The following is a 57,671-nucleotide window of genomic DNA, read 5'->3' as shown; positions in this document are numbered from 1 at the left end:
CCGCTTCACCGCGCCCGATCGAACCGGCCTTGCGCGCGAGCACGAGAAACGTCGCCTGGAACGCATCCTCGGCTTCGTGTGAATCGCGGAGCACGCGCTTGCACAGCGCGAGGACCATCGCGCCGTGGCGCCAAAGGAGCACCTCGAACGACGCCTCTTCGCGCCGCGCAACGAAATTCTCTAACAACTGCGCATCAGTCAGCGCGCTGCCGGTCTGCCGCGAAATGAGCCGCCGGAGGGGATCGAGGATCGCGGTCGATGGTTCGTGTGCCATGCCTGAACCTTCCAGAAGTAAGTCCGTCCCGGGAATAGAGGCACAAAGCTCCCGGGGGCTTCCACGATTATTTCTTGCGGAAGAGCCCATCGCTGTCGCAGCGCGTTCGCGCTCAATTTGAGCCGGGCTTTACACCGCGGTACCCGTTCTGGCACAATCTCCACCCTCACCAGCGCACGGAGGCTCCAGCGTGGCAATCCCCTTCTGGCTCACGAAGCTGCTCGTTCGCACACGGCTCGCGCGGTTCACCCCGCGCGCCCGGCGCCTCACCGACGGCGGCGCTGCGTACCTCAAATACTACTCGGATCGCGTGCTGGCCGCGCCGCTGGACGACCTTCTCGACCCGGCGATGGTCGCGCACGTTCCGAACCTCGACGTGCTCGACCTGAACCAGCCCACGCCGGACGCCCCGCCCGCACGCGGGGCCGTGAGCGTGGGCCGCACCGATGCGTTTTCCGCCCCCGGCCGCGTGCCCACGACGCTCCCCGTGCTGGCCCGCATCATCGCCGACCGGTACCAGTCCACCGGGCGCACCGTCAACCCGGCCACGGACGTCCTCGCGACGCACGGCGCTACGGCCGCGTTCACGGCCGCACTCGATGCGTTCGTGAACCCCGGCGACCGCGTCGTGATGTTCGACCCGTGTTCACCGCTCTTCGCGCTGGGAACCAAGTCTCGGCACGCGAACGTGCGTTGGGTGCCGACGTGGACCGAAGACGGTCGGTGCCGGTACATCGCGGCAACTTTCGAGCGCGCGATGCGCGGCGCGAAGATGCTCGTGCTGACCGACCCGGGCAACCCCACGGGCGGGTGCCTCACGAACGAAGACCTCGAACACATCGCCTGGATCGCGGGCGGGTACGGGGTGTTGGTGTACCTGGACGAGTCGTTTGCCGCGTTCCGGCCCGATAAGCCGCGCGGTCTGGCTACGATGCCCGGCGCGGACCGACTCACGCTCACGGCCGGTTCGGTGTCGCAGGAGTTCGGGCAACCCGGGATGCGCGTCGGCTGGCTCGCCGGTCCGCGGCACCTTATCAGGGCTTGCCAGCTCACCGCGAATTTGAGCGCGCCTTACGTTCCGCCGGTGTGCCAACAGGCCGCGGCGCGGCTGCTCGCCGAACCGACGTCAGCGGATATCAATGAGCGGTTCAGCTCCAAGCGGCAGTACACACTGGACCGCCTGCGCGCGATGGGCCTCGAGCCCGAACAGCCCAGCGGCGGGTACTTCGTGTGGGTGCCGGTCTCGGGCTTGAACGTGAACGGCCGCACGTTCGCGGAAAAGTTGCTGAAGGAAGAGGGCGTACTGGTCGGCCCCGGCGTCGCGTTCGGGCCGAGCGGCGCGGGCCACGTTCGCGTGAGCTTCGCGACCGACGAGGGCCGACTCCGCGAAGGGCTGACCCGCATGGCCGTGTTCGTGGACCGACTGAAGAACCCGACCACCCCGGCACCGCCCAGCACCGAAGACTCGGTCGAGGAGCCGACCCCCGAAGTCACGAAAGAGAAGGACGAGCGCAAGCCCGCGTTCAGTCGGGCATAGAGGGACCGATACTACCGGTTCCAGTGAAACGGAGCGACCGTAAACCAGTGAATTTGCGACCGCTCCGTTCGTATTGACACGAAAAGAAGCAATTCGATTGGCTAGAAGACTCGAGTACCGCATCAGCGACAACCCGAAGAAACACCAATACTTCTCCGTAATCATCTCAATTGCGCGATTTCGAGCATTCTCATACCGCACATCTGGGTTAAGCTGTTTGCATTTCTTCGTTTTGAGGTCGCCCAATGGCAAACGAATGCAGTCACCGCCTGCACGTTCGCGGCAGGCCGGCGGACATCACTCGGTGGCTCCACATCGCGACCGCTCCGTGTGCAACGTACTTCGCGGGAGAGGAAGCCCCCGAAAGTGCGTGGCGCGTGTTCCACAACTTGTTTCCCGTTCCGTCCAAACTACTCGCTAAAATCGCGCCCGAAGGCGCTGAACGCTGGCAAGTTAGGAACTGGGATGTCAACCGATACGTCTTGGGAGCCAAGTTTGTTAGAGACGCCGGAAGAGAAGCGTATTTCGACTTTTACACCGCGTCCCGCCCGGCGCTCAAATGGGTCGCCAAGGTCGCGTCAGATTTTCCGGAACTGGCGTTTGAACTGTATTGGCGAACAGAAGGGCACGACGATTATTTGGGCCGCAACCTGTACCAGGGTGGAAAATGTATCGAAAATTGGAACGGGAACGCACGTAAAAAGGATCGGATGCTCAGCGCCCGGGTGCGGAGCGCGTGCGGCCCCGATTCGTTAGTGATCGAGTTGATGGACGCCGAGATAGCCAAGCACCCAGACAACGCGGAAGCGTATCTGTTGCGCGCGAAGATGATCGCGGCGTGTATCCATGCGTTTGGTGATCCCAATTGGTGGACCGAAGAGGAGGACCGTGATCCGAACCAGCGCACCATCGATCTGAAGCGAGCCATCGAACTCGACCCACAGTTACTCGATGCGTACCTAGAACTCGCCCGCGACTGTTCAAAGCAAGGGGACGTGACCGAGGCACGAAAGTTCTACCGGCGCGCGACGGAACAGTGCCCAGATAACGCATGTGCCTTTGTCGAGTATGCCAGATTCCTGCGACAGTTGCCCGACCAAACCGGGGCAGACATAAAACGTATTCGCAGAACGATACGTCTCGCGCGGGAACACGACCCCAACAACGCGAGGGCGCTGATCGAAGATGCCTGTTTGTTCATCTCGCGTGGGGACGACCCCCGCGCCGAAACAGCTCTTGCCCGAGCGCTGGAGCTGAACCCGGCCTTCGACCTTGCCCTGTACGCACGCGCGCTCTGCCAGGTGCGCCTCGATGCGTTCGTGGAGGCGCAGCGATCCTTGGACGATCTCGCCGTGTGGAACCCGTTCCTGGGGTCGCATTTTAACGGGTACGTTCTGCTGGCCCGTGGCAGGTGTCTGGCGAATACCGGGCGCGTGACCGAAGCAATCGAGTGTTTCACACAGTGTCTCAAAGCCCCGCACCCGAAGGACAAAGAGACGTTCCCCGAGGCGCTCTTGGACCGCGCCGAGTGTTATTCCAAGCGCGACCGCTATTCCAAGGCGGTCGCCGATACCAGGAGAGCAATCCGGCTCGCGCCGGAAAGCGCGCATTGCCGCGCCCGGCTCGCGCGCCACCTGATCCTATCGGGGGACTTCCGTAAGGCGTGCGACGCACTTTTCGCGATCGGTGAATCCGATCTGACCAATCAACCGATTGCCGTTCTATTAGAATGTTTATTCGATCTCCGCAGCAAGGGGCGCGATGATCGAGCACACACTGCTGCCATCATGAGCATCGCACTCGCGCCAAACCATTGGCTCCCGCGCCGGGAACGGGCCGCGATTCTGGCCACGTCCCTCGATCCAACCGTGCGCAACGGCAAAGAGGCCGTGAAAGTAGCCCGGCGCGCGTGCAAATTATCGAACTGGACCGAGGCAACCTGTCTGAGCGCCTACGCCGCGGCTCTCGCCGAGTGCGGACGGTTTACTGAGGCTGTGAAGTGGCAACAAAATGCGCTCGACCGGACAACCCGCGGCTCCCTCCGCGACGAGTGTCGTCGCTGGCTTGTGGAGTATCAGAACGACCGACCGAACCGGTACACGACGCACTCACCCAACTAAACAAGCCGAAACACCTTTATTTTCCCACCCGCGGAGGCGGTTCATATCCCGGTGGCCACAAAACCAGCATCACCACGAGCGCGAACAGCGGGAACGCGCCCACACCGCCGAGCACCCATTCGTAAGACTTCGTGGCGTCGCAAATCCACCCCTCAATGGGGTACATCACGAACAGCGAGAGGTGCGCACACGCGCCGAGCGTACCGGTGACCTTCCCCTGGTGCCGCGACGACAATTCCTGAGTGAGCGCGAAGTACGTCGGGAACAATCCGAGCGCGCCGAACGCGACCGCGAGCAGCCCCGCTTCGAGCCCCCACCCGTTCGGCAGGAACGGGACGCTCGCCGTGCAAACCGTGAGCGCCGCGCACCCGCCGAACGCGAGCAATCTGCTGATGTGAATCGCCAGCCCGCGCTTGCACAGAACGAGCGTGACGATGCCCACTGTCCACGAACCGACGTCCGCGACGAGGTAATAGACCGTGGTGAACGCGCTCATCTCTTCGCGCGAGTAGCCGCGCTGCTCCTGGAGGTACAGCGGCAACCACGTGCGGTACCCGTGCCACGTGAAATTCACCGCCGTTACCATCGCGACGAGCGCCCAGAAGCGCCGGTCGCGGAACACTTCGACGAAGCGCGTCGCGCCCTGGTGCGCGGGCGCGGCCCCACCAGTAGGGTGAAGCATCCGCTTGGGCACGGTAATGAACCAGAGCGCGACCCACACCAACCCCAAACAGCCGATTACGCGGAACGGCAGGCGCCAAGTGTCCGTCCCGCCACTCGCCTCGGCCCGCTGGAGAAGTGCCAGCACCATGAGCGGAGTAATGACCGCCCCGAGCGCGGTTCCACTCTGAAACAACGAGTTCCCGAACGACCGCTCCGCGGGTGAGAGCACCGCGCGCGTGGTGCGGATGCCGCACGGCCAGTTCCCCGCTTCAAACAGGCCGAGCAGGAACCGACAGGTAAGGAGCATCCAGAACGAACCGGCGAACCCCGTCAGAATGCCGGCAAAGGACCAGCCCACCACCATCAGCGGATACACCCACCGCACGCTCGCGCGGTCCACGATGTAGCCCGTGCCGATCGCCCCGATCGCGAAGGCCAGCGAGAACACACTTTCGAGCCAACCGTACTGCTCGTTGTTCAGCCCGAACGCGCCCTTGATCTCCTTCGCCATCTGGTTCAGGGCCATGCGGTCCATATAGTTGATGACGGTCGCGAGCATCAACAGAACGCACACCCACCAGCGCCACGGCGAGGTGATCGGAGCGGCGGGGACGGTACTCATGTGTTGCCGGGGTCGGGGGAGAGTGCGACCCGCACACCTTACTCGACCGCGACGCACCAAGCCAGCAAGGACATACCGAGATGGTGACGGGATCGACACGCGGCGCGCCGGTTCACGGCGCGGCCAAGCTCAGTATCGTGACAGCGGTCATCGCCGGCGTGCTGGCGCTCTACGGATCGATGCACGCCGAGAAGCACATCGCCGGCACCCCACTGCGCGAGGCCCGCGGGTCGGCCGGGCTGCCGGCGCAGCCGGGAACGTGGGTCGAGCGCCAGTGGGTGAGCGGGGAGACGAGGGTGCTCGGCGAGCGCATCGACCGCAAGGTACTGGCGACGACCGAGCGGTCGAAGATCGCGAACTACTCGGTGCAGATCTGCGCTTACGTGCTGCCGTTCGTGCTCGGCTTCGGCGCGGCGCTCATGGGCGGGGCCGCGATGCGGGCCGTGGAACGATCCGGCGGGAAGTTCGTCGGGAATACACTGGCGGTGTTCTCGATGCTGATCGGCGGCCTCGCGGCCGTCGTCGCCGGCTGCATGATGATTAGCCTGTACCTGTGGCCGCGGCTCCCGTCGTTCTACACGACGTGATGTGAAGTGACCTACCCCGCCCTTACCTGGGCCATTTAGAACTACCACCCGCTCGTTGGCACTCGCGGTTCGCCTGAGTCTCTTGGCGAACCGCGAGTGCCAACGAGCGGGTGGGGTGGCTCTACAATCCTTGCACGAACTCGCTCACTAAATGGCCTTTTCTCCCTTCCCTTTAGGGAGGGGGTAAGTTGCCTTTCGACCTACGCCGGCGCCTGTGCTGCGGCGGCAGTCGCGGCATCGATCTTCGCCTGGAGTTCGGGCGTCATCTTGCCCTTGCCCTTGCACTTCGGGTACTTCGAGCACCCGAGGTAGTACCCCGGGCCGAAGCGCGACTTCATCAGCTTCATCGCCGCGCCGCACTCCGGGCACGTGTCGCTGATCTCCACCGCCGGCATTTCTTCCTTCTTCTTCTCGCTCTTCTCCGGCATCGGCGGGAGGATGTCCTTCAGCTTCTCCTTCAGTTCGGCGTTGATCGACTTCGCGTTGCGGCACTTCGGGAACCCGCTGCACGAGAGGAACGGCCCGCGCCACGCGACCTTAATGACCATCGGACTACCGCACTTCTCGCACGCGATCCCGGTGTCCGCGGGCTTCACCGGGGCGCCGTCCGCGTCCGCGTCCGAGATGAACTTGCACTTCGGGTCCGGGCACTGGACGTACTTCTTGCCGACCTTGCTCTCCTTCAAAAGCAGGTTGTGTTTTTCGCACTTCGGGCACTTGTGCTTCGTCGGGAGCGCGGTGACGGTGCGGACGCCTTCCGCGTTTTCGTTCATCGTCGTGGGGCACTCCGGCGCCCCCTCGCACGTGTAGAACACGCCGAACCGCCCGACCTTGCGGACCATGAACTTGCCGCACGCGGGGCACGGAATGTCCGTGGTCATCGGCCCCTCGCGCTCGGTCTCACCCGGGCGCGGTTGAATGTACTTACACGCCGGATCGTCGCTGTAGCCGGTGCAGCCGACGAAGAACCCGCCGGTCGTCGCGCTGTAGCGCTTCTGCAGCGGTTTGCCGCACTTCGGGCACATTTCGCCGGTCAGCTCGCGGGCCACCGGCATCTCGGTGTCGGCCTTCTTCAGCGTCGGTGAGAACTTCCCCCAGAACTCGTCGAGGACGTCCCGGTACTTGAACTTCCCGGTCTCGATCTCGTCGAGTTCGTCCTCGAAGTGGCTGGTGAACTTCAGGTCCATAATGTCCGGGAAGTGCTTCACCAGAAGGTCCGTCACCACCTTCCCGATCTCGGTGGCGAAGAACCGCCCGCGGTCCTGCGTAACGTACCCGCGCTTCTGGATCGTGCTGATGATGCTCGCATACGTACTCGGTCGGCCGATGCCTTCCTTTTCGAGCGACTTCACGAGCGAGCCTTCGTTGAAGCGCGGCGGCGGCTGCGTGAAGTGCTGGCTCTCGAACAAGTCGAGCCGGTTCAGCACGTCCTTTTCCTTCACCGGCGGGAGTTCCGCGTCTTCTTGCTTGCCGACCGGCGGGAGCACCCGGCGGTACCCGTCGAACGCGATCACGCGCCCGCTGGCCCGGAACAGCCCGCGGCCCGCGGTGATGTCGTAGGTCGTCACCTTGAGTTTCGCCGGCACGCACTGGCTCGCGACGAACCGCTTCCAGATCAGTTCGTAGAGCCGGAGTTGGTCGCCGCCCAAGCCCGCCGCTTGCGCCCGAGCCGGGGTGATGGTCACGTCCGTTGGGCGGATCGCTTCGTGGCCCTCCTGCGCGCCCTTGTTGGAAGCGTAAGTGTTTGGTGCAGCAGGTAGATAGTTCGCACCGAGACGCGCGTCCGCCTTGATGAAATCGCGCACCGTCGCGAGCGCGTCGTTCGAGACCCGCGTGCTGTCGGTACGCATGTAGGTGATGAGCGCCGTCTGACCCATGCCCGACAGTTCGATACCTTCGTACAGCTTCTGCGCCGTCTGCATCGTGCGACTGGCACTGAACTTCATCCGGGCGTTGGCCTGCTGTTGGAGCGTGCTAGTGGTGAACGGCGCGAGCGGCCGGTCGAGCCGGTCCTTTTGCTCCACTCGCGTGACAACGAACGGCACCCCGGCGAGCGACGCAACCACCACGTCCGCTTCGGTTTCGTTCGTGAGTTTCGGGTCTGCGTTGTCCCACTTCACTAAGTTTGCGAGGAACGAGTCCGTCGGCGGCGTGGGGATGCTGCTGCCGTCCGCTACGGGCGTTGCGGGAGCTTCGCCCCCCTCGCCGGGTTCGGGCGGTGCGTCACTGGTTTCGGTGTCAACAACCGGTTCGTCCGGGTCGCCCTGCGTGTCTTCTTCGCTCGGTTTGTGCCACGCGACCGGCTTCGCGACTTCGGTCTTCTTCTTCGCGAAGATTTTGGACTTCGCAGGGTCCGAGGTCCACGCGACGTGGACGCCCGGCGCCGCAAGAAGCGCGGTGATCTTCCAGTATTCTTCGGTCTTGAAGGCTTCGATCTCGCGCTCGCGGTCCACGATCAATTTGACCGCGACCGACTGCACGCGGCCCGCGCTCAGCTTGTTCGCGACCTTCTTGCCGAGGAGGTTCGACAGCGGGAACCCCACGACGCGGTCCATCGCCCGGCGCGCTTCTTGTGCCGCGACGCGCAGGTCGTTAATTTTCTCCGCGCCCGAGAGCGCCGCGGTCACCGCGTTCTTGGTGATTTCGTTGAACCGGATGCGGAACGTGCGCTCGTCGGGCAGCTTCAGTTCGTCGGCGATGTGCCACGCGATCGACTCGCCCTCGCGGTCCGGGTCGCTCGCCAGGTAGACGTTGTTGGCCCGCGCCGCTTCGCGCCCGATCTCGGCGAGGATGTCCTTTGCGGACCGAAACTTGCGCCCGCCGCGGGCCGCGTCCTTGCTGCCGTCGTCCACCGTGTAGCGGAGCTTCCACCCGTTGGTGATATCAATGCCCGCGATGTCCTCGCCCTTCTTCTTCTTCGTGTCGAGGTCGCGGACGTGGCCGTAACTCGCCAGCACCCGGAAGTTCGGCCCGAGGTACTTGTTGATCGTCTTCGCCTTCGCGGGCGATTCGACCACGACTAGGTCGTAGTTGCCGCGCGGACCACTCGGTGCCGCGGGCGCATCGGGAGTGTCCGGGGCCGGGCTCTTTGCGGGGGCCTTTTTCGCGCGGGGCTTCTTGGCCGCAGCGGGCTTATCGGCGGCCGCGTTTTTCTTGGGGGTCGGCACTCTCGGTTACTCCATCAACGGATGTCGCGGGCGATAATCACCCCTTATTAGAGGGGCGAACTGTGGACTCGTTTCCAATTGTTCCGTACTGGACAATCACTACAATCGGTGGACCGGTCGAATAAAGGCGAGGGCCGAAAGCGCCCATCACCCTTAGTACAGTGCTACGAAGGCTGTCAACCCCCCGGCCTTCCGCCGGCGCCCAACTGGTCGCCGCAAAGTGAGGAATAGTAATGGCCTACAATCCGTTCAATATTTTCCGGCGGAACCAAAAGGCGCTGTTCGCGGTGCTGACCGTCTTCATCATGATCATGTTTACACTGTCGTTCGGCGCCAACGACTTCTTCGAGCGCGCGACGAAGTGGCTCGGGGCGCGCGGCCGGGGCGACGCCGCTTGCAAGCTCGACGGCACCACGATCAAGGACAGTGAACTGGTTCGGGTTCGCCGCGCCCGCGTGATGGCGAACACCTTCATGACGTATGCCGCGGACGAAACCGGGCGGACCGTGAAGGAGTACGCGAACCAGCAGCAGAGCAAGCTGAGCGACGACGGCCGAACAATGGCCCAGCAAGCGAGCCAGGCCGAACTGTACCTGAACCTGAGCCGCGGCAACCCGCAGATGCTCGACACCCCGCTGTTCGGGAACAAAACGCCGCGGCAGACGATCCGCGAGGCCGAGGACTTGGTCGCGTTCGTCATCGGCTCCAATGCCCCCAATATTAAGAGCGAGGACAAGGACGCCGCCCGCGCGTTCCAGGCGCTGCTCGGGCTCCAGCGGCACCGGCTCGCCGCGGACGGCGCACACTTCTTCGTCAACGCGCCGAACCGCACGAGCCGCGACACCATCGAGTTCCTGTTGTGGGAGAAGAAGGCCGAACAGCTCGGCATCAACTTCACAAAGGAAGACGCGAAGATCCTGCTGAACCGCGAGCTTTATAATTTCTGGACCCCGCGCTCCGATGTCGAGGTCAGTAAGCGGTTGCGCGAGCAGGAGGGCTTCAACATGGAAGCCTGCCTGGACGCGCTCGTGACCGAGTTCAAGGTGCGTGCCGCCCAGGTCGCCGTGCTCGGTCCGCAGGCGAAGTTCCAACCCATCGCCGCGCCGGTCTTCAGCACCCCCTACGAAATGTTCGAGTACTACCGGCAGCAGTGCAGCCCGGCGACTTACGAACTGGTCGCGGTGCCCGCGCTAGCGTTCCTCGACAAAGTGAAGGCCGAGCCGACCGACGCGGAACTCAATGAACTGTACAAGAACTACCAGGACAGCGAACCGAACCCGGCCCGGGAGTCGTTCGGCTTCAAGGAGCCACGCAAACTCGCGATCAGTTGGCTCGCGATCACCGGCTCGGAGCCGTACTACGAAAAGCTCGCGACCGAACAGTTGAAGGTCGGCGAGGTGCTGGCGAAGGCGTCCGGGATGACGGCCGTGCCGCTGCCGGGCGCCGGCGGCGGGTGGGCGATGGCCGCGACCGCGCCGCTGGTGCTCAAGGAACCGGCCGTTGACGCCGCGTACAGCCAGTACGAGTCCGATTTCAAGCGCCAGCTCCGGAACGAGTACGCCAGCGGCGTCTTGTTTACCCGCGACCTGATGCCGACGAGCGCGGTGCGCCCGGGCACACTCGCGGCACTACTCGGTGGGATGGCGGGCCAGTCGGCCCCGTTCGGTCACCCGGCCGTCGGCGCATCAATCGCGATGGGGGCGCCGATCGCCTACGAGATCCGCGACCGCATCAAGGTCGGGCTCCCGCTGTTCGGCGCGATCCCCGGCCCGGGCTTCCTCCAGACCAGCATCGGCGCCGCCGCGAGCGCGGAACTGGCCGCACCGAAGCCGCTGTCGGTGCAAGCCATGCGCCCGGAACTGATGAAGATCGCGATCAAAGAACGGACGAAGGCGCTCCTCACCGGCAGCCGCACCAATTTCATCGATCCGACCTCGTCGACCGAGAAGGGCGACCTGACGCGGTTCATTGAGGAAATGGAAAAGCTGTCCGACAAGGGCAAGCCGAAAGACAAGGCCGCGATCGAGAAGTACGTGAAGGAGTTCCGCGAGGCCCGCGGGCTGACGAAACAGGGTGTTCAGTTCGGCTCCTCCACTGCGGCCCGCGACGAGTGGACGCTGGAAGAAGACCCCGGGCTGTTCCCGCTCGTGGAGGCCCAAAAGGAAGGGCTCATGGGCGCACGCGGCGCCCACGGCGGCAACAAGTACGTGCCGTTCGGCCGCAGCTTCTTCTGGACCGTCGACCGGAGCAGCCAGAGCCCGCGGCGCGTCCCGACGGCGGGCGTCTACGTCGCGCACTCGTACCCGGAAGACCTCCCGCAAGCGCGCGAGGAGGGTCGCCCGAACTACATCTACTGGGTGACCGAAGAGGTGCCGGCGAAGAAGACCAACGCGATTACCGCGCGGGACACGGTGCGGGCCGCGTGGAAGCAGCTCAAGGCGCGCGAACTGGCCAGCCAGCGCGCCAACGCGATGGCCGAGGCGATCCGCAACAGCTCCAAGAGCGACGCGGTGCTGGTCTCGCAGACCGTGGACGAACAGGTGTTCGCGCTGCAGAAGGAGATCCCGTTCTCCAACGAGAAGGCGTTCCGCCGGGTGAAGAAGTTCACGCTCAACGACGTGTGCCCGCTCGCCCCGGTCGACATCGCCAGCCTCAGCCCCGAAGTTCTCCAGCGGATGTTCCAACAGGGCTTCAACCCGATGGGGCGCGTTCAGCCGTTCACCCTCACGGAGTCGGCGAACATCCCGTACCCCACGATGGAGATGGTGAACGCCCTGATCGACAACCGCGACAAGCCCGCCAAGACGGTGGTCGTGTTCGCCGACGGCCCGAAGGACACGTACTACGTTGCCACGCTCATCCGGCGCGATCTGAAGTCGGCCGACGACTTCAAGCGCAGCGTGTACTCGCCCGGCGCCCCGGCCCGCGATGTCCTGGGTAACTACATGGAAGAGGCCTACCGCAAGTCGCACCAGTCGGTGGTCGAGTTGCTGAAGAAAGAGTTCCGGTACGTCGAGACGGAAGAGCAGAAGAAGCGGCTGGACGAGAACGCGAAGTCCGGCGGGCGAGATTGATAGCGGCGAGCGCGATTGTGCTTCCGGCCGAGCCGTTGAGGTGATGGCACAGGGGCGGCACTGACATTCCTGTCAGTGCCGCCCCTGTCTTTTTTGTAGGGTGGGTCAAGGCTTTGCGCAGGCCCACCAGCCCGTCTTCGGCGGCGAACGGCCCCAGCGCCGTGATTCGTGGATGGTCTTCGCACGACGTGGTGGGCCTGTGCAAAGCCTTGACCCACCCTACAAAACTACCGAACCACGAATCAAGGCCGAACCAGTCCCGCCGGGACCGCGGGGTTCGTCTTGCTCTGGAGTCTCGTTAGCTCGGATTGGGCGAGGTCCGCGTGCCGCGTGTTCGGGCACAGTGCCATCACCTTCTTCAAACAGGACGCCGCTTCCACATCCTGGCCCTTTTTCGACCACGAATCCGCCAGAGCCAGGTACATCGCGGCGGTGCGGTCGTTCATCTGGTCGCACGCCTTCGCGAGCCGCTCCGGATTGCCCCGGATGTCGGTGAGTAGCGCGGTCGCGTCCTTGGCTTCGGGCAGTTCGGAGTAAGCGCTCGCGACCTGCTCGCACTTCTGCATGCAGTCGTACAGGCGCCCGGCGCGGAAGTCGTCGCGGGCCACCGCGAGCATGTCGCGCGCGACCCGCAACCGGCGCTGTTGGAGCACTTCCGGGCGATCGGTGAGCCCCGCGAGGGTCGCCGCCGCGTCCGAAGCGGCTTGCGTACCGGCGTAGGTGCGAACCGCGTCCGCGAGCGCGTCCATCGCGTCCTGGGTCTGGCCGCGCTGTTCGAGTTGCTTCGCTTGCGCCAGTTTCCCGGCCGCGACCTTCTCCACGTCGCCCAGAATTTGCTTCGCCTTCACCCCGACGGGCTTGTCCCCGGCGTCCTTCGAGATGCCCTTCAAGAGCGAAACAGCACGCGGGTAGTCGCTGACGGCCAGTGCCTTCGACGCCTCGTTGAAGTCGCGCGCGGCCCAGTCCGTGGTGGTGACCGCGGTCACGGTGCGCTTCATCTGCTCGGCGAGGCGCTCGGTCTCGATGTAGCCCTCAATGAAGGCGTGGATCTTCCCGTCCGGCCCCGCGAGCACGGTCGTGGGGTACATTTGCACCTTCAGTGCCTTCGCCAGTTCGGGAGCGTTCCGTGCGTCGAGCTTCAGCGGAACGAAGCCCGAGGCGAGGAGCGGCGTCAGCGCCGGGTCTTTGAGCGGCCCGGCCTCGAGTTTGCGGCAGTAGAAGCAGTCCTCGGTACCGACGACAACGAGCAGCGGCAGTCCCTTGTCTTGCGCTTCCTTGCGGGCCGTGTTGTAGTCGGTTCTCCACGCGACCTGGGCCGGAGCCGCCGGGCGCGCGGGCTGCGCGACGGCGGGGTGCGCGTGCCAAAGCGCGGCGGCGGTCACGAGCGGAAAGAGGGCGCACAGACGTGAAGCGGGACTATTCATGAAGCAAACCCCTGGTGCCAATCGACACGAACGCGAACAACTTAGCGCCGAACCCAGTTCGGTACTGCCCCGGTGCGCCCCCTCACCCCGGGCGCAGCATCGTTAAAAGGACCGGCGCTAAACGGAAACCGAAGGGTGCCCCCGCCCTCACGACCGCGGGTGGGCCTTCTGGTAGCTCTTCTGGAGTCGCTGCGTAGTAACGTGTGTGTAAACTTGTGTCGTCGCCAGGCTCTTGTGCCCGAGCAGTTCTTGAACCCCGCGAATGTCGGCCCCGGCGTCCAACATGTGCGTCGCGAAGCTGTGTCTCAACGTGTGCGGACTGGTCCGCGGGTCGAGCCCCGCGGTCTTCAAGTGTTTCTCGAGCAGCCGGCCGACGCTGCGAGTCGTGAGCCGGCCGCCCTTGTTGTTCAGGAACACCGCTTGTGTGTCTTTGCCGGTTCGGTTGAGCAGGGCCGTGCGGTCTTCGAGCCACCGCGAAATCGCCTTCGTCGCGTCCGGCCCCAATAAGGCGAGCCGCTCTTTCTTACCCTTGCCCCGAACCGTGATGATCCCATCGTTCAGGTCGACGCTCAAAAGGTCGAGCCCGACCAGCTCGGAAACGCGAATCCCCGAAGCGTAGAGCGTCTCCAACATGGCACGATCGCGCCGCCCGGCCCAATCGGTGTCCCCGGGCGCGACCAACAACTTTTGAACATCCGCAAGAGTCAAGAAGTGCGGGAGCTTCTTGTCCTGTCGGGGCCCGCGCAGGGCCTGGGCCGGGTTCGATTCCAAAATACCCTGACGACACAGGTACTTGCCGAACGAGCGCACGGCCGCGAGGCGCCGGGCCACGGTGCTCTTCGCGTACCCCTGCTCGTGCAGCCACGAAACGAACGCCCGGACCAGTCGCGTGGTCCAGTCGACGGGGTTGATTTGGGTCTTCTTGAGGTGGTCGCGTGCGAAGACGAGCGCCTGCGTGAGATCCTCACGGTACGACTTCACCGTCTTGTCGGAAGCGTTCTTTTCCAGACCGAGGTGCGTGAGGAACTCGGCGAGACCGACTTCGAGCGTCAAGAGAGCGTCCCGTCCGGGCGAGCACCCGCGCCGCAAGGTCCGTTGCGACTCGTGGTGAGATTGTCCGGTCGGGGCCGCCGTGCTCCAACAACGAAACGCACCGGGGTCGTCACCCGCCGAGCAGGTCGGCCGGGTCCGGTTGGGCTTCCGGGTTGCGAACGCGCTCCGTCAGCACGGAGGCGTCGAACCAGTTCAGCGCCACCGCGGGGTCGGCCGCTTTGTCGCGGATGTCATCAATGAGCGCGGACTTACTGTCGTCGTCGTAGACGAAGATGAACCGCTCGGAGCCCTTGATCAGAGCGAGAACATTGAGCTCTTGCGTCACGCGACACTCCCGGCGCGGTCGATGGCACATACGGTCCATCGGCGCGGCGGGAACACTCACTTCAACCAAAATTCCACAGGGGCTCCCGCACTGCGCAGTCGCTCCATAACACCGGCACAACCCACGTACCCGGACGGTACCGCGCGGAACGAGCGCGGTGCGCGTTTCCACAGTCACAGTCTCTTGTCTTCAAACCGGGTCCGCGGTAGAATGGCTTTGGTATTACGATGTTATCCCTACCCACTCCGAGGGAGTGCTACTCATGAACAGCGGACAGCTCTGGCTCAAAGCGGTGTTCGTGGGCGCGGTCGTCACCGCGATTCCGCTGCTCATTTTCGGCTGCAAAGGCACGACGGACCCGAACAGCGCGACCTGGCCCGACCACCCGGGACCGAAAGTTGTCGTCTCGTTCGCGCCGCTATACTGCTTCGCCGTGAACGTCGCGGGCGACGACGCGGTCGTCAAGAACCTGATGACGTCCAAGGGGCCACACGACTTCGACCCGACCGAAGCGGATGTGAAGCTCATCAGCAAAGCGGACATCTTCTTCGTCGTCGGTTTGGGCCTCGACGAGAAAAAGGCCGAGAAGATGAAGGGCGGCTCCGGGAACAGCAAACTCAAGGTCGTCGAACTCGGCGAAAAGCTCGATAAGGACTGTCTCTGCGAGGGCCGCTGCACCCACGACGAGCACCACGAAGGCGAGCACGAACACGGCATCGATCCGCACGTGTGGCTCAGCCCCGACCACGCCGCGATGCTGGTCAACATCATTCGCGATGAACTGAAGGCCGCGGACCCGGCCCACGCTGCGGGCTACGAATCGCGCGCCGCGGCCTACATCACGAAACTCAACGCGCTCAAGACCTACGGGTTGGACAAGCTCAAGGACAAGCAGGACCGCAGGATCGTCTCCTTCCACGACTCGCTCGCGTACTTCGAGAAGACGTACAAGGTCAAAGTGAAGGGCGTGCTGACGAAGAACCCCGGTCAAGAGCCGGACGCAAAGGAGATGAAGGAACTCATCAAGATCTGCACCAACAAGGACGCCCCGGTTCGCGTGATCGCGACCGAACCCCAATACTCCACGAGCACCTCCGGCGAAGCGCTGCGCAAGGAACTCGTCGCGAAGGGCGTGAAAGACCCCGAACTCGTTGAGTTCGACCCCCTCGAAACGGTGCGGCCCGAAGACCTGACCGCGGACTGGTACGAGAAGAAGATGCGGGAGAACATCGACAAACTCGCCGAGAAGTTGAAATGAGCCTGGCTCTTCCAGTTGTCGCGCGACCCCTCGTGTCTCTCAGCGATTTGCGCGTGGAATTGGGCGGCAAACCGATCTTGCGCGGCGTGACGGCCAACATCGCGCGCGGGTCCATTACCGCGCTGATCGGCCTGAACGGGTCCGGGAAGACCACCCTGCTCCGCGCGCTGGTCAACGAGTACCCGCACAAGGGGACGATCAAGTTCCACTGCGGGCACGACCACTCGCAACCGTACCCGGAGGCGATCGGGTACGTTCCCCAGCGCCTCACGCTCGACGCCCGCTTACCGCTGACGGTGAGCGATTTCCTTGCGCTCACGCTCTCCCGACGCCCACTCTTCTTCGGCATTTCCAAAAAGGTCGCGGCCAAGAGCCGGGAAATGTTGGAGCGCGTCGAGGTGGCGAATTGCTTGGATGTGCCCGTCGAAGGGTTATCGGGCGGCCAGTTACAGCGTGTCTTACTCGCACTGGCGCTCGAACCACAGCCGGAACTGCTGTTACTCGATGAACCCGCGGCCGGGATCGATTTCAAAGATCAAAAGAAGTTTTACGAGCTGATCGCGACCATCAATCGCGAAATGGGGGTAACGGTTCTACTCGTGTCGCACGATTTGAACATGGTGCAGACTTACGCCCACGAAGTCCTGTGTCTCCGCAGCGGCGCGATCCAGTGTCAGGGATCGCCGAACGAAATTCTCACGCCCATCAATATGTCGCTGGTGTTCGGTGCGGAAATCCACATGTTCCCGCACCGCTTCGGGACGTGATCTGCCTTTCGCTCTCTCACGGCTGGGTCCGCGTGAACCTCGGACCCACACACTCGATCACGCCAGCGGCGGCCAATCTTTCGCAAGTCCTTCCCGCTCAATTAGTTCCACTTGTTCTTTCGTGATATGATACCGCGACGCGATCTCCTTCTTGGAGTCCGCGATCGTCACGGTCCGCGTATCTTGCACTTCAACCAGCGCGTGGAAAATGGACTTCCGCTGCTGTACCGTCAATGTCTTGGCAGACATAGGTGTTGCTCCTGTGGTGGGTAAATCGGTACGAAGGTGCCTACTTTAGTGTACGTCCGCCAAGTGACTTCTGACGCCCGAATCCTCTCCTTTTGCGCACTTGCTACACACAATTACGCTCTCATCGCGAAAGGTCCGATCATGCAGACCCGCCGACTTTCCGCACTCGCAGTTCTAACCGTCACCCTCGCTATTTCCGGTGCGGGGCTGCACCCGGCGGTCGCCGATAAACCCGCACAACCGGACGCGAAAGCACAGCCCAATCCGCCCTCCGAGTGGGTCAAAGACCGACTCGCGGAAGTGGACAAAAAGCTCGACGGCGAGATCAAGGATTTGGTCGCACTCTACCAGCACATCCACGCGCACCCGGAACTGTCGCTGATGGAAGTAAATACCTCCAAGCGGTTAGCCGAGGAAATGAAGAAAGCGGGTTACGAGGTCACGGAGAAGTTCGGCGGGAACGGCGTGGTCGCGGTGCTGAAGAACGGCCCCGGCCCAGTCGTACTGATCCGCACCGATATGGACGGCTTGCCGATCGTGGAGCAAACCGGCTTGAGCTACGCGAGCAAGGTGAAGACGAAGAACCGCGACGGGGTCGAAGTCGGTGTGATGCACGCGTGCGGTCACGACATCCACATGGCGAGCTGGACGGGCACGGCGCGCGTGCTCGCGTCCATGAAGGACCGCTGGAGCGGCACGGTGGTGTTCGTCGCCCAACCCGCCGAAGAAATCGTTGCGGGGGCGAAGCAAATGCTCGACGCGGGGCTTTACGCCAAGTTCCCGAAGCCCGATTACGCGCTCGCGTTACACTCTGACCCGCTGCACGCGGCCGGCTCGCTCGGCTTCAGCGAAGGGCTCGCGCTGGCCAACTCCGACACCGTGGACATTCTGGTGAAGGGAAAAGGCGGTCACGGCGCGGCCCCGCACGTAACAATTGATCCGATCGTCCTTTCGGCGCGAATCATCCTCGACCTACAAACGATCGTGAGCCGCGAAACGGACCCGCTCGACCCGGTGGTGGTCACGGTCGGGTCGATCCACGGCGGCACGAAGCACAACATCATTCCGAACGAAGTGAAGCTCCAACTCACGGTGCGAACCACAACCAACGCGACACGCGACCGCGTGCTAAAGGCGATCGACCGCATCGCGAAGGCCGCAGCCGTCGGCGCGAACGCCCCGCCGCCGGAAGTAAAAGTGAGTTTGGATGAGTTCACCCCCGCGACTTACAACGACGTGCCCTTGGCGCAGAAGTGCGGCGCCGTGTTCCGCGAAATCCTGGGGGCCGAGAACGTGCGCGGGAACCGCAAGCCGGTGATGGGTGCGGAAGACTTCGGGCGCTTCGCGGACGGCAAAACGCCAATCTTCATGTACTTCCTCGGCACAATCTCCAAGGAAAAGTTCGACGCCGCTCAGAAGCCGGGCGCACCGATCCTCCCGGGGATGCACACGGACGCTTACGCCCCCGTGCCCGAACCGAGCATCCGCACCGGTGTGCGGACGATGAGCCTTGCGGCAATGAACCTGATGCCGAAAGAGAAATAGGTGGTGTCCTATGACGCACGGGACCGCCACCCGCGCCTTCGGCGGGCGCCCCGGTCGGCCGGCCCGCGGCATCACCGGATGGCCGCGGACACTGGGTACTCACCGGACGCCATCCGTCGCAGCACCCGCCCGCCGGCTCGCTGGCGCACGTGAACGCCGGCGTCAATGGGGTCGGGGCGAGCGCGGTGTGCCTCGAGTCGATGCGGCACTACCGCGCGGTCCGGGAACTCCACCACAAACAGGGCGCCGAAGGGAATTCGGAGTTCCTCCGCCGGGCGCCTCGGCGAGTTGAAGGGGGCACCTGGAACAGGGAATCGACCGCCGACTGCCTCCGGCGGCGTAAGGCACGGTCACCGGGGCACGTGCCGGAGGCGGCGGAACAGCGCGCGGGTGACCGCGCCCGACAGCCGCTCGGGTGCGAGCGCTCGAACCGCCCGTTGGAACACGGGCCGGAAGGTGCGCCGGTTTTCCACGACGCGCGACAGCAGGTACGCGAAGGCGTTGATCGCGACAAAGATGCCCGTGCCGACGGCCAGCATCGGGCCGAAGCCCCAGCCGTGCGTCACCGGGCGGAACAGCGACATGGCGAGTAGAAGCAGCGGGAAGTGAACCACGTAGAGGGTGTAACTGTACTCCGACGCCCAGTTGAAGACGCGCCCCAAACCGAGCCGGCCGACCGCAGCGGAGCCGCAGAGCAGCGCGATTACCACCGACAGGGCGGCGTAGACCAATGGCGTCGGGACACCGGGGCGGTACACGTCGAACACCGTGACGCCGTACCGCGCGACGGCGCGGACCAGAACCGCCACGCTCGCGAGGGCGAGGGCGGCCAACAGCGCGCGAACGAGCGGCCGGGCCGACAGTCGCTCGTGGTGGTAGCCAACCGCCATCAGGCACCCCGCGCACCACACGGGCAGGTACCAGAGGTGGAAGCGGCCCGTACCATTCGAGTAGTAGTAGCCGGTCCCGAGGAGGAGCAGTAGAAGGGCCGCCCGCGGGTCGCGGTTGACGGCCACGAGGGTAAAGAGGCCCGCCATCACGTAGAACCAGAACTCGAAACTCAGACTCCACAGGGAGCCGTTCATCCCGACGCCGTGGGGGAGCCACACGGTCTGCAGGAAGACCAGCGGGGTGGCGATGTCCTTCCAACCGAGCGCGACCTTGTTGCGCAGCAGAAATTTCTCGCCCCCGAGCTGGTAGCTCCCCGCGCCGTTCAGTGCCAACCCGACAACGAGCAGGTAGACGCCGACCGTGACGAGCAGGGCCGCGACGAGGGGCGGCACGAGGCGCGCGAGCCGGTCCGCCGCGAACTCCCGCGCGGCGAATCGACCGGCGTTGCGGTCCTTATTACTGAGGATACTAAGGGCGATCGAGTAGCCCGAAATGACGAAGAACACGTACACGGCGAGGTACGACAGCGCCCCCATCCACTTGTCACCGGTGAACTCGAGGCCCGTGACCGGGCTGACCATCGCGTTGTATGTGTGGGCGGCGCAAACCACCAGGGACGACAGCCCCCGCATGTGGCTCAGCCAGGGAACGTGCGGGCGCGTGTTCACTCGAGCTCCTCGGGTCGCGGTGCGGCCGGCTCACGCCTCCGAACATCTCACACACGACCTACATCGGTCAAGGTGAGGCGGGTCGGCATTCATCTTGGGGTGTATCCAAAAATTCTGGGGGCATGCGGCCAGAGCCCAATAAGCGCCCACTGGATGGAGTTGCGAACGCACACGAGACTCGCCATCGGACGGACGTTCTTCTTGCACCACCGGCCCCCGCGCCTTCAACCACAGGCCCAACGTCTTGGCCTGGCCCTCGACCGCTCCCACTGCCGCGGCCGGGTAAACGCACTCAATTGCCTACGATTTCCGGATACTCATTCGTTTACGACCGAGCCTGAAAACCGCTCAGCGGCTCCACGTTTCTGGTGCCCCCCCGGGCGCATTCGCGGGTCGGGTTGAACAATGTCCCGCCCCCGTTCGAGTGGCGTTGGAGACGGCTTTCGCGGTGCGTGAGGGGCACCAGACCGACGAGCACTCCCACGGTCGCGGGGAACTCCGGTTCGGCGTCGTGCGGACGAACCGGGAGGCCATCCGGGAACGCGACCGGTGGACCCTTTTGAAGTCGGTGGCGTACGCGGTGAGCCGGCGACAGGTGAACGAGACGGACGGCCGTAGAGGTGCGCTATGACATCAGCCGCGGGCACCGGTCCGGAACGATGTTCCGGTGCGCGCCGCGCCGGCACCGGGGTACCGAGCACGCGCGCCACCGGGTTCGGGACGTGGCGTTCCGTGAAGATGATGACCGGCTCCGGGAAGGGCACGCACCCGAGAACGTGTCCGTGGTGCGCAAGATGGCGCGGGCCATGCTCCAGAACGCAACGGCCGAGATCGGCATCCAAAACAACCGGCTCAAGGCCCGTTGGGACGAGACGTTCCTCGAACACGTCCTATTGGCGTCGGGGAACCGGGTGCGGGGCAGTGGCCCCACTGACGGCACGTCCCTGGCCTAACGGGATGAGTGAAGTTACCGCTAGTTCGGACCCGATCCCACCGTGCCCGCGTTGCGCCGGTGAGCACGTGGTGCGGAACGGTGCGAACGCGTCGGGCACCCCGACGTTCCGGTGCCGCGGGTGCGTCCGGCGATTCGTGGCGGCCCCGAAGAACGGTCCGGTGGGCGAATCGGACCGGGCGCTGGTGCGCCGGTTGCTGGGCGAGCGGGTCGTGGTCCGGGCCATCGCCCGGATCACCGGTCGGTCCCGGTCCTGGATCCAAGGGTTCGTCAACGCGATGTACCGAGAGGGCGCTCCACACCACCCCGGACCGACCCCAAAAAGGCCGGGGCCGTCGTGTTGGCGACGAGGTTCACGGCGAACGGCAGGGCGACCGCCGGGGCAATTTACGCCGTAACGCCTGCACGAAGACGAAGCCAAAACTGGTCAGGATGACCGGGTACAGGGGCGTCCAGATCAGGCAGATCGTCGCCGGGGCGGGGTCCACGAGGGCTTGGCGAGCGGGTCGTACCAGTCGCCCCAGGTAATCACCACATCCCTTTACTCGTGAGGGCCGCTCAGATGACGTTCGTGGTCCGTCGCCGCACGGTCGGTTCGATCTGCGGATTGTACTCGGCGAGCTTGACGAACTGCGCGCTCTCCACGTCATAGGCAAATACTTCGCCGGTTTCGATCTTGTAGACCCACCCGTGCAGGTGCAGGTCGCCCCGCACCAAGCGAGAACCGACGGCGGGCAGCGTCCGCAGGTTCTCGAGTTGCACCAGCACGTTCTCCTCGACGGTGGCGGTCAGCAACCGCTCGCCCTCCAGGTGGCCGTAGTTGTCCCGCATGATGCGGCGGGTCGTCTCGGCGTGGGACAGCCAGGCCGACACGGCGGGGAGGGCGGCGACCTGGTCCGGTTTCAGCAGCCCGTGCATGGCCCCGCAGTGCGAGTGGCCGCAGATGATGATGTCCTTGACGCCGAGAGCGGCCACGGCGAACTCGATGGTCGCCGCCTCGCCCCCGTTGCCCGCCCCGTGAGGCGGAACGATGTTCCCGGCGTTGCGGAGGATGAACAGGTCGCCGGGCTTGGCCTGGGTCAGCAGGGCGGGGTCGATCCGGGAGTCGGAGCAGGTGATGAACAGGGTTTCGGGCTTCTGGCCCTTCGCCAACTGCTCGAACAGCCCTTGCATGGGGACGAAACTCTTGCCCTGGAACTGGTGGATGCCCTGAATCAGCTTTTGCATGGCCCTCGTCATCTTTCTCGAAAGAGGTGTCGCCCCGGTGCGCTCACGGCGACCGGTCATTTCGCCGCCCACGCCTTGCGGGTTTCGTCGATGGCTTTGCGAAGTTCCGCAGCCTCGGCGGATTCGTGTTCGAGGAACCGGGTGGCGTCCATGAGCCAGGCGGCGATGTCGGGCTGGCGGAGCCGGTAGAACACCCGCCGCCCCTCCCGCCGCTCGGACACGAGGCGGTGCGAGCGGAGCACCATCAGGTGCTGCGACACCCCGGAGTGGCTGATGCCCAGGGCCGCTTGCAGGGCGTTCACGTCCCGCTCCTCGGCCCGCAGTTCCTCGACGATGCGGATGCGGAGCGGGTGCGCAAAGACGCCCACGAAGACGGCCAGTTCCTTCGTCACGAGCGCGCGGTGTGGCATGGACAGCCCGTCTCCCGATTAGATTCAAACATTTGAATGTTACGACTCCGAAATGCAGTCGCCAAGCCCTCCGTGGGGACCGGAAGGAAGCACTGTTCTTCGTCGGAAAAGGCCGAAGTTCACGAGCAAAGTGGCACGCCGTTCCGTGGACGCCCGGCAGGACTGCCGCCGATTCTGGACAGCATTGACTTTGGGCGAGACGACCCGACTATCGGTCCCTCACCGGCGGTACAAACGCTTACAACTTGACCAGTTTGACGAGCGGTCCGTTCGGTTCCCCGACCACCTTCGGTTTCCAGTGGTCGGAAAACAGCGCCAGTTTGTCGGCGAGGTTAACTTTCTCCACCCCGCCACCTCCGAGTTGTGCGCTGGAACGTGGAAGCTGGGTCGGTTGTGGGAAGTTCGCACCCAACCCGGTTGCCAATGTTGGCGACGTGCCCAGAAGGTGCCCCGTGGGGCGCTCTCGGTGCGAGGTCACCAGAAGTGCGATTTTTGGGTTGTTTGGTGACCTCGCCGTAATATTCGTTAACCAGTCATCTGAGCATCGCCAAATGACGGAAACGCTTGAAATCGTGGGTAAAAAGCAAAGAACCACCGGCTTTCGCCGGTGGTTCTTTGAGTGCCGAGGAGAGGACTTGAACCTCCACGCCCTTGCGAGCGCTAGAACCTGAATCTAGTGCGTCTGCCAATTCCGCCACCTCGGCGCCACCCCCACACGTGGCGGGTGTGAGGGTATCATAAAGAGAGCAGCCGGAAGGTCAAGCGTCCGCGCTCGGCTCTCCTGTGCTATTTGTCGCCGTCCGGCCCCCCCGGTGGACGCATCCCAGGAATTCCACCGGGACCGGTCCCCGGTGCGGCTTTGGGAGGTTCCGCGACCACGAGCGGGACATCGAGGCCGATCAGCGGAACACTGTTAATGTACGTGAGCCACTCGTCAGCGAACTTCTTCAGTTCCTTCGCGTCGACCGAGCCGTCGTCGGCCGTCGAGAGCTTGAACACCCGGGCGAACACCGCGAACGCGGTCCGGCCGTCGATCGGCAGGTCGCGGGGGAGTTTGTTCAGTTCCGCGACGTACTGCCGTAGTTGCTCGGGTTTGTACTTCACGAGGTAGTAGTAAAGCGCCCACGAGGTCGCGTTGGCCTTAATTGCCAGTCGCTGTTGCTTCTTACGCAGCGCCACCGCGGGGTCTTCGTAATCCGCCGACAGTGCGCCCGAGCCGCCCCCCATCGGAGGGCCGAACCCGCCGGTCAACCCCGGCATCGCCGGAGGACCGGCACTGGAGCCGCTCCCGAGGGAACCGGGGCGCATCGGACCGGGACCGGGACCGATCGGAGGGCGCATCGGGCCGGGACCGGGACCGGCGCCGTCGCCCGGCCCCGGTTGTACCGGTTGGGTCGGCTTCTTGGCTTTCTTCGGCGGGGCCGGGTCCGGATCGTTGCCGTCCTTGATGCCACTGAAGTACACGTCGCCGAGAACGTTCTCCAGGAGCCGCGCCGGGTCCGCGGGCAGCTCCTTTTTGCTCGCGAGGTCGCGGAAGTAGCGATGGAGTACGTAATTCGGCACGCCGTACCCCGTTGTAAGAGCAACGTGCATGTGCATTTTTTCGCTGTCACCGACCGTCACGTAGGCCGGTCCGCGCGGTCGGGTGAAGAAATTCACGGCGCCGTTGGTGAGCCACGACGGGAGCGTAACGTGTTTCGGCAACACGCCGGTAGTGTACATCAACTGGCGCGTTCCTTCGCGGCTCACGGCGGCGATATCGGCTTCGTTGATCGCCAGCTTCTCGACCGCGGCGAGGGTGGACGCGCGGGCCACGTCGTCGGGGCGGCTGCCCTTTTCGCCGGTGTGATCGAGTTTGGGTACCTGGTCGGCGAGGAGCTGGTCGCGGTTGAGACCTTGAGCGAACACTTGTTGGGTCTGGCGCAGGAAGGTCTGGCCGACGTCGTCCATCCGCTCCGGCGAAAGAACGAGCAGGTTGTGATCGGGGGCGTAGAAGGCGTCGGCCATCGGGAGGCCGTCGAGCATGTGATGCAGCCCGCGGAGCGCTGCGCCCTGAGGGGCGAGTACCGCGACGAGTGGCTTTTCGGGCACCGGGAGCACGACCCCGCGGGTCGCGTGCCAGAGGTAGAAGGCCGCAAAGTTCTCGTTCAGTTGCGTGGCCCGGCGGGTCACCTCACTGGCGGTGTTGTCCGCGTACACGAGCGCATAGTGGTCCACCACCCGAACGTTTCGGTAGTCGAGGCGCGCCTTCCAGTCCTCGGCGTCGCTCGGCTGGGGCGCGGGACCGGTCACCGCCTTCTGCATCGCGCCCCACGCGGCCACGAAGGGCTTCACGTCGCGCACCGGGAGCTCGAGTTTCTGGTCCGCGGCGGCCGCGACCAGCTCGTTCGCATAAGAAACCGCTTCCTTGATGAAACCGGACTGGAGCGCGAGTTCCATCGCGTCGTAGAGGAGCCGCGGGTCGCTCTTCCCGCGCGTCCAGGCCTCGTACTTGTCGCGCATCTCGGTGCCGCGCGTCTTCCTCGGCGCGGGGGTTCTGAGCAACTCGTCGTACAACTGGATGCTGGTGCTATCGACGAAGAGATTGGCCGTCAGTTTGGCGCCGTAATACTGGAGGACGAACTTTTTGAACTCGGGGTTGTTCGGACCCGGGTTCTTCCCCGGGTTCAGCCGGCCCCTGAGAATGTCGGTTTCGAGCGGAATCACCACCACGATCGAGCGCGTGGGATCGTGTTCGACCACGCCCCCTTTGTTCGCCGAACCCGGTGGCCCACCCGGCATCCCCCCGCCCGGTATCATCGGCATCCCACCGGGCGGGCCAGCCGAGGGGCCGCCCTTGGAGCCCATGTAGCCGCCAGCCGAGGGACCGCCCTTGGAGCCCATGTAACCGCCCGGAGGGCCGGCACCGGGCAACATCAACCCGCCCGTACCGAGCCCGCCGTCGCCGCCGGGAACGCCGTCGCCCCCGGGGCCAGCTCCGCTACCCTCGAGCAGCACGCGGATGATGATGTACCCGGCGAAGGTGGGCGTCGTCGTTGCGGCGAGGAGCACCGCAACGGCCAACAGGAATCGTCTCATCGAATTTCCCTCCACGCGGGTACGGCCCGCAAAATGATGTGTATTCTCCCCCGCGGCGCGCCCGCAAGCAACGCAAAACGCGCGGCTCGTTACGTCACTTTTTCACGGGCGCGAAATCGATCGCCGTTTGCTTGTTGTCAGGGAGCAGCGTCGTACTGCGCTTCGGGTTCTCGCGGATCGCCGAGAGGCGCCTTCGCAGGCCCTCAATGTCCACCTTCGAGCCGATGTCGGGTTTCCCCGAGCTATCCACTTTGTCCATCGGGGCGAGGACGTTCGGGACCACGTCTTTGAACAAATCGTCCACGACCGGCGGTACCGAGCTGGCGTTGAATTTGTTCGGCTGCGTGGGATCGAAATCGGGGTCGAAGAGCGGGCGCCAGTTGCGCATCGCCTCTGCGATGCGGAGCCCATACGAGCGCCACGGGAGCCGGCGGTCGAACGCATCACTCGCGCGCGGCTCGGCGAACGTGATGAGCCCCGCGGTAATCGCTTCGACGGCCGCGTCCGCGTTGTACTTCATGGGGACCGCGCGCCCGTTCTTGAGTTCGACGGGCGCCATGTTGCACAGCCCGATCACGGCTTCACCCGCGTCGGCCGGTCCGGGAGCGGGCACCAGGGCCGGGTCACTTAGCGCGACGCGCGCGAGCGTGTGCGCCGGGTAAAGGGGCGCCCCGTTAACCCCGGGCAGGGCCACAAAACGTACCTGGGCCAGGGCCTTGATCGCCTGTCGGCGCACGAGCCCGATCACCGCGAGTTGGTCCGGGGTGGCCTTTTCCACCTTGTTCTCGGGCAAACCGGCGAACAGTAGGACCGGGTTGTTGATGCAGTCCTGGAGCACTTTCACCAGGGCGCTGACCACGTTCGGCTCGTCGATCTGCCGGACGTGCGTGCGGCTGTTGAGCCAGTTCGGGTCGTGGGCGGCGAGCAAGTTCCCGGCGGCGTGGAACAAGTGGTACTTGACCTCGGTCGGAGTGTTCGCGTTCCCCAACAGGCTCGTGAGAGTTGCGTAGTGGGCCGGTGCCCCCCCCTTGCAGACATGGGCCAGGACGCGCGCCGCGTTGACGCGGACGATCCTCCGTTCCGAGTCACTGCCCTCGATCAATTTCTTCAGTTCCGCGTCGAGCGCCGCCCCGAGTTCGCGGATGTAAACGGCTTGGTCCGGCCCGACCTTCGGATCGCTCGGCCCCGGCTCTTTCAGGAACCGGCTCAGATCTTGCAAGAGCCCGTACTGCCCGTCAATGGCCAGGTGCCGGGTCGTGGGAGTGGGAGGTTTGAAGTCCTGCGGGATCGCGTACACGAGGGGGTGCGCGATTACGTCCGCGTAGTATTTCGCGAACTTGGCGAAGTTCTCTCGCGCGGCCTTCAGATCTTCGTTGGTAATTCCGCCGCGGGGAATATCGCGGTACCCCACGATGACGGACGACAGGCTGCTGTCGGGCACGGGAATAGCGGGCTGCTGGGCGCGCGCGGGGGCGGACCAGAGCGCGAACCCGGCGCCAACGAGCAGTGTCCAAGCGGTGTAACGAGCGAGCGTCATCGGTTTCCCCGAACCGTGAGGTAGTGATGGGCTACGACTAGAACGGTGCTGAGCGCGTTCTCGTTGGTTGCAACTTCTTCAGGCTAACGAGCGGGTTGGCGGGTTGCAAGGGAGCGCCCGGCTCCTTCGCGAATCAAAGGCGCCGGCCGTTCGGCGCGACCGGACCGGGCAAGTGACGCAATGCGGTTGCCGTTTCGGGGTCAAAGGATTACAAAGCAGGTGTCGGACGGATCGGGCTGTAGCGCAGCTTGGCTAGCGCGCTTGCTTGGGGTGCAAGAGGTCGTGGGTTCAAATCCCGCCAGCCCGACATGACTGCGACCCCCACAACCCCTGGTTAAAACCAGGGGTTGTGTCATTTTACGACCCACAATTTCCACTCGAGATAAGTCCTGGCTGTCTGTGCGACCGCATAGATTATGCTTCAGTTTATCCGTACATTCCCCCGTAGTCGTCTGCCCCCGGCCGTTCTTGAACGAGCCCTCGGTGAACCCCGTTCCGCGATACAACCGACACCGTCCGGATGGCGGGATAGGTATCAATGAGAGTCCGGTCCGGCGACGGACATGAGGTCGGTGCCGAACGGATCAAAGAACGCGACCGGAAAGTGATCGAGCGCCGCCAGCAGCTTTCCGCGCGAACGTCGGTATTGTCGCGAGGGTGCTGACGACGAGCCGTTGGGTGGAATCTCGTTGGTGGGAATGCAACACACGGGTGCAGGACAAGCCAAAAACTGGACCCGACCACACGGGCCGAGCGGCCGTCTCGTCTTTTTCAAACCTGTGCATCGTTGATTGTCGTCACCCACCAACGGGTCTGCTCGCGGAATCACATGCGGCTTGGATGGCTCATGTTCAAACCGCGGTTGAAGCGGTGCCGATACCGTGCATTCCACAGCATTTTAAGCCGCCAAAACCAGGAAAATCAGGGGAAATACATCTTATGCCAAGTATCCTCGACCAAATTGTTGAAACAAAGCGTAGCGAAATTGCGACCGCGAAAGCCGCAGTGCCTGAGATCGAACTCGAGCGCCGCGCATTCGACACCGAACCGACCCGCGACTTCAAGAGCGCGGTCCGCCGACTGGGGTCCATCACCCTCATTGCGGAAGTGAAAAAGGCGTCGCCGTCCGCGGGTGTGATCCGTGCCGACTTCGACCCGGTGCGCATCGCGACCACTTACGAACAGCACGGCGCCGCGGCGATCAGCGTGCTGACCGATCGGGACTACTTCCAGGGTCAGTTACAGTACCTCACCGACGTGAAAGCAGCGGTCGCGTGCCCGGTGTTGCGGAAGGACTTCATCCTCGATCGGTACCAGCTCCTCGAAGCCCGGTGCGCCGGTGCGGACGCAGTGCTACTCATCGCGGAGTGCCTGCCCGGGGAGCGGCTCGCGGAACTCCAGAAGCAGGCCACCGCGCTGGGGCTTCACACGCTCGTGGAATTGCACGACGCGGACCAGTTGCCGCGCGTTCTGGATTGTGGCGCCGCGATCATCGGTATCAACAACCGTGACTTGCGCACGTTCCAGACGCGCCTGGAACACACACTGGAACTGTTGCCGAAGATCCCCGTTGATCGCGTCGTTGTGAGCGAGAGCGGCATCAAGACGCACGCGGACTTGGTACGGCTCGGCTCGGCCGGCGCGCGGGCGGTACTCGTAGGCGAATCGCTTATGCGCGCCGAGGATATCGGAGCCGCGCTCGACGCGCTGCGCGGAAAGTAGTGCCCTTGATCGCCCCAGGAGCCACCTCTAGGTACCGGGCCGGCTCAGTTCGTGGCTCCGTCGCGGGCGCTCACTCCCGAAACACTGAAAGTGCCACTTTCGCTGCGCTCGTCACCCCGGATTACGCGCCAAGCGCACCACGCCCACAGCGCGAGCAGCAGAAATGTGTCCAGGGGGTACTTCGCACCCGTGTCGGCCTTCAGTCGTGGCGTGGCTCCGCCTCCCGGTTCCGTTGGCGGGGTTGCGAAGTAGCCGAACCCGACGGTCGCCTCCAGATTCATCCCGCTCAACGAGTTCTCTAACAGGAAGAGCAGCACCAAGACCGTGAACGGGAACGAGTTCACGTACCCGAGCATTCGCGCGCCAAACGGTTGCAACGCGCGCGCGGGTGGAACCAACTCGCGCTTCGTTGGGAGCCCGGGATCGATCTTCCCGAGCACGAGCCCGAACGCGCTCGTCCGCAGGAAGTGCCGCGGTTCGGCAAGTAGCACCGCCACCGCGACCGCTCCGAGCAGCACGTCGTAGTACATGAAGCGGTAGCACGTCAGGTACGCGCCGAGAAACAGAAACCCGGCACTCAGCCCGGTTCCGCGCGTTCGGTCCCCGCGGGTCAGGTAGATCAGCGCGGTCCCGCCGAACACGACTGCCCAGAGGCCCCAGGCCAGTCCGTTCGCCAGTGCGGTCTCGCGCTCCTTTTCCGGCTTGCTGAAGTCGTGCAGGACGCGCCGCGGGATGCCGTGCAGATCGCGGCTCAGGTGAATCCAGTTGTCGTTGACCTTGTAAAGCTCGGACGCGGAGCGCCCGACCTCCAGCCACTCGAACCAACTCTGCAGCCCAACGAGGGGAAGTGTGATCGCGCCCAGTGCCGCACCGGTGAGCACCATCGCGACACAGAATCGCCAGTTCCGCATCAGAAGCGGCACCAGAAAGAAGGCCATCGCCCAAACCGGTTTGAAGGCCAACAGCCCCCAGACCATCCCGCCGGCCACGGGGTACCCGCGACTGGTCAGTGCCCACCCCCACACGAGGGTACACAGCGACAGCGCCGGGTTCTGGCCGAGGTCGATCGCGCCCCGCGTGCCCGGGAAAAACAGGATGCAGAGGGTCGCGACCGACCACCACACGCGCCCGCGCGAAAGAACCTTCACGCCCAGACCACTCAGCAGAATCACGAACAGGCTGAGTGCCTGAAATGTGCGGTACGCGTGCTGCGGGTTCTCGATCAACCCGAGCGGCGCATAGAAGAGCGCGTGAACGGGCGGGTAAAGCGGCCCCCCGACGGACGGCTTGTTCACGGCCTCAACGATCCGCGGCGAAACCGAATCGGTCGCCTGCTTCTCCAGCGCGACCGCGACGAACGGGTTGCCCGTGAGCGGTTGCGAGAGCGGCGCGACCGCGGCCCCGCCCACAGTTTTCCAATCCCACGCCGGGTCGTTTTCGACCCCCATGAACCAGCCCATCAAATTGTCGGCGTCGTGCGCCATCGTCTCGTTCGGGCGCGCCGAAGTCGCGAACGGGTGCGCGAGCGTCGGTCCGTTGCGCTGGGCCGGCGCCTCGGCCGAGTCCGGGTACCCGGCGCGGAGCACGCTCCACTGCCGCTGCCGGTGATAAAGCGCGCGCCCGTTCCCGGTGACGATCATGCGCCCCATGAGCCACTGCCCGCCGAAGTCGACCTGCGCGTGCCCGGCGCTCCCGTCCGCGCGCTGGCGCTCGGGCGGGGCGTCCGGTGGGTTCGCGAACCACACGAAAGCACGGTAGGTGAACACCGCGCTGGTGACCAGAACGGCGAGCCAAACGAGCGCGGCGCGCGCCTCCGGCGCGCCGATCCACGACCACCACCGGGCCGGGATGACGTAACCGCGGTCGGGCTCAGGAGGAAGGGAGGAACTCACGCGGTCGGCCACTCACCGGTGAACACCTCGGTGGCGGGGCCGGTCATGTACACACAGTTGTCGGCCTCGGACCATTCCAGTTCGAGGTCGCCGCCGGGCAAATGAGCGAGGAGCTTCCGGCCCGTCAGCCCGGTCAGCACCCCGGCCACGCACACCGAACACGCCCCGGTACCGCACGCGAGCGTGATCCCGCTGCCCCGCTCCCACGTTCGCATCGTGACTTCGTTGGGCGAATGCACCTTCACGAAATGTGCGTTGATGCGCCGAGGGAACGCCGCGTGGTTCTCGATTTTCGGCCCCACGGTCGCCACGAGATCCCGGTCCCCGGCGCGCAACCACTCTTCGTCAACGAACGCGACCGCGTGCGGGTTGCCCATTGACACGCAGGTCACTTCGAGTTGCCCCTGCGGGTGGTCGAACGTGATCGGCACGTTCACGGGAGGGTCGCCGGGGAGTGTGGTCGGAATCTTGGCGGACTCGAGGATCGGTTCACCCATGTTCACGCGCACGCGAACGGCCTTGCCCGATTGCACTTCGAGATCGACCGTCAGCACTCCGCGGCCGGTCTCGATCGCGAGCCGGGGCTTCGTCGCGATGCCGTGGTCGTGTACGAACTTCGCCACGCACCGCAGCCCGTTGCCGCACATCTCGGACTCGGACCCGTCCGCGTTGAACATCCGCATCCGGGCGTCCGCGCGCTCGCTGGGGCAGATCAAAATGAGTCCGTCCGACCCGACGCCGAAGTGCCGATCGCTGACCGCGCGGCTCAGCCCCGCCGGGTCCGCGGGCGGCTTCTGGCGCACGCAATCGACGTAAACGTAGTCGTTGCCGATGCCGTGCATCTTCGTGAATCGCATGGCGGGTTCTCCGAATGTATTCCCCAATTGTAAGGTGCCGGGGCGCGCCGAACAGGCTATCTCCGCTCCCCGACCTACCAAGAGGGTCGGGCGCGCGACAATAATACCCGTTATGGGAACAGTGAAGGCACCCGCGCGAACCGTTCGGATCGTCCGCCCACCGAACGCGGACGGTGTGGGCGTCTTCTGCCTCGAAATTGACGGGGCGTGCCAGTTCTACACGTTTCTCGAGATCCGGTGCGACATCGGTGGGCGCGGGTTCGCGGTCCACCGGCTCGGTCAGGGGGATTTGTATCACGTCCGCGTGGGCCGACCCGAAGACACGGCGTGCGAGTGCATGGGCTTCTTGCGCTGGGACCGCTGCAAGCACATCGCAGCGCTGGCCGCACTCATCAAGAAGGGCGAGTTACCGCCCCGGTCGTAGGTTCCGCAGCGCGTCCAATCACCGTTTTCACTTCGCCGCGCGCAGTTTGCTCAATAAATCTCGAAAGTCCTGCGGCGGCGCAACTTCCCAGTTCACGTTCTCACCCGTATCCGGGTGCGCGAATCCCAAGTGTACCGCGTGGAGCATCGGGCGCTTCGCGCCGCTCGCGTCGGGTCGCGGTTTGCCGTCAATCGGGCGGTCGTACACGGTTTCCCCGCACAACGGCGCGCCCGCTTCCCCCAGATGGATGCGCACCTGGTGCGTGCGCCCCGTTTCCAAACGACATTCCACAAGGGCGAAATCGCCCCACGACTCCGGCACAAAAACGTGCGTGACGGCGCGCTTGCCGTCCTCCGCGATCAGGTCGGTTGTGCTCCCGCGCCGACCGTCGCCGCGATCGGGCACGAACACGGACGCGATGCGCGCCGACTTCGGAACGCCGCGGGTGAGCGCGAGGTAGCGCCGCTCGGTCGTGTGTTTGCGGAACTGCTTCGTGAGGTTCTCGGCGGCGGCGCTCGTGCGCGCGAACACGACCAGCCCGGACGTATCGCGGTCGAGGCGGTGGACCGCGGTCACCGGCCTGTCGGGTGCGCCCAACAAAGCCGGGAGCATGCCCGCGAGCGTTTTCGTCAGGAACCGCTGGCCGTGCGCGCCGAACTCGTCGACCTCGTCCTTGTGCCGCATCGTCGTCAAGCCGATCGGCTTGTTCACGACGACCACCGCGTCGTCAACGTAGACGATCGCATCGAGATCGAGAGATGAGGGGTGAGAACGGCCGGTCGAAGGAGCCGAACCGGTCTTGCGCTCGGGCGCCTTGGGCGCGGCTTTGCGTGGCCCGGGTGCGAGAGGTGCCGCGCGCTTCTCACCGGTTTTCCCCTTCGGCCCTTCACCCCTTCCCTTCTGATCCGCCGGCTTTTTGCCCTCTTTGGTCCCGGGCGCCTTCTTCACCTCGACGGTACCGGCGGCGAGTTCGACGCGCTTACCGAGTTTCAGTCGGCGGGCGACGTCCGTCTCGACCTGACCGCTCACTTTGACGTGCCGACCCGCGACGAGGCGCTTGGCCTGCGCCCACGGGATGCCGAACCGCGATTTGAGCACCGCAGCGAGCGTCTGCCCGGCGTCCCGGCGATCGACAACGAACTGAATCGGGGGCACGAAAATACCTCGGCGTGAGAACAACTACGTAATGGCGAGCTAGATTCCTTTGTAGCACCCCGCGAGAAAGGAACCTGCAAACAACCGGAAACATCGGTTAGCGCCGACCGGAATCCCGGCCGGGCTGGGCCGGAGGGCGCTTGACAGCTTTCACTGGTCGACCGTAGCCTGAACACGGACCTTTTGAACGGCCTCTTGCTCCGAACGGTGCGATGTGCAACTGATCGCTCCCGATATCCTGGCCGAAGCCCGCGGAATGACCGGCGCGATGGCCGGGACCATTACCGTGCTCGGCTTCGCGCTGTGGCTGTTCGGCTGGCGCTGGCACCGGTTTTGGGTGGTTGCGGGAATCACGCTCGCGGCCGGATTAATTGGTTTGAACGCGGGCCGCACGAGCGGCGGCACACAGGTGATGGCGGTCGGTATTTTGCTCGCGGTCGCCGCAGGGTTGTTGGCACTGGAATTAGCAAAAGTGCTCGCGTTCGTGGCCGGCGGGTGCGGGGCGTGGCTCGCGGTTCAGTGGGTGCTCCCTCAAGCCCAAGAACTCTGGGCCGTGTTCCTCTGTGGCGGACTGTTTGGGCTGTTGCTCTACCGCCTCTGGACGATGCTCCTCACGAGTCTCATGGGAGTGCTCCTCGCCGGGCACGCGAGTACCCTGTTGGTCGAACAATTCTGGAGCATTAATACCGGCGATTGGGTCACGCGGAACGTCGCGGCTCTTAACGGGGTTGTGGTCGGGTTGGTCGTGCTCGGCATCTTGCTCCAGTCGGTGTCAACGAAGGATCTGGAACCAGCAACCGAGCCGAAAGAAGAAGACGAAGAGGATACCGAGGAAGAACCAGATCCACCATTACCATCACCCAAAAACGCAAAACCAACGCCCCGGTGGAAAAAACTTCTCACCGCCCGGAAAACCACCTGATTGTGTCGTCCAAATTATCGCTTCTCGTTCGAGGAAGCGATGCCGACCAGAGGAAAACGTTGACGGGCGCGATGCGCGGAACAACACACCCTGAAGCACTATTGCGAAGGGTACTTTGGTACGTGGGAAAAAGAGCGAGCCGGCAGTCGCGACTGCCGGCCCTTCAGGTGGTTATTCAGCACCGCGTTCGCGGATCAATCGAGATTGGTGCTGCCGTAATTCCAATCGTAGATCGCACCTTGCCATGCGTTTTGGTCGACCGACTGGCGAACCCCGCGCACGCTCCCATCGCTCATTGAGACTTGAAGCACCCCAAGGGCACTGAAGCTCTGTGCCAGATCGTACCGACAGTCGGCAGCCGCGGGCCGTGTTTGGAACGGGCCGATCGGGGGTTTCGTCCAGTACTGGTCGTTCGAGTAGTCGTAGGTGTACGCGTTGACGTAGAGCGTCATCGTGTAGTACGGGTCCGGCGTGTACGGCTCGCCCTTGGAGTAATAGTCCCCGAAGTTCCACGCCTGTTGCCGGATGTAGTTGTACTTCGTGCTCGGGTCCCAATAGTACGAGAACTTGGTTTGGCAGACCGTGTACCCCTCGGTGAACATCACAACGTTCGAGGTACCGATGTTGAACTTCGTGAGCGACTTGGAGGAGGACAGGGACGAACCGTTCGGCAAGTAGCTGACGGGACTGTTGTTCTTGGGGTCCGTGTCGATGGTCGGGTCGTTCGGGGCGATGTACGTCTTCACCTTCCCTCCGGGTGCTTTCCACGCGACGTTGGCTGTAAACGATCCGAGAGTGTACTTCCCCTGCTGGTAAATGTTCCCGGTCCCAGAATAGGAGCCGGACTTGAAATGCGCGTCCTGCTCGACGTATGGGAGCAATCCGTAAAACACGTTCCCCACGTACCCGGCGCCGTAGGTGTAGTAATAGGTCTGGGACGGATCCTTACCGGTGTACAAGGAGTCTCCATAAGAGCTCGGCAGCCTCTTGTTCGCGCTCTCATAGTTGTGCGCAGCGAGCGTCATTTGCTTGAGGTTATTCTGGCCCTGGGTACGCGCGGCGGCTTCGCGCACCTTCTGAACTGCGGGTAGAAGTAACCCGATAAGGATCGCGATAATCGCGATCACCACTAGCAACTCGATCAAGGTGAACCCGGCACGGGCGCGGGTTTGTGTCCGACTCATGGCGTCTCCCGAGTGGGGCCGCAAGCGCGGCAGTTATGAATGCGGAGTTCGGATCAGTTCGTGAGGATCAGATCGAAGGTCGTATCCCCGGACACCGTGAGTTTGAGGGGATTGGCCGTGGTACTTTGGCCGTATTTGGCGTGAGCCGCCTTGTACCTAGCTTGTTCCTTGGCCGGGACGGTGAACTTCAATTGCTCCAGAAAAGGGGCCGGGAACGGTTGGATGACATTCACCCGTGGCGGACCACCACCTGGAGGGCCGCCGGGCGGCCCTTTCATTGGACCGCCCTTACCACCGGGTGGTCCTCCCTTAGTGGTAGGACCGGCGGAAGCACTGCCACCGGTTGGGATCGGCATCTTCCCGTCAGGGTCCAAAAGTACGACAGCCGAAGCCGGCCCGTCCGGCGCGCCGGTCAGTTTGTAGCTGCCCGTCGCGTCGATTGTGCCGATCGACATGACCAAACCATCGGCCGTAAATAGCAGCACGCGACCGACAGTGAGGGGTTCACCGTTCAGCGTCGCTTTGCCGGAGACAGTAGACGTCCCACCCTTGGCGATCGGGATTCCAAAGGTTGGGTGTTCTTTGTCCGTCGGATTCGTTTTTACTTCGGGCGGCTTTGTCCCGCACCCCGCTAGAAGCGAGGCACCAAGAACGAAAGCCGCGAGACACGAGGCAGTGCGCACCAACACGGGCAGACCTCCGCACATTTTTAGAGGTCGCTAACAATATCGCCCGCGTCGGGGGTCAGGGCCGCTTCCCAGGTCACGTTGCTGACCCCGGCACGGACCCCACGGACACTACCATCCATCAATCCGACCTGAATCACCCCCGTGGAGTGCGATTGCGGAAGTGAGGAATCGCAGGAGTAGCTTTGAGGCTTGCTCTCGAATGTCTTGCCTGCGACTCGCGCAAACAAGGGGGCACCAGCGAGGTAGGTGTAGTTGTAATTGTAAGTTAGGGTTCCGTCGGAGTACGAGAAGTTTTGCGTTTGAACACCGGCATCCTCGGCGTTCATTGCCCAGTACCCGTACCGGTAACCACCCGAGTAGGTGACCGTGACTATGTTCCCCACTTGAGATTGCGAGTAGGTACCCTGCGAGTAACAGTACCCGTACCCCTCGGCGATCCCGATCGTGTTGCTAGTGCCGTCCGAGATCCCGAGCATTGTCCGCTTACCGTCGAACACGTCGCTGTTAACGATGTAGCTGACGGACGGGGACTGATCGTAAGCGGTCAGGTCGTTGGGTGCGATCAGCACCTTGACGGCTGGAGCATAGTAGTCGTAACTGCCCGCGGTGTCGGCCCCCTTGTTGGCGTAAGTCGCAGAGACGAAACTAGTGGTGGTGTTGTTGTTCCAATTGAACTGGCTGAACGCGCCGGTGTTGGCGGCGAGAATGTTGCCCTGCTCAAGGTACGGGAACAGGTGGAAGAACGCGGTCCCGTCTACGCCCCCGGGCGTGCCGTAGGGGGTGGAGCCCCCCGGCGTTCCGGTCGGCTTAGTCGGGGTCCACCCGCACGCGGGCGGGAACTTGTTGTTGGCGTCGTGGTAACTCTGAGCCGCGAGCCCGAGCTGCTTCAGGTTGTTCTGGCCCTGCGCCCGCGCTGCCGCGTCGCGCACTTTTTGGACCGCGGGCAGGAGCAGCCCGATCAGGACCGCGATAATCGCGATCACCACCAGCAACTCAATGAGCGTGAAGCCCGTTCGAGGTGGACGGAACCGCAGCATTTGAAGCACCCCCGAGACGATCGTCCGGCGCAGCACGTACCGTGGGCCGGTCGATCATTGACTGAATGAAGCGGAACGAAACGAATAGTGGGCGTCGAACGGTGAGGCGAGCCGAGAGACACCGGGAAGAGAACTCGCCCGAACCGCATTCGCGTAAATGAAACAACTTCGCGGGCGAGGTCTCCGCGAAGTTATCAGTTCCATCACGCGAATCTGAATCTACCCAAAAATAATTGCCGACCGGTTTTGGGTTGTCAACAACCAATTTTCACAATTTCTATCCCGATCTTAAATTAACTGTCCTCTCGCGACTAACCCCCTTTGACTCAAAGCAAGGTACGTGCCATCCGTCTCCAGCGTTTAATCGCGACGAAATCGCCTTTGTTTGCAGCGATTTCGCCCGTGATCTTGCCGTCACAAACACGAGCATTCTGCCCAGAGCCGTTGCATTTTGTGCATCCGAATTGGGCCAAATTGTGAAAGGAAGCAGCTCGAAATTGTGAAAGAAAATTCGACATGGTGCCAGTCGCGAGCAACCTCATAGCGACTGGCAAGTTCTCAACACCGAACCCGCTTAATCGCTAGCGCTCACCCGTCCCTTAAAATCTCACGGGCGGCGTTCAGACCGCACGCACCCATGACGCCACCGCCGGGGTGCGCCGCAGCCCCGCACATGTACAAACCCTTCACAGGGGTGCGGTAGTTCGCGTACCCGGCCACGGGGCGGAAACTGAACATGCTCGACAGGCTCATCGAGCCCTGCATGATGTTCCCGCCCGTGATGCCCCACACCTTCTCCATATCCGGCGGCGGGATCACGAGCCGGTGCAGAACGCTCGATTTGAAGCCCGGCGCGTACTCCTCCAGGATGTCGAAACACCGGTCCGCGAACCGGTCCTTCTCGACGTCCCAGGTCGAGTCCTTCAACGTGTACGGCGCGTACTGTACGAACATGCTGAGGATGTGCTTCCCCTCCGGTGCGAGCGTGCTATCGAGCGCAGTCGCCATCGTGCATTCGAGCATCGGGTCGCGTGCGCAGCGCCCGTACTTCGCGTCGTCGAAGGCGCGCTCGATGTAGTCCTGGTCCGGGCAGACGTGCATCGTGCCGTGGTGCTGCGGACCGACCTTCCCGTCTGAAGGCAGCGCCTTCCAGTTCGGTGGCCGGTCCAGAGCCACGTTGATCTTCACCGTTGCGCTGGAGTAGTCGATCTTCTTCACCTGCGTGACGAACTCCGGCGGCAGGTCTTTCGCGTCCATCAGTTTCAGGAACGTGACGTTGGCGTCCGCGCCAGAAGCCACCCGCTTCGCGCGGAACTCGGTGCCGTCTTTGAGCGCGACACCGATCACGCGCTCGTCGGCGACCAGAATCTTGCCCACGTCCGCGTTCGTGCGGATCTCGACCCCGTAACTCTTCGCCGCAGACGCGATACTGTTCGAGATGGTGCCCATTCCCCCGCGAACGTAGCCCCACACCCCGCGAACACCGTTGCACTCGCCCATGACGTGGTGGAACAGCACATACGCGGTGCCGGGGTGTGACGGCGGCGCGAACGCGCCGATGACCGCGTCCGTCGCGATCGTCGCCTTCAGTTCCTCCGACTCGAACCAGCGGTCGAGGATCGGGCGCGCGGCCCCTGTGAGAATCTCCACGGCTTCTGTCGCCGTCGTGCGCCCCAATCCGCGGAAGCCGAGCCCGAGTTTGCCGAGCTTCCAGAGGCTCCCGAGCCCGCCGAACGGGTCGGGCGGGGTCTGCGTCAGCATCGGTTCGAGGAAGTCCGCGACGCGCGTGAGCATGTCCTCGTATTTCGGGTACGCCTCCGCATCCTTCTTCGAGAACTTCGCGATCTCGCGGTACGTCAGTTCCTTGTCTGGTCCCATCATCAGGTACCGGCCGTCCGGAAAGGGCGTGAACGATGACGGGCTGCGCGGGAGCATCTCGAAGCCGTACTTCTTCAATTCCAAATCGCGGATGATCTCGGGGCGCAACAAGCTGTTGACGTAGGCCGCGGTGGACACCTTGAAGCCGGGCCACAGTTCCTCGGTAATACAGCACCCACCGACGATCTCGCGCCGCTCCAGTACCAGCACTTTGTACCCGGCTTTCGCGAGGTACGCGGCCGTGACGAGTCCGTTGTGTCCGGCCCCGATGATGATGGCGTCATATGTGTTTGTTGGCATGGCGGCGTCTCGAATAAGGGTACCGTCACTGATAGGAACGGTGCCGCGAAAAGCCCACGCGCTCGAACCCCGGAGCGGTGCGCAGCACCGTGGGCACTTCTCGGCAGCGCCCCGCACACACAGGCACAATGAACACCGGACAATGCGCCGCCAGAATCGCGATTCCCATCGCCTCATTCGCATTGCGAAAGAAAGTCATTTCAAAATGATAATTAAACACTTACAAATCAATCAGTTATTGAGTCGGTGGGTAACAATCACTAACATTTTCGGCCCTCCCCAATTGTTAGCCAATTGCCGCAACGTCAATTTAAGCAATATCTTACAAATCAAACGAAACAGGCTAGCGTCGTAATGAACAGCAAAGCCACCAGCCATTCAGATCGTGCGCCGCACCGATGCAAATCTGGGTCGTTGCCAAAGTTCGCTCATGATAATCGATTTGTGTACAGATTGCCAGTAACAATTAGCCGCGCGGTCGAAAAAAATGAAACGACGCGGCTCAGTTTGCCCGCCCCGCGATTGTGCCGCTCTGCGTGTAACGACTTCGTTGCAGTCCTGAATTCGCCTCCGTAGACTTCCTCGGCTCGCAAACTCACGAGGGTTACTCATGCGCGTTCTCGCCGTTGCACTCCTGGCGCTCACCGCAGCCACCGCCGATGCGGGCGCCCGGTACAAGGTCACCGCAAAGGACGGGGACAAGGACGTGACTTACAACGTCGATTTCGGTGGCGGGCGGAAGTTCGAGCGGTGGACCGCCTTCGATCCCGCGTCGAAGAAGTTCGTTTACCTCGACTGGAACCGCGACGAAGCTGAGCCGAAACCGGCCGGAAGTATTTGGGACCACCGCACGGGCGAGACGATCAAGCTGTACAAGTTCCCCGGTGTCGAGGCCCCGCTCCCGGTGATCCCGTCGATTACAGAAATGAAGGTGTGCCCGCTGACCGGGGACAAGAAATTCAAGGCCGAGCGGTTCCTCAATTACGATTGACCGCCACTCGTTGGCACTCGCGGTTTGCTGATGGCTCTTAACGAACCGCGAGTGCCAACGGGTGGGTGAAAGGCGAACTTCAGAACGCACTCAGCGCGTACCGAGGCGGAAGCCTACCAGCGTGAGCAATGAGCCGAGCATGAGCGACACGTGGTAGTCGCGGAACGGCGGGACCGTGTGGATGCCGAACTGGTGCCCGGCAGCCGCAACCCCGGCCCCAATCAGCACGAGCACGCTCATCAGGTTCCCGCGGAAGAAAAGTGATGCGAGCATCATCAGGCCCGCAAGTCCGACGTTAAAACCGTCCACCCAAGCGAGGGCGGGCGCCGGCACGCCGGGGAGTGCCAGCGGCCTCGTTGCGCGGTTCGCATCGAGCGCGACCGGTTGTTGCAGAACCGACAAATCTTGGCTGTCCACCGCTTGCGTGGCTTGGGCGTGCAGTTCGGCGCCGGGGAGCAGACCGTTCTGCTGCGCCCACAGCGCGCACGCCGCGAGCAGCACCGCCGCACCGATCGCGCGAATGTGCGGCCCGACGAACAGCGCGATCACGGCCCCGATCGGGTCACGTTTCCGCGTCGGTACGAAGACGAAGTCGTCCGGCTGTTCGGCCGCACGGAACAGTGTTCGCACGCTCGCGGGCGCGTGTGCAGCGGCCCCTCCGGAAGCCGTTTCCGCTCGCCGAATTTCATGCGCGGCTCGAACCATCGCATCGGCCGCGGCGCTGGCCTGATCCTCTGCGGTCTGGGCGCTCGCGCCGGCCGCGAGCAGGTTCGCGCGCTCGACCGCGAGAAGTAACTTCCGTTCGCGGGCCTCCTTACGGGTCTTCTCGATCCGCTCCATTGTCGCGAGAACCGGTTCGCGCCAGGCCGCGTGCTTCTCGCGCACCCCGGCCGCCCCCCCGCGGAGCAACACGGCGCGCGCGGCCAACTTCGCCTCGTAACCGAACAGCGCCTCGAAGAACTCTTCCCAGTCGCGCCCGGCGAACTTCGCCACGAACTGGCGCAGTTCCTCTTCGTCCAGTCCGCGTGCCCGCATCCGCCGAAGTTGCCGCTCGCACCCGTCAACAATTTCCCGGCGCTCCTCCGCCAGCGCGCGGTCCATGCCGTAGCGCAGTGCGAACGCGATCCCGACCCCGATCAACCCGAAGCCGATCCAGATCCACAACACTTTCAGCAGCGCGAGCAGCACGCAGAACATCGCGAAGCCCGACAGCCCCACGATCCAGTCGCCCCGCCCCAAACCCGCGATGAACCGCCGCGTGCAACTGAAGAGGTGCCCCTTGCGGGTGATCCCGTCGAGCAGGAAGTACGCGAGCGTGGCTTCGAGCGCCAGGCCGAAGGTGCCGAACGCCCAGCCGATTTTCCCGAAGAACGCGAGCAGCACGGCCACGAGCGCGATCGTGCCAAAGAACCCCGAAATGAGGCGCCCCCGCAACACCGCAGTGCCGCAGGTGTTAAACCGGAGGACGGAGGTCTCGAGCCGCGAAATCTGGTCCTCTTGCGGCGAGAACGTGCCCGCGTGATAGACCCCGAGCCACGCTTCGAGGGTCCGAATCACCTCGCTCATGTCCTGGTAACGATCGTCCCGGCTCTTCGCCATCATTCGCTGGATGACCGCGGAGACTTCCTTCGGAACCCGGGCGACGATCTGTTCCGGCGGCACGAGTGGGTCGTAGGCGTGCTTCGACATCAGCTCGATGGCGGTCGTCCCATCAAACGGCGGGCGGCCGGTTACGAGGACGTAAAGCGTGCAGCCCAGGGAGTAGATGTCCGCACGGTGATCGACGGTCGCGGCGTCGCGGCACTGTTCGGGCGACATGTACGCGGGCGTTCCCAGCGCGATCCGCGCGCCGGTCATGTCGGGGGGAAGGGAGAGCAGCCCACTTCGCGAACTCGCGTCCGCGAGACGGTCGTCCGCGCGCGACACCGCGGGCGTCTTCACCAGGCCCAGGTCCGCAACCTTCACCAAGCCCTGCGTATCGAGCAGCAGGTTGTCGGGCTTCACGTCACGGTGAATCATCCCGCGGTCGTGTGCGTGCTTCAGGCCGCGTGCGGCCTGGAGGGTGTAACCGACCGCCGTTTCTGGATCGAGCTTGCCCTGCACCTTGAGGAGATCCGCGAGTGACTTCCCGCGGACGTATTCCATGCTGAAGAAGCGCGCCCCGTCGACTTCACCGATATCGTGAATCTGAACGATGTTGGGGTGCGAAAGTTGGGCGGCGGCGAACGCCTCGCGCGTGAACCGGGCCACGAACACCGGGTCGTTGGCCCAGCGCTTACTCATCACCTTCAGCGCAACTGGTCGATCGAGCGAGAGTTGCGTCGCGAGGTACACCGTGCCCATGCCCCCGCGCCCGAGTTCGCGCTCGATCGCGTACCCGCGCACGTCCGTCCGCGGCGCGATACGCAGATCGTCCGCATCCCCACCGCTACTGGGACCGGGGTAGGGAGTCGCGTGGCGCTTATCGGGGTCGGGATTGGTGCTGGCGAAGCCGAAAACGTGCGAAGACGGGAACGGCGTACCCGCACCCGATGAGACGCCCGAAGGTGCTTCCATAGGTGGCGGGGTCACGAGTTCGACACCTACCGCGGAAGCCGAAGCCGGCTCGTGATTCGCACGAACTTGCGTGCCGTTCGGAAGCCCCTGAATTTGGCAGGCGCTCCCGGGTTCGTCCGGTACGCACAAGATGAACGGCTGCGCGCAAGCGGGACACTTCGGCCGGTAACGGCCGGGCTTCGCGGACTTCAGGTTCAGTCGGTGGGCACAATACGGACAGGCGATGGCCACAGCGGGCACCCTCGCTACGTGTTGGGCGGGGAGTGCGAAAGCAGGCGCACGGTGCGATTGGAGTCCGAGCGTTCTGCCACACCGAATTCGTAGGTCACAATCGCCGAATAGGTCGGCGTTTCGGACGTGCGCGTTCGGTTGGGTTTGCGCGCCGGGCTGAAAAGTGGAAACGAGATTCCCAAATTGTGCGCGGGATTCAGATGTGAGCGAAGCCGAACCGCTTCTGGCACGCTCCGGGCAGTGCGGGTAGCATAATTTGATCGCCCTCTCGGGAGATTGGTGTGAAACTGTCCGCCGACCAGTTCGCGACCGTTGTTCGCAATCTGCCCCTCCCCAACAGCCAAGCGGCGGCCGCGGCCGAAGCACTCGCTCGGCCCGCAACGGATGAACTTCCCGGCGAGCTGATTCGGCGCGAGATCCTGACTGAATACCAAGCTCGAATGATCCTTTCCGGGCACGCCGACGAACTCACTATCGGGCGCTACGCGATCCTCGATGAACTTGGCGAAGGCGGAATGGGCCTGGTACTCAAAGCCCGCGACACCGCAATGGACCGCGTGGTCGCGGTAAAGCTGATACGCGACGACCGGTTCGGGAGCGAATCCGCAGTTCGCCGCTTCGAGCAAGAGGTGAGGGCCACGGCCCGGCTCGCGCACCCAAATATCGTCCGCGCCTACGACACGGGAGCGTTCAACGACCGGCACTTTCTGGTGACCGAGTTGATCGCGGGTTCCGACTTGGGGCACGAACTGGCCCGCCGAGGTCCGTTCCCCGCGGGCGAGGCGTGCCACTACGCGCACCAAACCGCGCTGGGGCTCCAGCACGCCCACGAACACGGTTTGATACACCGCGACATCAAGCCATCGAACCTATTGTTCAGCGCGGCGGAAGGAACGGTGAAGATCGCGGATTTCGGCCTCGCGTACTTGGGCGATTCCGGCGCCGGCCGGTTGACGGAGGTCGGCGCGGTGATGGGCACACCGGATTACATTGCGCCGGAACAAGCGAGTTCCGCGGCCGCGGCGGACATCCGCTCGGACGTGTACTCGCTCGGATGCACGCTCTATCAGTTCCTCACGGGCCGAGTGCCCTTCCCCGCCGGTAGCGCGCTCGCGAAGCTGGTCGCGCACGCGAGCGAATCCCCGACCCCACTCGATATCGTGCGTCCCGATCTGGCTCCCGGGTTAGCCGCCGTGGTCCAGAAGATGATGGCGAAGAGCCCGGACGAGCGCTACCAATTGCCCCTCGAAGTTGCCGAAGCGCTCGCCCCGTTCTGCGACCAGAGAACGGCCCGCATCGCGACGAACTCGGCTCGCGCTCTCGCGGTGCCGCCCCATTCCACGATCAACAACGCGGCCGGCCCCACCGCGCACTCCCTCCCACAACCGCAACCGAGTCGGCGCGAACCCGATGCTCGAGTTTCGCGCCGCAAAACCGCCGGACTGGTTGCGGGTGTCGGGCTGTTGATTGCAGTGATAATCGCATTAGTTTCCATCCGTAAACCGACCCCACTCGAGTCGCCCGGCGTTCACCCCGTTCAAATCACGGTGAAGCTCGACGACTGGCCATCCGCGCGCGAACCCGGAGCGGTCGTCTACCTCAGTGGCGCATCGCTCCCGACCAGTGAGAGTGAGAAGGCGCGCACCAGCGACGATCTCAAACGCCCACTCGAACTCGCGCCGGGAACGTACCGGCTCACGCTGAGAATTGGCGGAGAAATCATCGAGCGGCGCGAGTTCAACGTAACTTCAGAAAGTGCGAACAGGGACATCGCACTGGGGCCGATTGTACCCGAAGTGGTAGCAGCCACGATCACGAACGGGAGGGAGGCGAAGCGCTGGGAGGCGCTGGGACCGGTCTCGGATCTCGTATTTCTCCCCGACGGCAAGAAGTTCGTCTCCATGGAATGGCCGACGGGCGTCTTACGGCGCCCGCAGGCTCACGAGCTGACAATCAGTGGGGCGCTGTACGCCACCGAAACGAACGAAATCTTCTCGCGCTGGGACACGATCGGCAGCGGTCGCGTCGCGCTGTTTCCCAAAGCCGGCGCGGTCGTGGGGTGCCAGTTCCCGGACGCGGATCTCAAGAGCGATGCGTACCGGTGGTGGGCCGTACCGCTTTCTAGCGGCGAAACGCCGACCAACGACGGGCCGACGGTCGCTGGCGCGAGTACCAAGAAGCACCGCACCAGTCTGCTCACCGCGTCCGCGGACGGCACACGCCTGTTACTGTCCTTTGTCACGCAACCCGGCGGCAAACCGGTTGGAACGGTTCAACTGTGCCCGGTCACATTCACCGACGCGCGCACGATGACAGTCGGCGAACCGAAGCTCTTCCCCGGCGACACCGCCTGCTTCGATCCGAGCGGGCACCGAGTGCTGGTTGCAAAAGACACAGCGCTCGCGCTCTACGACCAGGACAGCGGCAAGCCGATCGCGCCGGAGTTTACTGGGGCCACCGCGAGCATTCAGAGCGTCGCAGTCGCTCCGAACGGTAAGCACCTCACTGCGGGATGTGCTGACGGGGCGGTCTACTTCTGGGGGACGGGCACGAAAGAACCGACAGCGGTCGGTAGAGGGCACAAGAGCAAGGTAAACGTGTTGAAATTTACTCCGGACGGCGCTCGTGTGGTCACCGCGGGCGAGGACGGCACCGTTCGCGTGTGGCTGACGGAGACCGGAAAAGAAATCGCCCGGTTCAAGCACGACGGCCCGGTAAATGCGCTCGCAATTTCACCCGAGGGCAAACGAGTGCTCACGGGCAGCGCGGACGCGACGATTCGGCTCTGGCCACTGCCGTAACACTACACCGGGCTGGGGTGAATCCCCACGGCCTTGCGAACGAGCTGGAGCGTGATTTGAGCCAGCGCCCGCGCTCGCTTCGCGCCCGCAACGAGCACTTCTTCCACGTACCCCGGATCGCGAGCGAGTTGCTTACGGCGCTCGCGGGCCGCTGCGAAGTAGGCTTCGATCTTCGCGAGAAGTTGCGTTTTCGCATCGCCGTAACCGAACGGCCGACCGCCGCGGGATTCCGCGCCTTTCATCGGGTTACGGTACAGGTCGGCCATTTCCGCTTGTTCGGCCGCGGTCGAGAAGAGCTTGTACAGCGCGAAGGCGTTGCACGTCTCCGGGTTCTTCGGCTCCTCGACCGGCGTCGAGTCGGTGACGACGCCCATCACCGCGTTCCTGAGCGCCTTCCCCTCGGCGAAGATCTCGATCGTGTTGCCGTAGCTCTTGCTCATCTTCTGGCCATCGGTCCCGGGCACCACGGCCGCTTCGTTGTAGACGCCATCGGGCAACGGGAAGATTTCGCCGAATGCGTGATTGAACGACCCGGCGATGTTGCGCGTCATTTCGAGGTGCTGTTCCTGGTCTTTACCCACCGGGACGAGGTGCGAGCGGTAAATGAGGATGTCCGCGGCCATCAGCACGGGGTAGGTGAAAAGGCCCACGGTTGCTGTAAGGCCGCGCTCGACCTTGTCCTTGTACGAGTGCGCGCGTTCGAGCAGGCCCATCCCGGTGACCGTGGAGAAGAACCACGCGAGTTCGCACACTTCGGGCACGTCCGACTGGCGGAAGAAACTCGCTTTCGCGGGATCGAGCCCGAGCGCGAGGTAGTCGAGCGCCACATCACGCACATTGTCCGCGAGAATTTGCCGTGCGGGTCGAGCCACGATCGATTTGTTTTTTGACGCGAGCCCGGCTTCTTTTTCTTCGGCCTCTCGCAGTGACGTGAGGGAGTGATAATCCGCGATGAAGTACAGGCACTCGCCCGAATCCTGCCGCTCGATGTGCTGCTTGATCGCGCCGAAGTAGTTGCCGAGGTGCAACTTGCCCGACGGCTGCACGCCGCTGAGGATGCGCGGGCGGACGGTAACACTCATCGCTGAAGCTCCCAAACCCGGCCAAAGTCGTCGGCACACTCCGCGCGCCGTAACCGCAACAGCCACAGAGTGTGCCGACGACTTTGCTTGGCCTTTTCTTATCGACACGGACACGGTTACATTACGGCCGGTTCGGTCCCGAAACCACGGGTCACGGCATGGATGGCCCCTTCCCGATCTCCGATACGCACGCGCCCGGCGGCTTCGTCGCGTTGAACGACCCGCGCCACACCGAGTGCCTCCTCGAAGCCCTGAAAACCGCGATCCACAACGCCGGCGAGCACCGGTTGTTCCAGTCGGGCAAACTGCCGGGCTTGTTCCCCGCGCGCACGGGAATCGCGGCCGAAGCCGCACTCCACGCACTCCGCGCCGGGCTGCTCGAAACGGTCCGCACCGAGGCGAAGGGCAAGCTGATTACCGAATGGGTATGCGCCACGCCGAAGGCAGTCGGCTACATCCACGACCACGATTCGCCGCGCTCCATTCTGCGCGAGCTGAAGGACGTGCTTCAGGCGACCCGCACCGGCGTACCCTCATTCATGGCGGAAGCAAAAGCAGAACTCGCCGCACTCTCCGCGAACTTCGAGGAACGCGCGTCCGCAATGCTCGCGCGCCTCGACGACCTCGCGAAGCGCTGCGAATCGGCACTGCGGCGCGCGGAGACGAGTGGGCCGGCGGTCACGGAGTCAGTCGGCCGAGTCGTACCGTGGGCCATCGATGCACTGGAGTATTTGGACAGGCGATCCGAATCCGGCGCGGGCGGCGATTGCCCGCTCCCCGAACTGTTCCACGCGATCGGTGTGCGCTTCCCGGAATTGTCATTGCCCGCATTTCAAGACGGCGTGAAGCGTCTACACGACGTGCGCGCCGTGCGTCTCGTGCCGACGAACGCGATCCCGGAACCGGAGTACGCGGTAGTGGTCGAAGGGAAATTGATGTACGCGGTGGGAAGATAGTGGCCCCCGCCCGCAAGGGCGGCGGGTGGAGTAAGATAATCCCGCCGCCCTTGCGGGCGGGGTTCGCCTAAACGGCCACGCGGTGCCGAGCACCTTCTTCTGTTCCGCGGTGATCGCGCGGATGCCGGCTTCGCCCAAGTCCACGAGCGCATCGAGCTGTTTGCGCGAAAACGTCGCTTCTTCGCCGCTGCCCTGCACTTCGATGATCTTGCCGCTACCGGTCATCACGAGGTTCATGTCCACGTCCGCGTCGCGGTCCTCGACGTATTCGAGGTCGAGCCGCTCCTCGCCGTCCACGAGCCCCACGCTCACGGCCGCAACGCTGTCGGTCAGTACTTCGGATACGGGAATCGTGAGTAACGCCTTGATCGAATTCACCGCGTCGACGGCCGCGACAAACGCCCCCGTAATGCTCGCGGTCCGCGTACCGCCGTCGGCTTCGAGTACGTCACAGTCGATCCAGAGGGTGCGCTCGCCGAGTTTGTCGAGGTTCACGACCGCACGCAAGCTGCGCCCGATGAGCCGCTGAATCTCGACACTGCGCCCGTCCACTTTGCCCGCTTTGTCGCGTGCCTTGCGCGTGTGGGTGGACCCGGGCAACATGCCGTATTCCGCAGTGAGCCAGCCCTTCCCCTTCCCGACCAGGAAGTCCGGCACCTTCGGCTCCACACAGCACGTGCAGAGTACGGTGGTGCGGCCCATCTTCACAAGGACCGAACCCGGCGCCGGTCTAGTGAAGGCCCGCAGGAAACTCAGTTCACGAAGTGCAGAGAGAGCGCGGTCGTTGGGTCGAGGCATTGAGTGTTTATCCGGCCGCCGCGGTGGGCGATTCGAGAACAAGATTGGGGTCGAAACCGAGCACCCGTCCGATCAGTTGGCGGGCGTGGAAACCGGTCGCAGTTTCCTTCAACTGACCGGCTTCCCAATAACCGACGGCGGGCGACTGAAGCACTTCGCCAATACCGGGGAAAATGCGTTGTAGTTCGGTTGGTGATGCAAGTTCATCGATGTTGAACACTGCGACTTGGAGTCCGGGATGCGAGCCGCTTGCAACCGCGTCGTTCACGAGATCTAGCAGCTTCAGGTCGTACATCGACCACACCGCAACGCCAAGAATCAGGCGCCGACCCGTGCCATTCGTTTCGGCGCGATCCGGGAACCACGAGAGCGCGGATCGCCCCGCGCGCGCGGCCAACGCCCCTGCCACTTGTGGGTCGCGCGAAGACAGGTCACGGAAAGTTACGGCTTCGTCCATTCCAACACCCCGTCTCGGAGCCATTCTCCGCCCGGCTTCAGGATACGGCAAATCTCGGAGGATTGCACCCCCGTTCCGAGGAGCGACTTCATATCGATGGGAACACTGTTGGTGTAGACAAGATCAACAGAGTCATCAGGAAATGGCAGCGGCACGTTCGGGCTGATGATGAAGACATGACCATCGGCAACGAGTTCCTGAAGTGTTCGCCCATCGCGACTGCACCTCCAATTCGGCGACAAAACCCACGGCCCTTGTTGGTTGATAACACCAGGAATTTCACCCTCGCCACCGAGGTTGATTGTAAACGATTTACTCATCGACGCATCTCAAGGTGTGCCAACAGAGCTTCTACTGTCTATATCGGCAGCACCAATCGAGCATCTTCGTAAAACTTTCAATAAGGCGCCCAAGCCACCTAACTTTCACTTCAGTAGCCATTCCAGCACAGCTTTCTGGGCGTGCATCCGGTTACCGGCTTGCTGGAACGCAGCGCACGCGGGGCCGTCCATCACGTCGTCGGTGATCTCCTCACCGCGGTGCGCGGGGAGGCAGTGGAGCACTTTGCAGTGCGAAGGGGCTTTCGAGAGCAGATCCGCATTCACCTGGAACGACTCGAACCGGCGCAGGCGCTCCTCGCGCTCGGCTTCCTGGCCCATGCTCGTCCACACGTCGGTGTAGATCACGTCCGCTCCCCTCACGGCGGCGATCGGGTCGTTCACTTCGCGCGGGAAATCGGGAGACACCCGCGCGGTGTATTGGGCTTTAAACCGATCGTCGAAGCCGTACCCGATGGGGCACGCGAGCACGAACCGCATACCGAGCCGACCGCACCCCACTGCGAGCGAGCGCGCCACGTTGTTGCCGTCGCCGACAAACACGATCGTGCGCCCGGTTTCGGTGCCGAACAGTTCGCGCACGGTCAGGATGTCGGCGAGTCCCTGGCACGGGTGCGACCAGTCCGACAGCCCGTTGATGACGGGAATGCTGCCGGTACTCGCGATCCCGTCGAGTGTCTCGTGCCGGTACACGCGGAGTACCAGGGCATCGAGGTAGTTGGAAATCGTGCGGGCGAAATCCGCGAGGCTCTCGCGCCACCCCAACCCGACCTCGTTGCCGGGCAGGTACAGGCTCGTCCCGCCGAGCTGCGCGATACCGCTCTCGAAACTCACCCGCGTGCGCAGCGACGGTTTCTCGAACACCAACCCCACCACGCGCCCGCTCAGGCTGTGCGACGGGATGCGACGGGTGTGCGCGTCCTTGAGCCGCGCGGCCTCGGCGAGCAGGTGGCTCAACTCGTCCGTCGTCAGGTCGATGAGGTTCAGGAAGTGTTTCATTGTTCGATGCGTCGTGGTCGTAGAGGCGGTCAGTAAGGCACAGTGTCGGACGCCGGGAAGTCGAGGACTCGCAATGTGAGAGTCATCGACTTCCGCGTTCGACCTTACGACGATTGGCGGAAGTTCAGCAGCACTTCCGAAATGATGTCGCAGCCGTCTTCGAGTTGCTCGTCCGATAGCGTCAGTGCAGGGAGCAACCGCAGAACGGTCTGGTGCGTGCAGTTGATGAGCAGTCCCTTCTCCAAACAGCCCTGCACCACCGGCGCGCCCTCGACGTTCAGTTCCACGCCGATCATCGCGCCCTTCACGCGAACCTCGGTAATCAGCGGGCACTTTTCCTTCAGTTCGAGGAACCGCTGTTGGAACCGCGAGCCGATCTGAACGCCGCGCTCCAGCAGCCCCTCTTGCTCGATCGTCTCAATGGTGGCGAGAGCGGCGCGCGCCGCGAGCGGGTTGCCGCCGAACGTGGCCGCGTGCGTCCCGGGCTTGAGCTTCTCGGCGACTTCCGGCGTCGCGACGAGCGCGCCCATCGCGACGCCCCCCGCGAGCGCCTTGGCCAGCGTCATGATGTCCGGGCGGATGTTCCAGTGCTGGTACCCGAACCACTTACCCGTGCGCCCCATCCCGGTTTGCACTTCGTCGAGAATGAGAAGCAGCCCGTGCTTGTCGCACAGTTCGCGCAGCCCCTCAAGGAAGCCCGCGGGAGGAACGTTCACGCCGCCCTCGCCCTGGATCGGTTCGAGCATGATCGCGCAGGTTTCGCCATCAATGGCCTTCGCGACGCTCTCCAAATCGCCGTACTGAGCGTAGTTGAAGCCGGGCAGCATCGGCTCGACGCCGGTGTGGTACTTCGGCTGAGCCGTCGCGGTAAGCGCCCCCATCGTGCGGCCGTGGAAGCTCCCCGTGAGGGTCACGATCTTGTACTTACCCTTCGGCTTACCGTTGAGGCGCGCGAGCTTGATCGCGCCTTCGTTCGCCTCGGTCCCGCTGTTGCAGAAGAACGACACGCCGTTGAAGTCAGTGCGCTCACCGAGCGCCTGGCCGAGCAGCGCTTGCGGCTCGGTGTACCACGTGTTCGGGACGTGAATGAGCGTCGCGACCTGCTCCTGAACCGCCTGCACCACACGCGGCGGGCAGTGCCCGAGAATTCCGCACCCCCACCCCGGGAAGAAGTCCAGGTACCTATTGCCTTCCGCGTCCCACACCCACGAATTGCTCCCCCGCACCAGGCACACCGGGTACCGGGTGTAGTTCCCGGTCAGGTGTTTTTTCGCCAGGGCGATGATCTGTTCGCTGGAAAGCAATTCGGTTGTCATTGGTCGGCGTTGAGAAATAGGGATTATGGGTCGAATCCGAGTACAGTGGGACAGAGAACACAAAGAGGAGGTTCGGCTTACCGCGTGATGACGGTGCCGGTAAACGTGTCGTGGAGGAACACGTTCAGCAGGGAGTAAGGCACCCTGCCGTCGAGGATGAGAGCGGATTTCGCGCCGGCTTCGAGCGCCTCAAAACACGCTTCGACCTTCGGCACCATGCCGCCATCGATCACGCCGGAAGCGATGAGGGCGCGGCACTCGCTCTCGGTGAGTTGGGAAATGAGCGATCGGGGATTCGCACGGTCGCGCAAGACGCCCGGCGTATCGGTCAGGAAGACCGCTTTGTCGGCTTTCAGTGTGCCCGCGACAGCAGACGCTGCGGTGTCCGCGTTGACGTTCAGCCAGCCGCCGTCGGTGTCGATGGCCAGCGACGGGATGACCGCAAGAAGTCCACCGTCCGCGACCGCCTGCCCGAACCGTTCGGTGCGAACGCCCGTCACCTTCCCGACGCGGCCCAGATCGACCGGTTGCAGATCGAGGCTTGGGAGCAGGAGGCGCTCGCCCATCAGTGGAAAATCGTCCGCTTCGGTGGTGGGGACGGCGGGAACCCCGAGTGCGTTCAGCCGATGCGCGAGGTCGCGATTCAGTTCGTGAAGTACCCGCACCACGATCGAGAGCGTGGCGTCGTCCGTGTACCGGCGCCCCGCGACCTTCTTCGGAGTGAGGCCCGCCTCGGCCATCGCGCGATCGATCGGCTTACCGCCCCCGTGAACGAGTACGACCGGCACGCGGAGGTGGTGGAGCGTTGCCACGCAACGCAGACAGGCGTCGGTCGCGGCGGGATCTTCCATCGCGCTGCCGCCGAGTTTCACCACGACCGGACGTTCGCAGTGCGCCGTCAACCGATCAACGGCGGCAGCGAACGTTTCGGCAGTAAGGCTCGGCTCGGACATCCGCAACGGTCCCAGATTCGAGCAACAACTTGATAGAAATCGAAAAATCCATCGTATGCCGCGGCGCGAATAGCGTCAACGGCCGGGCTGAGATTCTCCGTGAAAGTCGCGCGAGGCCCACAAAAACCGCTGGGCGGAACCTGTTTACACGTGCCCTCACTTCACCGGTTTCGTGTAGTCGCCACGCATGAATCCGCTGTCCGCGGGGGGATCGTAACGGATGTCGAGGTCCGGTGTATCGAGCCGCTTCTCCTTCACGCGCGATTCGAGCGCGTAGTCGAGGATGCCGCCGGTGAGTTGTGTGCGCTCCACCGGGTACGGCGGCTTGCCCGTTGCGAAAAACGTCTCGGTGTGCCCCGCGAGCGCTTCGAGGAACGCCGCTCCCGGAGGGGGCGGGAGCCAGAACAAGCACGACGACGGCTTCCTCTCGCCGTCCACGCGGGCCGCGAACGTCTCGTCCGCGATGTGACCGTCGAGTTGGAGTACGGTCGCCTTCAACCCGTCCGCGTACTCGACCAGGAACGCGATCGGGCCTTTGACGAAGTTGCCCCACGTCGCGGGGCGCGGGAACCGTCTACAATTCGCGCGAATGTCCCCGGCGTTGCGCGACGTGCTGTGTCCGAGCGCGTGTTCGAGCAGTTCCCACGACCACAACCCGTCGTCGCCGGCCTTCCACACCGCATCGCCTTGTAAGCACGTCACCGCTTTCACGCCCTGGTTCGCGGGCTTCGGATCGGCCCCGGAGAACCTGCGCTCGGCCATGCACTGCAACGCTTCGAGTGCGTGGATACCGTAAATCTCTAGCTCGCCGCGCGACGCGACCAGCGCTTCAGTAATCTTCGTCCCGCGCTTGAACTCCAGTTCCGGTCGGCGCCACGTCACGGGAAGTGACGACCCGGCCATCAGCGGGAACCGCAATTTCTTCGCGGTCGCGACCATCTCCGCGGCCTTCGTGCGATCGTAACTGAGGTGTTTGTCGCAGAATACCGGTACGCTCTTGCCGGTCTTCTCGAATACGGCTGCGATCTTCTTGAAGAACTCGTACCGCGGGTAAAGTTTCTGGCCCTTTTCGTTGTACTTGTAGTCGCCGTGTTCGCAGATGAGCAGCACGCCGTCCACCGCGAGCTTGCCGGTGCCGAGCGTGAGTGCGTCATCAATGCTCTCCGAGAGGCGGAAGCTGTGCTCTTTCGCGAGTTCGCGGCTGAGGTCGTTCGCCTTCACTTGCTCGACATACGCGGACGCGATCCCGAACTCCGGGAAGTGGTGCTCGTCGCCCTTCATGTAGCCATCAAGATAGCGCCCGGCGATGTGGTAGGCGTGCGAAAGGTAGTTGTAAATGGAACAGACGACCGCGACCTTCTTCGCCGCCGGTTGTGCGCGTTTCGGCGGCTTGGTCCTCAACGAATCAGCGCCAAGAACGAGCGAGGGGCACCAGTTGCCCGAAGCAGCGAATGCGGACGCGGCCAAAAACGAGCGACGGTCGATCGGCAACATGAGTGTCCTCTGCGGTGTTACCGCACGAGTGTACCCACCGGTCGCGGCATAGTAAAAACAAAGAACCCGGAGCAGTGGCTCCGGGTTCGCGTCGACCGGCCAAATCCGAACCTACTTCCGCGTACCGCTGATCGATTTCAGGGCGTCTTTTGCAGCGAGGCCGAGCTTACTCTTCTTGTCGCCCGCGTTCGCTTTGACGACGTCGCGGACCGCGGGCAGTGCTTCCTTCGCCGCGGTGCCCATTGAGGACAGCCCCTTTGCGGCCGCGATCTTCACGCTCTCGTCCTTGTCGCTCTTCAGCAACTTAACAAGGATGTCGCCCGCCTTTTCGTAAGGCTCATCGGCCTTACCGAGTGTTTCCGCGGCCGCGGCCCGGACACCCGCGTCTTTGTCTTCCGTCGCCTTGTAGATGTCCGGTAGCGCGTCGGCTGCCAGCGACTTCTTGATCTGCGCGAGCGTCCCGAGTTCCTGGAGCGCGGTGACGCGCGTCTTCACGTCCTTGCTCTTACGGAGCTGATCCGTGTACTTCTTCGCGAGGTCGTCCTTCTCGCCCGCAATCGCCTCTTCCCTGACACACAGGTAGAGCGCGCTGTTGAACAGCGCCACGGCGCACATGGCCTTCACGAACCGAGCGGAACCCATGAGTATCTCCCGCAAGGACTTGATCGCATGGCTCTGTTCAACACTACAACGAGATTCAACTACCGGTTCGACGCGGGAACGCGGATTTTCGTTCCCCGGGCGCACCTCTTATGGTGAAATCTCTCCAAACCCGCCAATGCCGCCCACCGCCCCACCTACTTACCACATCCGAACACACCCTGAGAACCGCCCCGATGACCCCGCGAGCCTGCGCTGCCCTCTGCTTGCTGTTCGTTACGAGTGTGGCGTCGGCCGAAGATTGGCCCGGGTGGCGCGGTCCGCGTGCGGATGGGACGGTGAAGGATAAAGGGTTTCCACTCACCTGGAACTCGAAAGAGAACGTGAAGTGGAAACTCGAACTCCCCGGAACCGGGCACTCGTCGCCGGTCGTGAGTCGAGGAAAGGTGTTCGTCGCCGGGTGCGTGGAAGCCGACAAAACGCGCGTGCTGTACTGCGCGGACCGCGCTACGGGCAAACTGTTGTGGACGAAGTCCGCTGTGGTTTCCGGTCTGGAGTTCAAACACAGTGAGAACAGTTGGGCCAGTTCCACCCCCGCGACCGACGGCGAGCGCGTCTACATCACGTTCTTCGACAAGCCGCAAATGCGGGTCTTTTGCTTCGATTTCGATGGCAAACTGCTGTGGGAAAAGATCCCGGGCGAGTTCCATTCCGTTCACGGCTTCTGTAGCCCGCCCGTGCTTCACAACGACCTGGTGATCGTGAACGGCGATCAGGACGCGCCGAAGGACAAAGGCGCGTACATCGTCGCGCTCGACAAGAAGACGGGTGAGGAGAAGTGGCGCGCGGACCGCCTGAACAAACTGCGGTCGTACTGCCCGCCCGTCGTGGTGGAAGCCGATGGCAAGAAGCAACTCGTGTTGACCGGGAGCAAGTGCGTCGCGAGTTACTCCCCGGATACCGGAAAGCAGAACTGGATCATCGACGGCCCGACGGAGCAGTTCGTTTCGAGCATGGTCATGCACGATGGCGTGCTGCTCCTCACCGCGGGGTTCCCGCAACACTGGATCATGGCAATCAAGCCAGACGGCACCGGCAACGTCACGAAAACGCACGTCCTGTGGTCGAAAAAAGGCGAGGGCGGCTACGTCCCCTCCCCCGTCGCTCACGACGGGAAGTTGTTCCTCGTGGACGATTCGGGGGTCGCGAGTTGTTGGGATGTGAAGACCGGAAAGCCTTTCTGGAAAGAGCGATTGAGCGGAAAGAAGCACCACGCTTCCGCAATCGCAGCCGACGGGCGCATCTACCTCACGTCCAGCGAAGGCATCACATTCGTTCTGAAAGCGGGCGAAGAGTTCGAGCTGTTGGCGAAAAACCCGCTCGGCGAACCCGTGTTCGCTTCCCCCGCGTTCTCGGACGGCGATATCTTTATCCGCGGAACGAAGCACCTCTGGTGCATCGGCGGAAAGAAGTGACCGTGCCCGATTCACGCGCTCCGAGATTCGCCATGAAAACGGCCTGCACTGTGTTGCTCGTGCTGGGGGTTGGCATTGCCACGGGCTGCAAGAAGCGCCCGGAGCCCCCAGCCGATCCGTCGGAGGCGAGCACCGCGCCGACAAATGTGCCCGAACCAGCCCCTCTCGCGTTGGGCAAGCGCGGCACGTTCACCGTCGGTAAAAACACAACGTTCGTGCTCGGGCCGATCGATTCCACCGGTCACATCGACTACGTCACCGCCATCAACGACCGACTGAGCAAAGGGGTGACCACCGAGAACAACGCGAACGTCGCCATTTGGAACGTGATCGGCCCCAACGCGCCCGGCAGCGGGAAGGTTCCAAATGGCTTCTTCGAGAAGATGGGGGTGACGCCACCGCCCGAGACCGGCGATTACTTCATCGATGTGAAACAGTATGCCGAGAAAACGATTGGGGCGGGAACGAGCCCCGCGGCGCTCGACGCAGTGAGGGAATTTTCCGCGCGGCCGTGGACCGCCGACGAGAACACAACTAGCAGTGGCTGGCTCCAAGCGAACGCGAAACCGCTGACCGCGCTCCGGGAAGCCGTGAAAAGGACTCATTTTTACAACCCGATCATCCCGGAACGCACCGAGAAAGGCTCGAACGGAATGCACAGCGCGCTCCTGCCAACCGTGCAGGTGTGTCGTGAACTGGCCGCGGCTTTCGCCGCGCGTGCCATGCTCTTTTTGGGTCACGGAAACGTTAACGAAGCGTGGCAAGACGTACTCGCGTGCCACCGCCTCGGCCGGCTCGTGGGTCATGGCGGAACACTGTTTGAATATCTAGCTAGTGCATCAATCGAACAAATTGCGTGCCGCGCGGAGGTCGCCTTTCTGGATCACGCAAAGCCCGACGCGAAATCGTTGGAGCGCTGTCTCGAAGACCTCCGCGCGCTCCCCCCACGGACTGAGGTCGCGGAGCATTTGGACTACGATCGATTCGCGTACCTCGATACCGTCATGCAAATCAATCACAGGGGGCTCGAATACCTTCAAACGATCGGTGGCAACACGCAAGTTCAAGACCGGCTCGCGAATTTCATGCGCGAGACGATCGATTGGGATTTGGCTCTGGAAGCCGGCAACGTGTGG

Annotated in this window: 46 protein-coding genes and 2 tRNA genes (2 of these 48 only partly in view); 18 read left to right on the top strand and 30 right to left on the bottom strand. The window is 63.6% G+C overall.

The genetic code is table 11. The features are described from left to right. On the bottom strand, positions 1-274 hold the 5' portion of the coding sequence (locus tag J8F10_RS05110; protein ID WP_210652780.1) for an RNA polymerase sigma factor. It extends 1,820 nt beyond the left edge of the window; the window shows 274 of its 2,094 coding nt (coding positions 1-274); its start codon is at positions 272-274; the stop codon falls past the left edge of the window. A 190-nt stretch (positions 275-464) separates the two neighbouring features. On the opposite strand from J8F10_RS05110, the gene J8F10_RS05105 reads away from it, so the two are divergent. Then, complete coding sequence (locus J8F10_RS05105; RefSeq protein ID WP_210652779.1) at positions 465-1,811, top strand: pyridoxal phosphate-dependent aminotransferase; 1,347 nt, start codon at positions 465-467, stop codon at positions 1,809-1,811. Positions 1,812-2,056: 245 nt separating this feature from the next. Then, a complete protein-coding gene (locus tag J8F10_RS05100) occupies positions 2,057-3,931 on the top strand; it encodes a tetratricopeptide repeat protein (protein ID WP_210652778.1) in 1,875 nt (624 codons plus the stop codon). Positions 3,932-3,947: 16 nt separating this feature from the next. Here J8F10_RS05100 and J8F10_RS05095 read toward each other — a convergent pair whose 3' ends face one another. Continuing rightward, positions 3,948-5,216: an MFS transporter gene (locus J8F10_RS05095; protein WP_210652777.1), complete on the bottom strand. Its 1,269-nt coding sequence runs from the start codon at positions 5,214-5,216 to the stop codon at positions 3,948-3,950. Between the two features lie 80 nt (positions 5,217-5,296). On the opposite strand from J8F10_RS05095, the gene J8F10_RS05090 reads away from it, so the two are divergent. Next, positions 5,297-5,803 carry a hypothetical protein gene (locus tag J8F10_RS05090; RefSeq protein WP_210652776.1) on the top strand — a complete coding sequence of 169 codons (507 nt, stop codon included), beginning with the start codon at positions 5,297-5,299 and terminating at the stop codon, positions 5,801-5,803. A gap of 200 nt (positions 5,804-6,003) precedes the next feature. Here the strand turns inward: J8F10_RS05090 and topA are convergent, their stop codons facing one another. Beyond that, positions 6,004-8,970, bottom strand: coding sequence for a type I DNA topoisomerase (gene topA, locus J8F10_RS05085; protein ID WP_210652775.1), 2,967 nt, complete (start codon positions 8,968-8,970; stop codon positions 6,004-6,006). 233 nt (positions 8,971-9,203) lie between these two features. Between topA and J8F10_RS05080 the strand changes: the two genes are divergently transcribed. Beyond that, entirely contained in the window at positions 9,204-12,044 is a 2,841-nt protein-coding gene (locus J8F10_RS05080) for a hypothetical protein (RefSeq protein ID WP_210652774.1), read from the top strand. A 242-nt stretch (positions 12,045-12,286) separates the two neighbouring features. On the opposite strand, the gene J8F10_RS05075 is transcribed toward J8F10_RS05080, so the two are convergent. The 3 genes from J8F10_RS05075 to J8F10_RS05065 form a co-directional block, all read right to left on the bottom strand. Beyond that, positions 12,287-13,468: a thioredoxin family protein gene (locus J8F10_RS05075; RefSeq protein WP_210652773.1), complete on the bottom strand. Its 1,182-nt coding sequence runs from the start codon at positions 13,466-13,468 to the stop codon at positions 12,287-12,289. 147 nt (positions 13,469-13,615) lie between these two features. Then, positions 13,616-14,521 (bottom strand): tyrosine recombinase XerC, encoded by a 906-nt coding sequence (xerC, locus tag J8F10_RS05070; RefSeq protein ID WP_210652772.1) that lies wholly within the window; start codon positions 14,519-14,521, stop codon positions 13,616-13,618. 109 nt (positions 14,522-14,630) lie between these two features. Next, a complete protein-coding gene (locus J8F10_RS05065) occupies positions 14,631-14,846 on the bottom strand; it encodes a hypothetical protein (protein ID WP_210652771.1) in 216 nt (71 codons plus the stop codon). A 262-nt stretch (positions 14,847-15,108) separates the two neighbouring features. On the opposite strand from J8F10_RS05065, the gene J8F10_RS05060 reads away from it, so the two are divergent. Continuing rightward, positions 15,109-16,104 (top strand): metal ABC transporter substrate-binding protein, encoded by a 996-nt coding sequence (locus tag J8F10_RS05060; protein ID WP_210652770.1) that lies wholly within the window; start codon positions 15,109-15,111, stop codon positions 16,102-16,104. Continuing rightward, positions 16,101-16,871 carry a metal ABC transporter ATP-binding protein gene (locus J8F10_RS05055; protein ID WP_210652769.1) on the top strand — a complete coding sequence of 257 codons (771 nt, stop codon included), beginning with the start codon at positions 16,101-16,103 and terminating at the stop codon, positions 16,869-16,871. Before J8F10_RS05060 ends, J8F10_RS05055 begins: the two co-directional genes overlap by 4 nt. Positions 16,872-16,928: 57 nt before the next feature. On the opposite strand, the gene J8F10_RS05050 is transcribed toward J8F10_RS05055, so the two are convergent. Further along, on the bottom strand, positions 16,929-17,120 hold the full coding sequence (locus tag J8F10_RS05050) for a hypothetical protein (RefSeq protein ID WP_210652768.1): 192 nt from the start codon (positions 17,118-17,120) through the stop codon (positions 16,929-16,931). A gap of 141 nt (positions 17,121-17,261) precedes the next feature. Here J8F10_RS05050 and J8F10_RS05045 point away from each other — a divergent pair, with 141 nt between their 5' ends. Next, positions 17,262-18,665 carry an amidohydrolase gene (locus J8F10_RS05045; protein ID WP_210652767.1) on the top strand — a complete coding sequence of 468 codons (1,404 nt, stop codon included), beginning with the start codon at positions 17,262-17,264 and terminating at the stop codon, positions 18,663-18,665. A gap of 350 nt (positions 18,666-19,015) precedes the next feature. On the opposite strand, the gene J8F10_RS05040 is transcribed toward J8F10_RS05045, so the two are convergent. Further along, positions 19,016-20,224, bottom strand: coding sequence for an acyltransferase family protein (locus J8F10_RS05040; protein WP_210652766.1), 1,209 nt, complete (start codon positions 20,222-20,224; stop codon positions 19,016-19,018). A gap of 620 nt (positions 20,225-20,844) precedes the next feature. On the opposite strand from J8F10_RS05040, the gene J8F10_RS05035 reads away from it, so the two are divergent. Next, a complete protein-coding gene (locus J8F10_RS05035; protein WP_210652765.1) occupies positions 20,845-21,177 on the top strand; it encodes a transposase in 333 nt (110 codons plus the stop codon). 4 nt (positions 21,178-21,181) lie between these two features. Further along, positions 21,182-21,574: an IS1/IS1595 family N-terminal zinc-binding domain-containing protein gene (locus J8F10_RS40605; protein ID WP_390891093.1), complete on the top strand. Its 393-nt coding sequence runs from the start codon at positions 21,182-21,184 to the stop codon at positions 21,572-21,574. Positions 21,575-21,734: 160 nt separating this feature from the next. On the opposite strand, the gene J8F10_RS05025 is transcribed toward J8F10_RS40605, so the two are convergent. From J8F10_RS05025 to J8F10_RS05005, 5 genes are all read right to left on the bottom strand, one after another. Beyond that, a complete protein-coding gene (locus tag J8F10_RS05025; protein WP_210652763.1) occupies positions 21,735-22,403 on the bottom strand; it encodes a carbonic anhydrase in 669 nt (222 codons plus the stop codon). A gap of 56 nt (positions 22,404-22,459) precedes the next feature. Further along, a complete protein-coding gene (locus tag J8F10_RS05020; RefSeq protein ID WP_210652762.1) occupies positions 22,460-22,813 on the bottom strand; it encodes an ArsR/SmtB family transcription factor in 354 nt (117 codons plus the stop codon). Between the two features lie 620 nt (positions 22,814-23,433). Continuing rightward, positions 23,434-23,517: transfer RNA gene (locus J8F10_RS05015), tRNA-Leu, on the bottom strand. Between the two features lie 82 nt (positions 23,518-23,599). Then, on the bottom strand, positions 23,600-25,891 hold the full coding sequence (locus J8F10_RS05010) for a hypothetical protein (RefSeq protein ID WP_210652761.1): 2,292 nt from the start codon (positions 25,889-25,891) through the stop codon (positions 23,600-23,602). 94 nt (positions 25,892-25,985) lie between these two features. Then, entirely contained in the window at positions 25,986-27,428 is a 1,443-nt protein-coding gene (locus J8F10_RS05005) for a hypothetical protein (RefSeq protein WP_210652760.1), read from the bottom strand. 232 nt (positions 27,429-27,660) lie between these two features. On the opposite strand from J8F10_RS05005, the gene J8F10_RS05000 reads away from it, so the two are divergent. Together J8F10_RS05000 and trpC are read left to right on the top strand one after the other, a co-directional pair. Then, positions 27,661-27,735, top strand: a tRNA-Pro gene (locus J8F10_RS05000). A gap of 632 nt (positions 27,736-28,367) precedes the next feature. Then, on the top strand, positions 28,368-29,150 hold the full coding sequence (gene trpC / locus J8F10_RS04995) for an indole-3-glycerol phosphate synthase TrpC (protein WP_246522927.1): 783 nt from the start codon (positions 28,368-28,370) through the stop codon (positions 29,148-29,150). Between the two features lie 44 nt (positions 29,151-29,194). Here trpC and J8F10_RS04990 read toward each other — a convergent pair whose 3' ends face one another. Both J8F10_RS04990 and dapF read right to left on the bottom strand, forming a co-directional pair. Next, on the bottom strand, positions 29,195-31,054 hold the full coding sequence (locus tag J8F10_RS04990) for a glycosyltransferase 87 family protein (RefSeq protein ID WP_210652759.1): 1,860 nt from the start codon (positions 31,052-31,054) through the stop codon (positions 29,195-29,197). Next, positions 31,039-31,899 (bottom strand): diaminopimelate epimerase, encoded by an 861-nt coding sequence (gene dapF / locus J8F10_RS04985; protein WP_210652758.1) that lies wholly within the window; start codon positions 31,897-31,899, stop codon positions 31,039-31,041. The genes J8F10_RS04990 and dapF overlap by 16 nt, the downstream gene beginning before the upstream one ends. A 112-nt stretch (positions 31,900-32,011) precedes the next feature. Here dapF and J8F10_RS04980 point away from each other — a divergent pair, with 112 nt between their 5' ends. Beyond that, the gene (locus J8F10_RS04980) at positions 32,012-32,323 is read left to right on the top strand and encodes a hypothetical protein (RefSeq protein WP_210652757.1); all 312 of its coding nucleotides are present in this window, start codon (positions 32,012-32,014) and stop codon (positions 32,321-32,323) included. A gap of 27 nt (positions 32,324-32,350) precedes the next feature. Here the strand turns inward: J8F10_RS04980 and J8F10_RS39715 are convergent, their stop codons facing one another. Continuing rightward, entirely contained in the window at positions 32,351-33,478 is a 1,128-nt protein-coding gene (locus J8F10_RS39715; protein ID WP_210652756.1) for an RluA family pseudouridine synthase, read from the bottom strand. Between the two features lie 214 nt (positions 33,479-33,692). Between J8F10_RS39715 and J8F10_RS04970 the strand changes: the two genes are divergently transcribed. Next, the gene (locus tag J8F10_RS04970; protein WP_210652755.1) at positions 33,693-34,400 is read left to right on the top strand and encodes a hypothetical protein; all 708 of its coding nucleotides are present in this window, start codon (positions 33,693-33,695) and stop codon (positions 34,398-34,400) included. A 194-nt stretch (positions 34,401-34,594) separates the two neighbouring features. On the opposite strand, the gene J8F10_RS04965 is transcribed toward J8F10_RS04970, so the two are convergent. The 4 genes from J8F10_RS04965 to J8F10_RS04950 form a co-directional block, all read right to left on the bottom strand. Then, a complete protein-coding gene (locus J8F10_RS04965) occupies positions 34,595-35,584 on the bottom strand; it encodes a DUF1559 family PulG-like putative transporter (RefSeq protein WP_210652754.1) in 990 nt (329 codons plus the stop codon). Between the two features lie 53 nt (positions 35,585-35,637). Beyond that, a complete protein-coding gene (locus tag J8F10_RS04960) occupies positions 35,638-36,273 on the bottom strand; it encodes a hypothetical protein (RefSeq protein ID WP_210652753.1) in 636 nt (211 codons plus the stop codon). A gap of 20 nt (positions 36,274-36,293) precedes the next feature. Next, a complete protein-coding gene (locus J8F10_RS04955; protein WP_210652752.1) occupies positions 36,294-37,310 on the bottom strand; it encodes a DUF1559 family PulG-like putative transporter in 1,017 nt (338 codons plus the stop codon). Between the two features lie 588 nt (positions 37,311-37,898). Then, positions 37,899-39,488 (bottom strand): phytoene desaturase family protein, encoded by a 1,590-nt coding sequence (locus tag J8F10_RS04950; RefSeq protein ID WP_210652751.1) that lies wholly within the window; start codon positions 39,486-39,488, stop codon positions 37,899-37,901. A 610-nt stretch (positions 39,489-40,098) separates the two neighbouring features. Here J8F10_RS04950 and J8F10_RS04945 point away from each other — a divergent pair. Next, entirely contained in the window at positions 40,099-40,479 is a 381-nt protein-coding gene (locus J8F10_RS04945; protein ID WP_210652750.1) for a hypothetical protein, read from the top strand. A gap of 90 nt (positions 40,480-40,569) precedes the next feature. Here the strand turns inward: J8F10_RS04945 and J8F10_RS04940 are convergent, their stop codons facing one another. Next, a complete protein-coding gene (locus J8F10_RS04940; protein ID WP_210652749.1) occupies positions 40,570-43,050 on the bottom strand; it encodes a serine/threonine-protein kinase in 2,481 nt (826 codons plus the stop codon). A gap of 497 nt (positions 43,051-43,547) precedes the next feature. Here J8F10_RS04940 and J8F10_RS04935 point away from each other — a divergent pair, with 497 nt between their 5' ends. Further along, on the top strand, positions 43,548-46,067 hold the full coding sequence (locus J8F10_RS04935) for a WD40 repeat domain-containing serine/threonine protein kinase (protein ID WP_210652748.1): 2,520 nt from the start codon (positions 43,548-43,550) through the stop codon (positions 46,065-46,067). Between the two features lie 2 nt (positions 46,068-46,069). On the opposite strand, the gene trpS is transcribed toward J8F10_RS04935, so the two are convergent. Continuing rightward, on the bottom strand, positions 46,070-47,149 hold the full coding sequence (gene trpS / locus J8F10_RS04930; RefSeq protein WP_210652747.1) for a tryptophan--tRNA ligase: 1,080 nt from the start codon (positions 47,147-47,149) through the stop codon (positions 46,070-46,072). A 158-nt stretch (positions 47,150-47,307) separates the two neighbouring features. On the opposite strand from trpS, the gene J8F10_RS04925 reads away from it, so the two are divergent. Then, on the top strand, positions 47,308-48,105 hold the full coding sequence (locus J8F10_RS04925) for a hypothetical protein (protein WP_210652746.1): 798 nt from the start codon (positions 47,308-47,310) through the stop codon (positions 48,103-48,105). Here J8F10_RS04925 and rph read toward each other — a convergent pair. From rph to J8F10_RS04885, 8 genes are all read right to left on the bottom strand, one after another. Continuing rightward, positions 48,001-48,903 carry a ribonuclease PH gene (gene rph, locus J8F10_RS04920; RefSeq protein WP_246522925.1) on the bottom strand — a complete coding sequence of 301 codons (903 nt, stop codon included), beginning with the start codon at positions 48,901-48,903 and terminating at the stop codon, positions 48,001-48,003. The genes J8F10_RS04925 and rph overlap by 105 nt on opposite strands. Before the next feature lie 7 nt (positions 48,904-48,910). Continuing rightward, positions 48,911-49,360 (bottom strand): hypothetical protein, encoded by a 450-nt coding sequence (locus tag J8F10_RS04915; protein WP_210652745.1) that lies wholly within the window; start codon positions 49,358-49,360, stop codon positions 48,911-48,913. Beyond that, positions 49,345-49,680 carry a hypothetical protein gene (locus J8F10_RS04910; RefSeq protein WP_210652744.1) on the bottom strand — a complete coding sequence of 112 codons (336 nt, stop codon included), beginning with the start codon at positions 49,678-49,680 and terminating at the stop codon, positions 49,345-49,347. The genes J8F10_RS04915 and J8F10_RS04910 overlap by 16 nt, the downstream gene beginning before the upstream one ends. A 105-nt stretch (positions 49,681-49,785) precedes the next feature. After that, entirely contained in the window at positions 49,786-50,697 is a 912-nt protein-coding gene (argF, locus tag J8F10_RS04905; protein ID WP_210652743.1) for an ornithine carbamoyltransferase, read from the bottom strand. Positions 50,698-50,801: 104 nt separating this feature from the next. Beyond that, complete coding sequence (locus J8F10_RS04900) at positions 50,802-52,013, bottom strand: aspartate aminotransferase family protein (protein ID WP_210652742.1); 1,212 nt, start codon at positions 52,011-52,013, stop codon at positions 50,802-50,804. A gap of 77 nt (positions 52,014-52,090) precedes the next feature. Next, complete coding sequence (gene argB, locus J8F10_RS04895) at positions 52,091-52,966, bottom strand: acetylglutamate kinase (RefSeq protein WP_210652741.1); 876 nt, start codon at positions 52,964-52,966, stop codon at positions 52,091-52,093. Positions 52,967-53,122: 156 nt separating this feature from the next. After that, positions 53,123-54,460: a hypothetical protein gene (locus J8F10_RS04890; protein WP_210652740.1), complete on the bottom strand. Its 1,338-nt coding sequence runs from the start codon at positions 54,458-54,460 to the stop codon at positions 53,123-53,125. A gap of 111 nt (positions 54,461-54,571) precedes the next feature. Then, complete coding sequence (locus tag J8F10_RS04885) at positions 54,572-55,102, bottom strand: HEAT repeat domain-containing protein (protein ID WP_210652739.1); 531 nt, start codon at positions 55,100-55,102, stop codon at positions 54,572-54,574. A gap of 194 nt (positions 55,103-55,296) precedes the next feature. On the opposite strand from J8F10_RS04885, the gene J8F10_RS04880 reads away from it, so the two are divergent. Then, on the top strand, positions 55,297-56,535 hold the full coding sequence (locus J8F10_RS04880; RefSeq protein ID WP_210652738.1) for an outer membrane protein assembly factor BamB family protein: 1,239 nt from the start codon (positions 55,297-55,299) through the stop codon (positions 56,533-56,535). A 32-nt stretch (positions 56,536-56,567) separates the two neighbouring features. Next, a protein-coding gene (locus J8F10_RS04875; RefSeq protein WP_210652737.1) for a hypothetical protein crosses the window boundary here: on the top strand, positions 56,568-57,671 show its 5' portion. Its footprint extends 522 nt past the window's final position; only the first 1,104 of its 1,626 coding nucleotides appear in the window; it begins with the start codon at positions 56,568-56,570; its stop codon lies beyond the right edge, outside the window.

Origin of the sequence: Gemmata palustris, assembly GCF_017939745.1 — a bacterium.
GTDB lineage: Bacteria > Planctomycetota > Planctomycetia > Gemmatales > Gemmataceae > Gemmata > Gemmata palustris.
The sequence above is the reverse complement of the archived record's forward strand: the minus strand, read 5'-3'. Positions and strand labels throughout refer to the sequence as shown.

Coding starts and splice junctions, on each gene's coding strand:
- J8F10_RS05045 (WP_210652767.1), top strand. CDS start 17,262: ATGCAGACCCGCCGACTTTCCGCACTCGCAGTTCTAACCGTCACCCTC.
- trpC (WP_246522927.1), top strand. CDS start 28,368: ATGCCAAGTATCCTCGACCAAATTGTTGAAACAAAGCGTAGCGAAATT.
- J8F10_RS05080 (WP_210652774.1), top strand. CDS start 9,204: ATGGCCTACAATCCGTTCAATATTTTCCGGCGGAACCAAAAGGCGCTG.
- J8F10_RS05090 (WP_210652776.1), top strand. CDS start 5,297: ATGGTGACGGGATCGACACGCGGCGCGCCGGTTCACGGCGCGGCCAAG.
- argF (WP_210652743.1), bottom strand. CDS start 50,697: ATGAAACACTTCCTGAACCTCATCGACCTGACGACGGACGAGTTGAGC.
- J8F10_RS05025 (WP_210652763.1), bottom strand. CDS start 22,403: ATGCAAAAGCTGATTCAGGGCATCCACCAGTTCCAGGGCAAGAGTTTC.
- J8F10_RS04945 (WP_210652750.1), top strand. CDS start 40,099: ATGCGCGTTCTCGCCGTTGCACTCCTGGCGCTCACCGCAGCCACCGCC.
- argB (WP_210652741.1), bottom strand. CDS start 52,966: ATGTCCGAGCCGAGCCTTACTGCCGAAACGTTCGCTGCCGCCGTTGAT.
- J8F10_RS05010 (WP_210652761.1), bottom strand. CDS start 25,891: ATGAGACGATTCCTGTTGGCCGTTGCGGTGCTCCTCGCCGCAACGACG.
- J8F10_RS05060 (WP_210652770.1), top strand. CDS start 15,109: ATGAACAGCGGACAGCTCTGGCTCAAAGCGGTGTTCGTGGGCGCGGTC.
- J8F10_RS04925 (WP_210652746.1), top strand. CDS start 47,308: ATGGATGGCCCCTTCCCGATCTCCGATACGCACGCGCCCGGCGGCTTC.
- J8F10_RS05055 (WP_210652769.1), top strand. CDS start 16,101: ATGAGCCTGGCTCTTCCAGTTGTCGCGCGACCCCTCGTGTCTCTCAGC.
- J8F10_RS40605 (WP_390891093.1), top strand. CDS start 21,182: ATGAGTGAAGTTACCGCTAGTTCGGACCCGATCCCACCGTGCCCGCGT.
- J8F10_RS05075 (WP_210652773.1), bottom strand. CDS start 13,468: ATGAATAGTCCCGCTTCACGTCTGTGCGCCCTCTTTCCGCTCGTGACC.
- J8F10_RS04980 (WP_210652757.1), top strand. CDS start 32,012: ATGGGAACAGTGAAGGCACCCGCGCGAACCGTTCGGATCGTCCGCCCA.
- J8F10_RS05095 (WP_210652777.1), bottom strand. CDS start 5,216: ATGAGTACCGTCCCCGCCGCTCCGATCACCTCGCCGTGGCGCTGGTGG.
- J8F10_RS04950 (WP_210652751.1), bottom strand. CDS start 39,488: ATGCCAACAAACACATATGACGCCATCATCATCGGGGCCGGACACAAC.
- J8F10_RS04915 (WP_210652745.1), bottom strand. CDS start 49,360: ATGGACGAAGCCGTAACTTTCCGTGACCTGTCTTCGCGCGACCCACAA.
- J8F10_RS04955 (WP_210652752.1), bottom strand. CDS start 37,310: ATGCTGCGGTTCCGTCCACCTCGAACGGGCTTCACGCTCATTGAGTTG.
- J8F10_RS05100 (WP_210652778.1), top strand. CDS start 2,057: ATGGCAAACGAATGCAGTCACCGCCTGCACGTTCGCGGCAGGCCGGCG.
- J8F10_RS04890 (WP_210652740.1), bottom strand. CDS start 54,460: ATGTTGCCGATCGACCGTCGCTCGTTTTTGGCCGCGTCCGCATTCGCT.
- J8F10_RS04880 (WP_210652738.1), top strand. CDS start 55,297: ATGACCCCGCGAGCCTGCGCTGCCCTCTGCTTGCTGTTCGTTACGAGT.
- J8F10_RS04900 (WP_210652742.1), bottom strand. CDS start 52,013: ATGACAACCGAATTGCTTTCCAGCGAACAGATCATCGCCCTGGCGAAA.
- J8F10_RS05005 (WP_210652760.1), bottom strand. CDS start 27,428: ATGACGCTCGCTCGTTACACCGCTTGGACACTGCTCGTTGGCGCCGGG.
- J8F10_RS05020 (WP_210652762.1), bottom strand. CDS start 22,813: ATGCCACACCGCGCGCTCGTGACGAAGGAACTGGCCGTCTTCGTGGGC.
- J8F10_RS04885 (WP_210652739.1), bottom strand. CDS start 55,102: ATGGGTTCCGCTCGGTTCGTGAAGGCCATGTGCGCCGTGGCGCTGTTC.
- rph (WP_246522925.1), bottom strand. CDS start 48,903: ATGCCTCGACCCAACGACCGCGCTCTCTCTGCACTTCGTGAACTGAGT.
- J8F10_RS05050 (WP_210652768.1), bottom strand. CDS start 17,120: ATGTCTGCCAAGACATTGACGGTACAGCAGCGGAAGTCCATTTTCCAC.
- J8F10_RS04965 (WP_210652754.1), bottom strand. CDS start 35,584: ATGAGTCGGACACAAACCCGCGCCCGTGCCGGGTTCACCTTGATCGAG.
- J8F10_RS04910 (WP_210652744.1), bottom strand. CDS start 49,680: ATGAGTAAATCGTTTACAATCAACCTCGGTGGCGAGGGTGAAATTCCT.
- dapF (WP_210652758.1), bottom strand. CDS start 31,899: ATGCGATTCACGAAGATGCACGGCATCGGCAACGACTACGTTTACGTC.
- trpS (WP_210652747.1), bottom strand. CDS start 47,149: ATGAGTGTTACCGTCCGCCCGCGCATCCTCAGCGGCGTGCAGCCGTCG.